Origin of the sequence: Arthrobacter sp. ok362 (assembly GCF_900102785.1) — a bacterium.
Classification (GTDB): Bacteria; Actinomycetota; Actinomycetes; order Actinomycetales; family Micrococcaceae; genus Arthrobacter.
Genome location: NZ_FNGC01000005.1, coordinates 227,163 through 279,381 on the forward strand (window position 1 = coordinate 227,163; position 52,219 = coordinate 279,381).

The 52,219-nt window shown below is 65.4% G+C and carries 48 protein-coding genes and 2 pseudogenes (1 of these 50 running past the window's edge); 25 read left to right on the forward strand and 25 right to left on the reverse strand.

The annotated features are described in order from the left end of the window. On the reverse strand, positions 1-266 hold the 5' portion of the coding sequence (gene arsB / locus BLQ10_RS08995) for an ACR3 family arsenite efflux transporter (RefSeq protein WP_302847301.1). It extends 835 nt beyond the left edge of the window; the window shows 266 of its 1,101 coding nt (coding positions 1-266); it begins with the start codon at positions 264-266; its stop codon lies off the left edge, out of view. 96 nt (positions 267-362) lie between these two features. Between arsB and BLQ10_RS09000 the strand changes: the two genes are divergently transcribed. Both BLQ10_RS09000 and BLQ10_RS09005 read left to right on the forward strand, forming a co-directional pair. Continuing rightward, positions 363-713 (forward strand): ArsR/SmtB family transcription factor, encoded by a 351-nt coding sequence (locus BLQ10_RS09000; protein WP_091560883.1) that lies wholly within the window; start codon positions 363-365, stop codon positions 711-713. A gap of 35 nt (positions 714-748) precedes the next feature. Then, positions 749-1,234, forward strand: a complete 486-nt coding sequence (locus BLQ10_RS09005) for a GNAT family N-acetyltransferase (RefSeq protein ID WP_091560886.1) — start codon at positions 749-751, stop codon at positions 1,232-1,234. A 96-nt stretch (positions 1,235-1,330) separates the two neighbouring features. Here BLQ10_RS09005 and BLQ10_RS09010 read toward each other — a convergent pair whose 3' ends face one another. Continuing rightward, on the reverse strand, positions 1,331-1,969 hold the full coding sequence (locus BLQ10_RS09010; protein WP_091560888.1) for a MerR family transcriptional regulator: 639 nt from the start codon (positions 1,967-1,969) through the stop codon (positions 1,331-1,333). Positions 1,970-2,040: 71 nt separating this feature from the next. Here BLQ10_RS09010 and BLQ10_RS09015 point away from each other — a divergent pair, with 71 nt between their 5' ends. After that, positions 2,041-2,517 carry a DUF4188 domain-containing protein gene (locus BLQ10_RS09015; protein WP_091560891.1) on the forward strand — a complete coding sequence of 159 codons (477 nt, stop codon included), beginning with the start codon at positions 2,041-2,043 and terminating at the stop codon, positions 2,515-2,517. A gap of 16 nt (positions 2,518-2,533) precedes the next feature. On the opposite strand, the gene BLQ10_RS09020 is transcribed toward BLQ10_RS09015, so the two are convergent. Both BLQ10_RS09020 and BLQ10_RS09025 read right to left on the reverse strand, forming a co-directional pair. Continuing rightward, positions 2,534-2,764: a zinc-ribbon domain-containing protein gene (locus tag BLQ10_RS09020; protein ID WP_091560893.1), complete on the reverse strand. Its 231-nt coding sequence runs from the start codon at positions 2,762-2,764 to the stop codon at positions 2,534-2,536. A gap of 28 nt (positions 2,765-2,792) precedes the next feature. After that, positions 2,793-3,503 (reverse strand): TetR/AcrR family transcriptional regulator C-terminal domain-containing protein, encoded by a 711-nt coding sequence (locus tag BLQ10_RS09025; RefSeq protein ID WP_091560895.1) that lies wholly within the window; start codon positions 3,501-3,503, stop codon positions 2,793-2,795. Positions 3,504-3,774: 271 nt separating this feature from the next. On the opposite strand from BLQ10_RS09025, the gene BLQ10_RS09030 reads away from it, so the two are divergent. Then, positions 3,775-4,032, forward strand: coding sequence for a hypothetical protein (locus BLQ10_RS09030; RefSeq protein WP_091560897.1), 258 nt, complete (start codon positions 3,775-3,777; stop codon positions 4,030-4,032). A 485-nt stretch (positions 4,033-4,517) separates the two neighbouring features. Next, positions 4,518-4,670, forward strand: coding sequence for a hypothetical protein (locus tag BLQ10_RS22330; RefSeq protein WP_175558534.1), 153 nt, complete (start codon positions 4,518-4,520; stop codon positions 4,668-4,670). Here the strand turns inward: BLQ10_RS22330 and BLQ10_RS09040 are convergent. Then, a complete protein-coding gene (locus BLQ10_RS09040; RefSeq protein ID WP_091560901.1) occupies positions 4,667-5,551 on the reverse strand; it encodes a PhzF family phenazine biosynthesis protein in 885 nt (294 codons plus the stop codon). The two genes, BLQ10_RS22330 and BLQ10_RS09040, sit on opposite strands and share 4 nt — an antisense overlap. 590 nt (positions 5,552-6,141) lie before the next feature. Here BLQ10_RS09040 and BLQ10_RS09045 point away from each other — a divergent pair. Next, positions 6,142-7,740 carry a glycoside hydrolase family 68 protein gene (locus BLQ10_RS09045; RefSeq protein WP_091560904.1) on the forward strand — a complete coding sequence of 533 codons (1,599 nt, stop codon included), beginning with the start codon at positions 6,142-6,144 and terminating at the stop codon, positions 7,738-7,740. 272 nt (positions 7,741-8,012) lie between these two features. Beyond that, entirely contained in the window at positions 8,013-9,596 is a 1,584-nt protein-coding gene (locus BLQ10_RS09050; protein WP_254785481.1) for a glycoside hydrolase family 32 protein, read from the forward strand. Positions 9,597-9,650: 54 nt separating this feature from the next. Here BLQ10_RS09050 and BLQ10_RS09055 read toward each other — a convergent pair whose 3' ends face one another. Continuing rightward, complete coding sequence (locus tag BLQ10_RS09055; protein WP_091560911.1) at positions 9,651-10,304, reverse strand: M15 family metallopeptidase; 654 nt, start codon at positions 10,302-10,304, stop codon at positions 9,651-9,653. A gap of 151 nt (positions 10,305-10,455) precedes the next feature. Next, the gene (locus BLQ10_RS09060) at positions 10,456-10,950 is read right to left on the reverse strand and encodes a GNAT family N-acetyltransferase (RefSeq protein ID WP_091560913.1); all 495 of its coding nucleotides are present in this window, start codon (positions 10,948-10,950) and stop codon (positions 10,456-10,458) included. Between the two features lie 127 nt (positions 10,951-11,077). Here BLQ10_RS09060 and BLQ10_RS22950 point away from each other — a divergent pair, with 127 nt between their 5' ends. Further along, positions 11,078-11,209, forward strand: coding sequence for a hypothetical protein (locus BLQ10_RS22950; RefSeq protein WP_302847302.1), 132 nt, complete (start codon positions 11,078-11,080; stop codon positions 11,207-11,209). A 51-nt stretch (positions 11,210-11,260) separates the two neighbouring features. Here the strand turns inward: BLQ10_RS22950 and BLQ10_RS09065 are convergent, their stop codons facing one another. The 3 genes from BLQ10_RS09065 to BLQ10_RS09075 all read right to left on the reverse strand — a co-directional run bounded on the left by BLQ10_RS09065 (position 11,261) and on the right by BLQ10_RS09075 (position 12,828). Then, positions 11,261-11,455, reverse strand: a complete 195-nt coding sequence (locus BLQ10_RS09065; RefSeq protein WP_139164203.1) for a hypothetical protein — start codon at positions 11,453-11,455, stop codon at positions 11,261-11,263. A 6-nt stretch (positions 11,456-11,461) separates the two neighbouring features. Beyond that, positions 11,462-12,154 (reverse strand): hypothetical protein, encoded by a 693-nt coding sequence (locus BLQ10_RS09070; protein WP_091560919.1) that lies wholly within the window; start codon positions 12,152-12,154, stop codon positions 11,462-11,464. A 212-nt stretch (positions 12,155-12,366) separates the two neighbouring features. Next, positions 12,367-12,828, reverse strand: coding sequence for a hypothetical protein (locus tag BLQ10_RS09075; protein WP_091560921.1), 462 nt, complete (start codon positions 12,826-12,828; stop codon positions 12,367-12,369). A gap of 437 nt (positions 12,829-13,265) precedes the next feature. On the opposite strand from BLQ10_RS09075, the gene BLQ10_RS09080 reads away from it, so the two are divergent. Beyond that, a complete protein-coding gene (locus tag BLQ10_RS09080; protein WP_091560923.1) occupies positions 13,266-14,084 on the forward strand; it encodes a GAF domain-containing protein in 819 nt (272 codons plus the stop codon). A gap of 57 nt (positions 14,085-14,141) precedes the next feature. Here BLQ10_RS09080 and BLQ10_RS09085 read toward each other — a convergent pair whose 3' ends face one another. The 9 genes from BLQ10_RS09085 to glyA all read right to left on the reverse strand — a co-directional run bounded on the left by BLQ10_RS09085 (position 14,142) and on the right by glyA (position 24,965). Further along, the gene (locus BLQ10_RS09085) at positions 14,142-14,735 is read right to left on the reverse strand and encodes an NADPH-dependent FMN reductase (protein WP_091560926.1); all 594 of its coding nucleotides are present in this window, start codon (positions 14,733-14,735) and stop codon (positions 14,142-14,144) included. A gap of 100 nt (positions 14,736-14,835) precedes the next feature. Continuing rightward, the gene (locus tag BLQ10_RS09090; RefSeq protein ID WP_091560928.1) at positions 14,836-16,104 is read right to left on the reverse strand and encodes an N-acetylglucosamine-6-phosphate deacetylase; all 1,269 of its coding nucleotides are present in this window, start codon (positions 16,102-16,104) and stop codon (positions 14,836-14,838) included. Between the two features lie 75 nt (positions 16,105-16,179). Next, positions 16,180-17,055 (reverse strand): formyltetrahydrofolate deformylase, encoded by an 876-nt coding sequence (gene purU, locus BLQ10_RS09095; RefSeq protein WP_091560930.1) that lies wholly within the window; start codon positions 17,053-17,055, stop codon positions 16,180-16,182. A 2-nt stretch (positions 17,056-17,057) separates the two neighbouring features. Beyond that, positions 17,058-18,473, reverse strand: coding sequence for an L-serine ammonia-lyase (locus tag BLQ10_RS09100; RefSeq protein WP_091560932.1), 1,416 nt, complete (start codon positions 18,471-18,473; stop codon positions 17,058-17,060). After that, complete coding sequence (locus tag BLQ10_RS09105) at positions 18,473-19,108, reverse strand: sarcosine oxidase subunit gamma (protein WP_091560934.1); 636 nt, start codon at positions 19,106-19,108, stop codon at positions 18,473-18,475. The genes BLQ10_RS09100 and BLQ10_RS09105 overlap by 1 nt, the downstream gene beginning before the upstream one ends. Beyond that, on the reverse strand, positions 19,101-22,067 hold the full coding sequence (locus tag BLQ10_RS09110; RefSeq protein ID WP_091560937.1) for a 2Fe-2S iron-sulfur cluster-binding protein: 2,967 nt from the start codon (positions 22,065-22,067) through the stop codon (positions 19,101-19,103). The genes BLQ10_RS09105 and BLQ10_RS09110 overlap by 8 nt, the downstream gene beginning before the upstream one ends. Next, on the reverse strand, positions 22,064-22,393 hold the full coding sequence (locus tag BLQ10_RS09115) for a sarcosine oxidase subunit delta (protein ID WP_091560940.1): 330 nt from the start codon (positions 22,391-22,393) through the stop codon (positions 22,064-22,066). Before BLQ10_RS09115 ends, BLQ10_RS09110 begins: the two co-directional genes overlap by 4 nt. Before the next feature lie 14 nt (positions 22,394-22,407). Continuing rightward, positions 22,408-23,628, reverse strand: a complete 1,221-nt coding sequence (locus BLQ10_RS09120; RefSeq protein WP_091560943.1) for a sarcosine oxidase subunit beta family protein — start codon at positions 23,626-23,628, stop codon at positions 22,408-22,410. Beyond that, the gene (gene glyA / locus BLQ10_RS09125) at positions 23,625-24,965 is read right to left on the reverse strand and encodes a serine hydroxymethyltransferase (RefSeq protein WP_091560945.1); all 1,341 of its coding nucleotides are present in this window, start codon (positions 24,963-24,965) and stop codon (positions 23,625-23,627) included. Before glyA ends, BLQ10_RS09120 begins: the two co-directional genes overlap by 4 nt. A gap of 159 nt (positions 24,966-25,124) precedes the next feature. Between glyA and BLQ10_RS09130 the strand changes: the two genes are divergently transcribed. The 3 genes and pseudogenes from BLQ10_RS09130 to BLQ10_RS09140 all read left to right on the forward strand — a co-directional run bounded on the left by BLQ10_RS09130 (position 25,125) and on the right by BLQ10_RS09140 (position 27,395). Beyond that, entirely contained in the window at positions 25,125-25,796 is a 672-nt protein-coding gene (locus tag BLQ10_RS09130; protein ID WP_091560947.1) for a GntR family transcriptional regulator, read from the forward strand. 386 nt (positions 25,797-26,182) lie between these two features. Then, a pseudogene (locus tag BLQ10_RS09135) lies at positions 26,183-26,409 on the forward strand (LuxR family transcriptional regulator); the annotation flags it as partial. Between the two features lie 176 nt (positions 26,410-26,585). Then, positions 26,586-27,395, forward strand: coding sequence for an IclR family transcriptional regulator (locus BLQ10_RS09140; protein ID WP_091560949.1), 810 nt, complete (start codon positions 26,586-26,588; stop codon positions 27,393-27,395). 57 nt (positions 27,396-27,452) lie between these two features. On the opposite strand, the gene BLQ10_RS09145 is transcribed toward BLQ10_RS09140, so the two are convergent. Further along, positions 27,453-28,589 (reverse strand): aromatic ring-hydroxylating oxygenase subunit alpha, encoded by a 1,137-nt coding sequence (locus tag BLQ10_RS09145; RefSeq protein ID WP_091560951.1) that lies wholly within the window; start codon positions 28,587-28,589, stop codon positions 27,453-27,455. Positions 28,590-28,642: 53 nt separating this feature from the next. Further along, positions 28,643-29,875 (reverse strand): NAD(P)/FAD-dependent oxidoreductase, encoded by a 1,233-nt coding sequence (locus BLQ10_RS09150; protein ID WP_254785485.1) that lies wholly within the window; start codon positions 29,873-29,875, stop codon positions 28,643-28,645. A gap of 240 nt (positions 29,876-30,115) precedes the next feature. On the opposite strand from BLQ10_RS09150, the gene BLQ10_RS09155 reads away from it, so the two are divergent. The 8 genes from BLQ10_RS09155 (at position 30,116) to BLQ10_RS09190 (ending at position 41,512) form a co-directional block, all read left to right on the forward strand. Then, a complete protein-coding gene (locus BLQ10_RS09155) occupies positions 30,116-30,466 on the forward strand; it encodes a bifunctional 3-phenylpropionate/cinnamic acid dioxygenase ferredoxin subunit (protein WP_091560955.1) in 351 nt (116 codons plus the stop codon). A gap of 68 nt (positions 30,467-30,534) precedes the next feature. Next, positions 30,535-31,494 (forward strand): formyltetrahydrofolate deformylase, encoded by a 960-nt coding sequence (gene purU, locus BLQ10_RS09160; RefSeq protein ID WP_175558543.1) that lies wholly within the window; start codon positions 30,535-30,537, stop codon positions 31,492-31,494. A gap of 71 nt (positions 31,495-31,565) precedes the next feature. Next, on the forward strand, positions 31,566-34,073 hold the full coding sequence (locus BLQ10_RS09165) for a GcvT family protein (protein WP_091560958.1): 2,508 nt from the start codon (positions 31,566-31,568) through the stop codon (positions 34,071-34,073). 60 nt (positions 34,074-34,133) lie between these two features. Further along, the gene (gene betA / locus BLQ10_RS09170) at positions 34,134-35,831 is read left to right on the forward strand and encodes a choline dehydrogenase (protein WP_091560960.1); all 1,698 of its coding nucleotides are present in this window, start codon (positions 34,134-34,136) and stop codon (positions 35,829-35,831) included. Further along, positions 35,828-37,381, forward strand: a complete 1,554-nt coding sequence (locus BLQ10_RS09175) for an aldehyde dehydrogenase family protein (RefSeq protein ID WP_091560961.1) — start codon at positions 35,828-35,830, stop codon at positions 37,379-37,381. Before betA ends, BLQ10_RS09175 begins: the two co-directional genes overlap by 4 nt. Next, positions 37,378-38,412, forward strand: coding sequence for a quaternary amine ABC transporter ATP-binding protein (locus BLQ10_RS09180; protein ID WP_091560963.1), 1,035 nt, complete (start codon positions 37,378-37,380; stop codon positions 38,410-38,412). The genes BLQ10_RS09175 and BLQ10_RS09180 overlap by 4 nt, the downstream gene beginning before the upstream one ends. Beyond that, positions 38,412-40,445 (forward strand): ABC transporter permease, encoded by a 2,034-nt coding sequence (locus tag BLQ10_RS09185; RefSeq protein ID WP_091560966.1) that lies wholly within the window; start codon positions 38,412-38,414, stop codon positions 40,443-40,445. Before BLQ10_RS09180 ends, BLQ10_RS09185 begins: the two co-directional genes overlap by 1 nt. Positions 40,446-40,534: 89 nt before the next feature. Further along, positions 40,535-41,512, forward strand: coding sequence for an ABC transporter substrate-binding protein (locus BLQ10_RS09190; protein ID WP_091560969.1), 978 nt, complete (start codon positions 40,535-40,537; stop codon positions 41,510-41,512). A 280-nt stretch (positions 41,513-41,792) separates the two neighbouring features. On the opposite strand, the pseudogene BLQ10_RS09195 reads toward BLQ10_RS09190, so the two are convergent. Beyond that, a pseudogene (locus BLQ10_RS09195) lies at positions 41,793-42,163 on the reverse strand (MBL fold metallo-hydrolase). Then, a complete protein-coding gene (locus tag BLQ10_RS09200; RefSeq protein WP_091560972.1) occupies positions 42,160-43,266 on the reverse strand; it encodes an S-(hydroxymethyl)mycothiol dehydrogenase in 1,107 nt (368 codons plus the stop codon). The pseudogene BLQ10_RS09195 and the gene BLQ10_RS09200 overlap by 4 nt, the downstream one beginning before the upstream one ends. Positions 43,267-43,770: 504 nt before the next feature. Here BLQ10_RS09200 and BLQ10_RS09205 point away from each other — a divergent pair. From BLQ10_RS09205 to BLQ10_RS09215, 3 genes are all read left to right on the forward strand, one after another. Then, positions 43,771-45,180 carry an MFS transporter gene (locus tag BLQ10_RS09205; RefSeq protein ID WP_091560974.1) on the forward strand — a complete coding sequence of 470 codons (1,410 nt, stop codon included), beginning with the start codon at positions 43,771-43,773 and terminating at the stop codon, positions 45,178-45,180. Positions 45,181-45,241: 61 nt separating this feature from the next. Continuing rightward, a complete protein-coding gene (locus tag BLQ10_RS09210) occupies positions 45,242-46,498 on the forward strand; it encodes an aminopeptidase P family protein (RefSeq protein ID WP_091560977.1) in 1,257 nt (418 codons plus the stop codon). A gap of 96 nt (positions 46,499-46,594) precedes the next feature. Further along, positions 46,595-47,407 (forward strand): IclR family transcriptional regulator, encoded by an 813-nt coding sequence (locus BLQ10_RS09215; protein ID WP_254785482.1) that lies wholly within the window; start codon positions 46,595-46,597, stop codon positions 47,405-47,407. A 30-nt stretch (positions 47,408-47,437) separates the two neighbouring features. Here the strand turns inward: BLQ10_RS09215 and BLQ10_RS09220 are convergent, their stop codons facing one another. Beyond that, the gene (locus BLQ10_RS09220; RefSeq protein ID WP_091560982.1) at positions 47,438-48,982 is read right to left on the reverse strand and encodes a PucR family transcriptional regulator; all 1,545 of its coding nucleotides are present in this window, start codon (positions 48,980-48,982) and stop codon (positions 47,438-47,440) included. 107 nt (positions 48,983-49,089) lie between these two features. Between BLQ10_RS09220 and BLQ10_RS09225 the strand changes: the two genes are divergently transcribed. Continuing rightward, the gene (locus BLQ10_RS09225; RefSeq protein WP_091560985.1) at positions 49,090-50,622 is read left to right on the forward strand and encodes a purine-cytosine permease family protein; all 1,533 of its coding nucleotides are present in this window, start codon (positions 49,090-49,092) and stop codon (positions 50,620-50,622) included. Between the two features lie 16 nt (positions 50,623-50,638). Further along, positions 50,639-51,610: a polysaccharide deacetylase family protein gene (locus BLQ10_RS09230; RefSeq protein ID WP_091560988.1), complete on the forward strand. Its 972-nt coding sequence runs from the start codon at positions 50,639-50,641 to the stop codon at positions 51,608-51,610. A gap of 110 nt (positions 51,611-51,720) precedes the next feature. Here BLQ10_RS09230 and BLQ10_RS09235 read toward each other — a convergent pair. Then, positions 51,721-52,219 (reverse strand): M28 family peptidase (locus BLQ10_RS09235; protein ID WP_139164204.1); only part of this gene is annotated, 499 nt, incomplete at its 5' end.

Genomic DNA, 52,219 nt, shown 5'->3' on the forward strand with positions numbered 1-52,219 from the left:
ATGACGCGGTGCGTGTGGTCGTAGCGGACCTTGGCCAGCACCGGGTACATCATCACCAGCAGACCGATGGCGATGGGCAGGGACACTTCGCCGATCTTGACCGCTTCCAGGGCAGTGTTCAGGCCGGGGATCACGTTGCCCAGAGCCAGGCCCAGCAACATGGCAGCCACGATCCAGGCCGGCAGGAACCGGTCCAGGGTGGAGAGTTTGCCGATGACGGCAGCCTTCCCGGGGTGGTGCGGCAGTGATTGGGTCTGGACGCTCACGGTGCTCCTGTGCTGCTCAGCAAGATTGATGAATGTCGATATGTGCAGTATCACCATCTATATCGATCAATGTCAATCTATGTGCATAATGGGTTCATGAATTCTCTGCAAACTCTCGAACCCGTGGTCGAAGCCTCGTGCTGCGTGCCGTCGGCGAAGCCGGCGATGAGCGCCGAGGTTGCCCAGCAGAGGGCTCTGATCTTCAAAGCGCTGGCCGACCCCAACCGGCTCCGGCTGCTTTCCATCGTCAAGGCCGGCGAGTCCGGAGAGGCATGCGTCTGCGACCTCACCGAGCCCCTGGACCTCGGCCAGCCCACCGTCTCCCACCACCTCAAGATCCTGGTCGAGGCCGGGCTGCTGCGCCGTGAAAAGCGCGGCACTTGGGCCTACTACTCCCTGGTGCCCGGGGCGCTCGAGCAGGCTGCCGGGCTCCTGGCAACCCTGTGACGGCAAAGGAAACATCCGCGCCCGTGGTTCGTCCCATGCGCGAGGACGACTGGCCGGCCGTCCAGGGGATTTACCGCGAAGGAATCGCCACCGGACACGCCACCTTTGAAGCGGAGGTGCCGGACTGGGAGCGCTTCACCAGCTCCAGGCTGCCCGGCCATCGTCTGGTTGCCGAGGCGCCCGATGGCGCGATCCTTGGCTGGGCGGCTGTCTCCGCCGTGTCCGCGCGGCCCGTGTATGCCGGCGTGGTCGAACACTCCGTCTACGTCGCCGCGGAAGCCCGCGGCAGGGGAGTGGGGGCCGCCCTGCTGCGGGCCCTGGCGGCATCGACCGAGCAATGCGGGATCTGGACCATCCAGGCCAGTGTCTTCCCTGAAAACGAAGCAAGCCTGAAGCTCCACCTCGCGAACGGATTCGCAGTCGTCGGCCGGCGGAACCGCATCGCCCGCATGGGCTACGGCCCCACCGCGGGGCAATGGCGGGATACGGTGCTGATCGAGCGGCGCTCCCCGGTTCTCTAGAACGCCAGGCAGCGAAGGCCCGAACCCGGCGGTGGTGAATCCGCAGAGCAGCTAGGCGTCTCCTGCCATCCTGTCAGCGCGGTTCGTCCGGGCAAACTATTCCGGGCCGGGCCGCCGGGGTGACCCGGCCCCGCCAAACCGCTGGACGGATGCGCTTTGCTGGGCCAGCCGGCGCATGGCCAGGAGCACCGGTTCCATCAGGAGTGTCCCGAGGACCACGTGCTGCATGGCGGCCTCGGCCGAATCCGTGGGAACACTTTCGACGTCGGCCTCCGCGATGTCCTGCATTGCCGCGGCGTAGCGGTCCAAGAGCGCCGCCGGCGCCTCGAATCCAGCCTCCGAGAGCCCGTGCAGGGCCTCCACCAGGGCAGCCTGGGTATCGCGGTCGCACGCCGCTGCGCCCCAGCCCCAGCGGTCCAGGAGCTTTTGTGCCGCGGAGAGGTCGACGTCGTCCGCTGCGGTCCGGGTGACCGCGTGGTGCGCGATTCCGAGGAGATCGTGGCCGGACTCTGGCGGGTTTTCCAGGCCAAGCAGTACCTCGCGGGTGGCGCTGACGCTGAGCCCGGCGGTGCCAATGAGTGCCCGGATGAGCTTCAGCCGCCTCACATGCGAGTCGTCGTAGCGAGCCTGGGTCGCGGAAGTCAGCACGCCGTCGTGAAGCAAATTCTCGCGAAGGTAGTACTTGATGGTGGCCACCGGAATCTCCGTGGCCGCGGCCAGCTGTGAGATGCGCAAATTTTCTCCTTGACTTAGATAGTGACACTCGCCAATATTGGGGAGTAACGGTATCTAGTTAGGAGAAAAGTATGGCACGCATCAATGCTGGCCGCTTCACGCACCGCCATTCCGGTGATTTGGTGGTCTTCCTCATTGGCATGCGCATCAACAGTCCCTGGCGCCCGGATCTGTGGCTCCCGGTCTTCTTTGCGATGCCCAGGATGCTGACCGAACTCTTCCGGGAGCCGGGTTCCGGCCTTCGTGGTTTTCGGTTTGCCCTCGGGGCCGGCGGGCCGGTCATCGTGCAGTACTGGGATTCGCTGGACAAGCTGTATGCCTACGCGAGTGCGCCCGATTCCGAGCACAGGCCGGCCTGGGCTGCCTTCAACCGCCGGGCAAGAAAGGCCCCCAAAGCCGTCGGCATCTGGCATGAGACATTCGAGGTGAGCCGGGCCGAGAGCATGTATGTCTCGATGCCTACCGAAGGTCTCGCGCAAGCCACCGAGCTTGTGCCCGTCGGGCCCGGAAGCCATCACGCGAAGGACCGGCTGTCCAAGCCCCGCTGATGCCGTCGCCGGCTTCCTAGCGCAGGAGCATGTTTTTCTGTCGCGGCTTGACGATCGAGTTCTGTCCGCAGTTGGAGCAGGTGATGTTGTAGGCCCTGGAGGTCGTGAAGACGGGGAGGAAAAACAGGGTGAATTTGGTGGCGCGTTCTTGCAGTCGATGCTGGACGAATTGGTGGCAGTACTGGCACGTTGCCATCCGTCCGGGAAGGCCACGCAGCACGGTCTTGAGGCCGAGGAGGAGAAACATGGCGGATCCTTTCAAAAGAATTTCCGGATCAGGGTTTGGTCGAGGCTCCCGGTAGCGGGAGGCGGGCTGCGAGGCCCGAAACCAGGATGGTGATTCCTTCATCCAGTTCGGCCATCCCGTCGTAGTCGGCGAGGACGGGGGCGAGGGCGCGGAGGCGGGGGAACTCTTTCGGCGGCAAGCGGTGCAGGCCCAGGCGGAGAAGGGCCTCGTTTTCGTCGGGGTCGACGACGAATTCCTGCAGCTCGTTGAGGATGTGCCCGTAGAGGTATCCGTAGTACGCGCGGTAGACGTGCAGGGCGTCCTCAGGTGCGAACCCGGCGTCGATCAGCAGGGACAGGATCTGCTCCAGCGGCCGCAGCGTCCCCAGCGGCCGCAGGCCAAGGGGTGTTGACAGGGGGCGGGTCACGAGGAGGGGTACCACGTTGGGGTGCCGGAGTGCCAGGAGCCGCAGGTCGTGGGCAATACGCCGGAGCTGCGCCTGCCAGTCGGGGTCATCGGGAATGATGTCCAGTTCATCCAGGACGAGTTCTGAGACTCCATCCAGCAGTGCCGCCCGGTTGGCGGCGTAGCGGTACAGGCTCATGGGATCCCGCCCGAGTTCCTGCCCGAGCCTGCGCATGGTGAGGGCGTCGAGTCCTTCGGCGTCCACCAGCGCCAGCGCCGCGGACAGAACAAGCTCCCGGCTGAGCCGAGTCTTGCCGGGAGTCGCTGGGGGCGCCGAATGATCTTCGGGCGACATGGTGTTCCGTTCGGGTCGGTGCGGAAAAGCCGCATTTCCAAGGCAATAAAAAGGTTGCTTATTATGTAGTCTACGCCTAGAGTCTACGTTGTAGAGAAGTTGTTTTGAGTGGTTCCGCGGCACATGGATTTCCAGCCCAACAACGCTTTATCCCCGGATCCGCGGTGACGGAGCAGTCCGGAATCATGCTTCAGCGCCCCGTGCGGCCTTGACGCTTAGCTGCTGTAGCCACATGGCGGCACAAAATGCACCGCAAGGAAACGAGCCACTCATGGCAATTTCTCAATACGACCAATTCCTGCAGGAATCCACCACCAAAGACCCCGGATCCGACCACGCCCTTGGCGGGGACTGCCTCTACGGCCTGTACACCAGCTGGTGCTTCCTGAAGCAGATCACGCCCCGCCCCGAAGATGCCTTCTGGGCGGCCATGAAAGAGAAGCAGATCCATCCCAAACGCACCGGCCTCCGCATGAAAGGACCGGCCGCAGCGGACTACATCCTGGCCAGCTACCCGGGCCTGGTCTGACCCGGATGACAGTCACGTCGAGCACGTACCTGCCCCGGGATGCCGACCAGCCCCGAGGGCGCCGGCCATGGTGCGCCACATGCGACACCGACCGGCACCTCCTCCTGGACTCGGTCACCACGATGAATCCGCAGCAGGAGACCCTCGCGGCCGCCATCAGCTGCACCACTTGCGGGGGCTCGCACGTGGTGGCTACGACCGCGGCCTTCCTCGCAGCCATCCCGGGGCGGAGCGGGAACAGCGGCGGCGCCGCGCCTAGGGAGGACGTCTACCGCCACTGCCAGGAGCCGATGTCCGCGGTGGACCCAGAGCGCCGCAGCGCGCAACGGCCGGTTTCCACTCACGCCGGGACCCCGGATTTTCTGGGCGACTATCTCCGGACACGTGTTCTGCGGTGCCGGTGCGGGTTTCAGATGGAAATCCCCCGTCCCATGACAGGCAGTATCCTCCCGGGTCTGTATCCAACAAAGTATTAGGGACGCATCGTGACCAATCACAGCACACCCACCACCGGGCACCCCGCGGCCCACAATCAACAACCCGGACTTATGGACATGGATCTGTCCCCGCAGGGGCTTGCGGATGCCCCGGCGAACGAAGTCGACCCCGACAGCCTCGTCTACACCGGCAACAGCTAAACGGCTGAGCTGTTGCCCGTAGCGGCGGGGATGCGGACGGCCCTGCCGCTGACCACTATTCCGCCGGCAGCGGGAATGTCCACTGTGAGGAGGCTCGGGCGGCCGACGTGCCGTCCCTGGTGGATCAAGACCCTCGACGGGGGCTCGACCAGGCCCAGGATGCGCAGGTAAGCGCCGACCGCCGCCGCGGCGGCCCCTGTTGCGGGGTCCTCCGTGATGGCTCCCACAGGGAACAGATTCCGGGCTTCGAATTCGCCATCTGCCATGCGGTACAGGACGGCTACCGTTGCGGCCCAGCCCTGTGCGTCCATGAGCTGGCGCACCGCCTCCGGATCGAAGCCAAAGGAGTCGAAAAGGTTGCGGACGGCGAAGACCAGCACCGGATGCCAGTTCCCCGAATACGCGATTCGCGGCGGATAGGCCGGATCGAGATCGGCCAGCCCGACGCCGAGCAAGCCCAGGAGGTCGGCCAGGACGTTGTCGTCGAATGCGGCCAGCTTTGGTTCAACGGCGGTGAACGATGCGGTGATGTCGGCGCCGTCGCCCGCTGTTTCGATGAGGACGGGGCCGACCGGGGTGTCGAAGGTGAAGGATCCTGCCCCGTCGCGTGCGCTCAGGGCAACGGCCAGCGCAATGGTCGCATGGCCGCAGAATGGCACCTCGGCGATCGGCGAGAAGTATCGGACCCGGCTCCGGCGCGGGTCCCCGTCGACGCCCGGCTCCGTCACGAAGGCCGTTTCGGCGTACCCGACGGCGGCCGCCACCGCCAGCATCCCGGCATCGTCCAGATGGCTGGCATCCAGCACCAGTCCGGCGGGATTACCGCCGTTTGGCGTCCTGGAAAAGGCTGCATAACGGAGGACCTCGGGGGTGTTTTCCATACCCCGATCCTCCCACGGCCAGCCGCCGCGGCCGCGGTGATCCACTAGTGCTCACGGTTGGTTTCGGCCGGCTGCAGCCGAGCGCGCGTTCCCCCCTTTTCCGGGGTGAGTTTCTGTGCCCCTGACGTTTCGTTTGAGACCTGCCAGGTGGTGCCTCGGCCGAGGGCTCTGGTCCCCGTCGACGCTCGGCCCCTTTTGGGCGCAATGGCGGACGACGACAGAGCGGCAAACGGGTAAACAGCCAGCGAATTGGAAAATAAAGCATATTTTTTTTGAAACATTTGACTCAAGATTTGAGTCATGGCACGCGCCCGGAGATGTTGTGCAAGCGCTTACATGCCGCGGGTTCGGGGCCTCTTTCGTGCCGGAAATGTGGTTTTGAATCCTCGCCAGCACTGTCTACGGTGATGTACGTCCAGGAAGTCAGCACCCTCCTGGGCCACCAGGCGGGACCCTACCGAGGTCCCGTCCCCTCGACACAATGGCGTCCTCGATGACGCCTGCGGTGTCATCGGGGTTGCCGGAGTTTCGGGGAATGAGGGCACACGCCCGTCTTCCACGAATGGTCTCACTCCGCGAGAAGAGCAATAATGCACGAGCACCCCAATACACCCCGGAAGCTGCGGTGGCGTTCTGTCGCCGCGGCACTGGCAGCGGCCGTTGCGGCCTCCGTCTTCCTTTCCGTCCCGTCGGCGCAGGCAAACGCGCCCTCGGATCCGCCGAGCGGCGGGCAGATGCCGGCTCCGACGCCCGGCTTCCCCCTACCCACTAAGCACACCCAGCAGCCGTTCGATCCAGCCGCGGCCTTCACCTCCAAGTGGACGCGTGCGGATGCCAAGCAGATCATGGCCCAAAGCAGCACAACCGTGTCCCCGGGCCAGAATTCCATGAACCCGAACGTCACCATGCCGGAAATCCCCGAGGACTTCCCGGCCATGAACGACGACGTGTGGGTTTGGGACACCTGGTCCCTGACCGACGAGAACGCGAACCAGATCAGCTACAAGGGCTGGGACGTCATCTTCTCACTCGTTGCCGACCGCCACGCCGGCTACGGCTTCGACCAGCGGCACTGGAACGCCCGGATCGGCTATTTCTTCCGCAAGACCAACGCCGACCCGGCCAAGGACAAGTGGAACTATGGTGGACACCTGTTCCTGGACAACACGTCCATCGGCAACACCGAATGGTCCGGTTCCACCCGTCTGATGCAGGGGAACCACGTCAACGTCTTCTACACGGCAACCACGTTCTACGACGTTGCCGAGCGCAACGCCGGCGGCGGCGGAATCGCCCCGGATGCCGTAATTGCCAAGGCGCTGGGCAACATCCACGCTGACAAGAACGGCGTGAGCTTCGACGGCTTCGAACACACCAAGCTCCTTGCGCCGGACGGCGTCATGTACCAGAACAAGGCCCAGAACCCCGGATTCGCCTTCCGTGACCCGTACACGTTCGAAGACCCGGCGCACCCGGGCAAGACCTTCATGGTCTTCGAAGGCAATACCGGCGGCAAACGGGGCGACTACAAGTGCACGGACGAGGACCTTGGCTACCAGCCCGGCGATCCCCACGCCGAATCCACGAACACCGTGAACGCCACGACCGGTTCGTGGTTCCAGACCGCCAACGTAGGCCTGGCCGTGGCGGACAACAAGGACCTGACAAAGTGGCACTTCCTGCCGCCGATCCTCTCCGCCAACTGCGTCAACGACCAGACCGAGCGTCCGCAGATTTTCATCCAGAACGAGGGCGGCAAGAACAAGTACTACCTGTTCACCATCAGTCACCAGTTCACGTACGCGGATGGAATGCGCGGCCCTGATGGCGTCTACGGCTTTGTCGGCGACGGTGTCCGTTCCGACTACCAGCCCATGAACAACAGTGGCCTGACTCTGGCATCCCCCACGGACCTGAACATGCCAGCCAATGCACCCGAAGGGCCGGATCCCCGCCAGAACGGCCGCCAGTTCCAGGCTTACTCGCACTACGTGCAGCCGGGCGGACTGGTGCAGTCCTTCATCGACAACGTAAACGGTGTCCGCGGCGGTTCACTCTCGCCCACCGTGAAGATCAACTTCCGCAACGGAGTTTCGGCAGTTGACCGCACCTTCGGCCAGAACGGTCTGGGCCCGTTCGGGTACCTGCCCACGAACGTCAACGTCGGCGGTACCGGGCTCTACAAGTAGTGCAGTAGGCACTCATGAGGCGGAAGCGTCCGGAATTCCGGGCGCTTCCGCCTCCGCACATACAGGCCATAGCTGGGGCGGGATGGCTTCCACCAGAACCAGGAATGAATTATGAAAAACCTCGAACGCCCGCTGAGGCTGAAAAATTGAACCCATTTCGACGCCGGGAACTGCCACCGTGGCGGCCTGCAGTTTCGCTTGCCAGACGGATCGGCCGACAGGTCGTAGAGGGGGTCTCTTCCAGAACGCCGGGCCACCGGACGATCTGGATTGTGTTGGCAGCAGCTGCTGCGGCTGTTCTGATCGCGGTGGCGCTGATTCCTGCGGCGGGATCCCGGCCGGGCGCCCAGAGCCAGGCCGAGCAGGCGCATTCGGCTTTCGACCGGCCCGAGGGGGCATCCGAGTTCCGGCCGAGCTATCACATCACGCCCCGGACGAACTGGATGAATGATCCGCAGCGCCCGATTCTGCTGGACGGTGTGTGGCACTACTACTACCTCTACAACGCCGGGTACCCGAAGGAGAACGGCACCGAGTGGTACCACCTGACAAGCACAGACCTGGTGCACTGGAAGGACGAGGGGGTGGCGATCGCCAAGTACAAGAACGGGCTGGGCGACATCGAGACCGGAAGCGCCGTGGTGGACAAAGACAACTCGGCCGGCTTTGGCCAAGGAGCCGTGATCGCGGTCATGACGCAGCAGGATCAGGGAATCCAGCGGCAATCCCTGTTCTATTCCACCGACAACGGGTACTCCTTCACCGCGTATGCGCAGAACCCGGTCATGGAAAACCCCGGCGAACCGAACTGGCGGGATCCCAAGATCATCCGCGATGAAGCCCACGGCCAATGGGTGATGGCCCTGGCCGAAGGCGACAAAATCGGCATGTATACGTCGCCGGACCTGAAGAAGTGGCGCTACGCTTCGGGCGTCGAACGCCCCGGTCTGGGCGCCCTCGAATGCCCGGACCTCTTCCAGTTGGATCTCGACGGTGAGCCATCCAAACGGACCTGGGTCCTTGCCGCAAGCGCCAATGGGAGCGACGAGGGATTCACTACGGGCGTTGCCTACTGGACTGGCGAGTGGGACGGAACCCGGTTCACCCCGTCCGGCGCGCCGCATCAGTGGCTCGACGCCGGCTCCGACTTCTACGCCGCCGTGACGTGGGATGATCCGAGACTCACCGAAAGCCAGCGGATGTCCTCCCGGCACGCTATCGGGTGGATGAACAACTGGGCGTACGCCCGGCAGCTGCCCACCGAGGACTGGCACGGCGGCACCGACTCCATTGTGCGCGACATACGACTAGAAACTATCGCGGGAAAGCCGACGCTTGTGTCGAACCCCTCCGCCGCCATGAAGTCCATTGAAGGCCCGGTGGCAACAACTGGGGAACGTCGATTGACACGGGATGGCGCAGGACAGTTGCCGCCTCCGGAGGGCGGGGCGTACCGGCTCGATGTGACTCTTGAGCGAACGGCGGACGACGACGGATCCGAAGCGAGGATCGAGCTCGGAAGCGACGGGGGAACGTTCGCGACGGTCGGATATGACTTTGCCGACGAATCGGCATTCATTGCCCGCGAGGCTGATGCTGCCGCCACCGGCAAGGCCGAAATCAGTCCGGACTATCGGGCATCGCGACGCGCAGTCAGCCCAGCGCGTGACGGGAAAGTGGAGCTATCGATTTTCGTCGACTATTGCTCGGTGGAGGTTTTCATCAACGGCGGGGAAAAGACCATGACGTCACTCGTTTTCCCCACCGCGGGGACGCCGAGCATCAGAGCCGTCACGGCCGGGGGCACGCTGACGCTAAAGTCCTTCAGCTCCAGGCGGTTGGCCTCCACGCACTGACCAGTGACTTGCGGCCCTGTCCACGGTGCACCGCACGACGGGGAAAAGAATCTCTTAGCGGAGATAGTCCGGGGCCGCTTCCAGACCGAAGTACTTCTCAAGGGTCATCCCGGTGCTTTGGATATCCCCGGCGATGGGCCGTCCCACATAGCGCAGATGCCATGGCTCGTAGGTGTAGCCGGTAGTGGCCTCGGCCCCGGCCGGATATCGGATGATGAATCCGTACTCCCAGCCGTGCTCAGCCGCCCACCGCCCCGCCGGGGTATTTGCGAAGCAGGCTTGCAGGGCGCAGATTCCGCTGGCATTGCCAATGTCCATCGCCAGGCCGGTCTGGTGTTCGCTGTAGCCGGGCCTGGCGGCAAGGGTATCCGCCGTCGCCTGTCCGTACTGGCGCACGTAGCTGTCATAGAGGCTGGCCTGCTCGCTGAACGAACGGTAGCCGCTGATCGGCATGATGTTCACGCCGCCTGCCTTGGCGGCTTTGGCAAACTGCTTGTAGGCGTCCGCGGCCTGCGTCCGCAACCGTTCCCCCTGGACTCTGACCAGTTGCCCCGGCACATACCCGACCGGGTTCAGTTGCCGATGCTTGTTGACCACCACCTGCAGACTGGAGGCAGAATTGAAGTCGTAACCCACTGCGGCCACTGCCGTCACCGACGGTGCGATCATGCCGAGCGAAAGCACAAGCCCCGCCACAGCACCTGTCATCCTGCTGATTCCTTTAAGCACGATGGCCCCCAAGAATTGTCCGGAACAGATTCGGGAACTCTACCGGTCGGCTGGGGCCATAGTCGAGGGGGCGCGTTGGCGGCCGCGACGGCCAGTGGGCAATCCATCAAGTTCCGCGGAGTGCGGAGTCTTAGTTTTGGTGTTCGCGGCTTTGCCTCATGGAGATCACTTCCCACATCTGGTCACCCATCGGGGTACACCTGACAACCTCGGATCCCTGGAAGCCAAGCGACTCGTAGAGGCTTCGGGCTGCGGTGTTGTGCGCGATCACGCCCAGAGTCAATTCGGTTACGGTCGTCGTCCCGTAGGCTGTGGCCTTCAACAGCTCCATCAGCTTCCGCCCCAATCCTTCGCCCCGGCGGCCGGGATCAACGATGACGGAGCCGAGCCGACATGCCCGTGCCTCATCGTCGAGCAGCAGGGTGCCGTGCCCGACAATCGCTCCGGTGGTTTCATCGATTCCAGTCCAGTACTGGCGGTTCGCATTGGTCAGGTACCTCTCCAGCTGGAACCGGTTTAGTGGCCACGAGAACGTAGGCCCTGTCCACAGCACCATGGCCTCCTCGTCGGGAATCCAGCTCAGGAAAACGTCCAGATCGGCGACTGACGTGGGCCTTAGCAACATTCCTGCATTCTATGAGCTTTGACTTCGTGCAGAAGAACCCGCAGACCGTGCAGAAGGTCATGTCAACGCCTTCGTCGGTGCGCTCCGCTTCATCAACAGCCACACAGCCGCCGAGATCGCGGCCAAGATGCCCAAGGAATACGCCAACGCCGGTCAGGCCCTGTATGAGAAATCCATCAACGACACCAAAACCATGTTCAACAAAGACGGCATGATGAACGCCGACGGCGCCAAGAACGTCCTGAGCATCCCTGGATAAATACTTCACTAACGTCAAGGGCAAGGCCTCGACCATCGACCTGGCAAAGACCTACACCACCGAGTTCGCAAGCAAGGTCCCCGCATCGTAGGCTGAGGCAGCTATATAGGTGACCACGTGCGCCGCTGTCGCCAACGACGGGGGCGCACGTGTGAGCGGCACGACCGAGACGGCCGGTGCGTTCAAGCCGAGCTGCAGACCGGTGATGGCGGCAGCGCCGATGACCTGCAGCGGCATAAGTGGCATAGATCCTTAGCCCAGCAGGGAGACGGCGTGGGCGATCACGAGCGCCAGGAGAACGAATCCACTGGCGGCTTCGAGTCCCATCATCATTTTGGCTCGGGGTGACAGAGGCATGGTGTCGGTGGGACTGAAGGCCATGGAGTTGGAAAGGGAGAAATAGGTGTAGTCGACGAAGGAGGCCACCCAGCCGCTCTTGACTGAGGACCGCGTCGCAACTTCCGTGACGGCGTCGTGGTCTTCGTCCTGGGGAAACCGGAAGTCAGCGGCCGGGAGGTTGTCCCGGTGGGTATTCCGCCGTGCGACCGGTCCACCGCGGTCCAGCTCCCAGAAGACCAGGGCGAAAGCGATGACGTTTGTTACCCAGATCTGCAGTGCTGCCAGAAGGAGTGTGCGCCCGTCGCCGCTGCTGGAGTCGGTCAGCAGAATGATGAGTTGCACCAGGGCGACGCCATTGGCTGCGACGAGGAGGAGTGCCTGGCCCGTGGCTAATCGTTTGGACCAGCGTGTCTCCTTGTGCAGGCGGCGGGGGTTAAGGATCAGTAGGGGAATCAGCATCACGAGTCCGATTCCCACCACTGTGTAGCGGATGGCCGGCAGGAAGGCGCTGGGAAGGGCGGCATAGAGGCCCAGCGCGATGAGCAGCCCGATTACGGCCGGCCAGCGGTGTTCAGCGCTGTCCTTCGGGTTCGCAATATCAGACATCCATCGAGTCTAGGTAAAGCTGCGGTGCATCCGGGCCTGGGCGCGCAGTGAGGCCGTGAGCATGCAGATGGCCGTCCGTCTTCGGGGAACCTCAAGGACGAAAACCACCACATCACCCGGTCCTTCGTCTGCTGTCGGAACTTCGAAGTGATCGAAATATTCGGCAGCCAGCTCCTCACTTAGTGTGACGCCATGGAGCTAGCACTTGACCGCTAGCACTTGACCTCAGCCCTGAGGTCGCGGACCGCGGCCTCGACATTGGAGGCCTCGTCCCGGAGGGAATCAGCTGCCTGAGTCAACGTGGCGTTGTTAGGCACCGCGGCGACTGCGGCATTGAACTTGGCTTCGGCGGCCTTAACGGCCTCCGCCCGTTGTTGGGCGAGGTTCTCGCTTGCCTTGGCCAGCTCTTCATAGGTCTTGGATACTTCGTCTTGGGCCGCGCGGACCTGCTCGATCGTGGCGTCCGGCTTCAGCGTGGCCTTGAAATTTGCCAGGGCCGCGGCATGGGCATCGGCAGCAGCGCAGACCTGCGACACGCTCGCGGGCGGGCTCGAGATGGCCGCGGTGGGGCTCGAAGTGGCCGCCGGCGGGTTGGCGGGGCTGCATCCGGTGAGCAGAGCGACGGCGGCCCCGAGCGCGATGGATCCCACGAGGATTGCGTGCGGTCTCGACATTGGAAGCTCCTCTCCCAGCTGGGCTGTTGCCTCCGAGCACCGGGGGCCATATTCATCCTCCGCCTGGCCGCGGGCGAGGTCCTCATCCGCCGGGGGTGAAATGGATGGGGATGCCCGGCCAGCCGGCACGGGTCAAATGGCTCTAGTGGGGCCGGGCGAACGCGCGTAGAAATGGTTGTGCCACGGCGGACGGGTCCTCCGCGACTGGTGTTGAAGCCGGGGCGGGCGGTCCAGGGAAGGACGTTGGAACTTCCCTGGGCCGCCGCGGGGCTGACGGGGTTCTGCAATCACCGGAACAGCTCACCGGAATGGGCGGGGACCAACGGTAATTCGGCGGGACCTTCGGCTCTGACAGATGGATGGCGCGGCGGTGTCCGCCCGGACGTATGCTGTTTTCATCGGTTCAGCAGTGCGTGCTTTGATCTCGAGCGTGGAACATGACCCAAGGAACTGCAAGGGACGGCCGGCAGGATCGTCACGCCTCCTTCTGGGAGCTGCACTTCAACGACCCGGATGTCGGTGCCTTCCTCAGCGAGGCCATGAGCGAGTTTGTCGACGACATCAGTGGTCCCGGCCGTGGGATCAGCTGGGCGATCACCCTGCTCGGATCCGCGGAGGCCCTCACCCTGACCGCGGGCAGCGCACCGGCGCGGGCCGCCGATGAGGCGCAGCGCTCCTTCGACGACGGGCCGGCCCGCACGGCGGTTCGCAGCGGTGAATTTGTGTTCGTGGGCGACACTTCCCTGGAGCGCCGCTGGCCCGGGTATGCCAGCGCAGCCGCAGCCTACGGAGTCCGGTCCCTCGTGTCTGTTCCGCTGATCCCACAATCGGTATTCCATGCCGCGGTGAACCTGTATGCGCCGTGGCCGCACGTCTTCACCAGCGCAGACATCACTGCAGCGGCACGGCTGGCCCGCCACCTGTCCCGTGCACTGCGTTTGGTCCAGGAGCTGGCGCTGAGGTCCGGAAGCAGCGCCGATCTCTCCTCGGCGCAACTCTCCCGGGCGCTGGCTGGCCTGGCGTTGCGGACGCTGGTGCGGGAGTATGGGCTTAGTGAAGAGGGAGCCCTTGACTATCTTCGGAGCGTCGCGGGCGGAGCCACGCGGGAATCCGGCGGCGGCACGGTCCATGTCCTCGTGCCCGATTCCGTTCAGGTCCAGAAAGAACCCCAGCCCAGTCCCTATGCCGCGGCACCGCACGGCGGGGACACGCCTCCCGTCCGTCGACGGCGGCGCAGGACGGGGACCCCGGCCTAGGCGGACACCGGCACTCGGCCTGCCGCCCCGCCCAGCCGCGCTCCGCCCGGGCAGCGGTTAGGCAGCGCTGGCGTCTTCTTTCCCGTGGGCGTGGTCCGGGCGGAGGATCTTCAGCGCGCGGGCCCAGGCGATTACTTGGTCAAGCAGCGTCTGCAGAGTCGTCTCCGCGGCCGCCGTCGGGATGAAGGTGCGGTAATTGACGAACTCCGTGGCCAATGGCAGCGCAACCTGGGCCCGGACGTCTGCCATCTGCAGTTCTGCCGCCACACCCCTCAGGTGTTCGACGGCGCGGATGCCGCCGCTGCTTCCGTAGCTGACGAACCCGGCCGCCTTGTTGTTCCACTCCTTGTACAGGTAGTCCAGCGCGTTTTTAAGCGCCCCGGGGATCGAGTGGTTGTACTCGCCGGTGACGAAGATGTAGCCGTCGAATCCGTCAACAGCCTCGGACCAGGCCTTGGTGTAGGGCTGGCTGTACCGGCCGAGGGAGGGCGGCAGCGGCTCGTCGAGAAGGGGGAGCCGGAAGTCGGCGACGTCGAGGACGTCAAAGGTGGCATCGCCGCGTTCTGATGCCCGGGAACTTACCCAGTCGGCGACGGCCTTTCCGAGGCGTCCGGGCCGAGTGCTCCCGAGCACGATAGCGATGCGGATCATGGCGGGCTCCTTTCCGGAAATTTTTTTGCCCACTATTAGAACAACAAACCGGACTGCTCGAAACTTCCGCAACCGCCACCGGTGCCACCGGATCCGGGGGCTAAAGCGCGACGCGCCGGCGTTCGGGCAGGATCCGTCCGCCGCGCAGGACGGTCACGAGTTCGAAGCCCGGGTCAACGGCGATGACGTCGGCGCGCATTCCGGCCCGGAGGCCGCCGATCTCGGTTTCCAGGCCCAGGACACGGGCCGGGACCAGGGTCGCCGCCATGACGGCATGGGCAGGGCTCACGCCCGCCGCGATGGTGGTGCGGACAACCTCCAGCAGGGTCGCCGTGCCCCCGGCAAGGGCGCCGTTACTGCTCAGGGTGGCCACGCCGTCGTGCACCACAACATCCGAACTGCCGAGTTCGTAGTCGCCGTCGGGCAGCCCGGTTGCCGCCATGGAGTCCGTCACCAGCGCGATGCCCTCGGCTCCGACCAGGTCAAACACCATCCGGACCGTCTCCGGGTCGAGGTGGACGCCGTCGCCGACGAGTTCGACAACAACCGTGCCGGCCGCCGCCAGACGCAGGCACGCGGCGACTGGTCCGGGACTGCGGTGGTGCAGGGGAGGCATGCCGTTGAACAGATGGGTTACCGTGGGCCGGGCCTGCGGCCCGAAGGCCCCGCCGGGCGCGGCCCTGCCGATGAGGTCCGCGGCGTCCGCCAGCGAGGCGGCCGCCAGGTGGGCATCGGCATCGGTGTGGCCCAGCGAGGGGGTGACGCCGTGGTCCGTGAGCATCCGGAGCAGTTCACTGGCGCCGGGCAGTTCGGGGGCGTAGGTCATGGTCCGCAGGGCCCCGCCGGCGGCCGCCAGCAGGTGCCGGAGCAGTTCAGGATCGGGGTCCCGGAGCCAGCGGGGATTCTGCGCGCCGCAGCGGGCGGAGGAGAGGAAGGGCCCTTCGGAATGGACGCCTGCGATCAGTCCCTCGGCCGCCAGGATCTTGAGTACGCCGAGCGACCGCACCAACTCGTCGCCCGGGGCCGTGACCAGGCTGGCCAGCAGGGTGGTGGTCCCGTTGCAGTGCAGGAAGTCCACCGCCTCCCGGCAGGCCCGGTCATCCCCGGTTGGGAATCCGCCGCCCGCGGCGCCATGGCAGTGGAGGTCAACAAGCCCGGGAAGCAGTGAACTGCCGTGCGGAAGCGGGATCTCCTCCGCCCCCGGGAACTGCCCGGCGTCAAAGCCGCCGCTGGGTCCCGCGTAGGCGATCCGGCCGTCTTTCACCGCCACCACGGAGTTCGGGGTGACGGCACCGTCGCTTAGGAGGGCGCCCCGCAGGAGGTAGGCGGGGCCGGCAGCGGCCTCGCGGTCCTCGAGGGTAAGGATCATGGTGCCTGGTTTCTGTGTGGCCGGGCGTTAGGGACAGGTACAGCTAGTTGAAGACTAGCTTGGCGGGTGCCGTACCTAGCGCAGAACGACTGTCCTGTTGCCCTGGAGGATGACGCGTCCCTCGCAGTGCCAGCGGACGGCGTTGGAGAGCGCCTTGCACTCCGTGTCGCGTCCAGCGGCCACGAGGTCGTCCGGCCCGAAGGTGTGATCCACTTCCACCACCTGCTGGGCGATGATCGGCCCCTCGTCCAGCTCCGCGTTGACATAGTGGGCTGTGGCGCCGACCGTCTTCACGCCCCGGGCGTGCGCTTGGTGATAGGGCTTCGCGCCCTTGAAGCTGGGCAGGAAGGAGTGATGAATGTTGATGGCGCGGCCATCCAGCTGGCGGGTGAGGTTGTCACTGAGGACCTGCATGTAACGGGCCAGGACCACCAGTTCCACCTCCAGCCGGTCAATCAGTTCCAGGAGCCGCTGTTCGGCCGCAGGCTTGGTGTCCGGGGTGACCGGCACGTGGAAGAAGGGGATGCCGTGCCATTCGACGGTCCGCCGGTGATCGGGATGGTTCGAGACGACGCCGACGATCTCGATGGGCAGTTCACCGGTGCGTGCCCGGTACAGCAGATCGTTGAGGCAGTGCTCGAATTTCGAGACCATGATCAGGACCCGCCGTTTGCTGCCGTGCCGCCGCAGCTCCCAGCGCATGCCGAATTTTTCGGCGACCGGAACGAAGGCTTCCCGGAGCGTGTCCAGGGTTGTTTGGTCCCCGGCCGAGGCGAAGTGGAGCCGCATGAAGAAGTGGCCGTCCAGCTGTGAGTCGAACTGTTTGCTTTCCAGGATGTCGCAGCCCTGGTCCAGCAGGAAGCCGGACACGGCGTGGACGATCCCGCGCGTTTCCGGGCAGTCCAGGGTCAGGACGTGCTCCACGGTTTCGGTGGTCTGGTTCTCGGTCATGGTCAGCACTCCACAACGTTCACGGCGAGGCCCCCGCGGGAGGTTTCCTTGTACTTGGTTTTCATGTCAGCTCCTGTTTCACGCATGGTCTTGATGGCCTTGTCCAGCGAGACTTTGTGGCTGCCGTCCCCGTGCAGGCACAGGCGGGCGGCGTTGATGGCTTTGACGCTGGCAATGGCGTTGCGTTCGATGCAGGGGATCTGCACCAGCCCGCCGACGGGGTCGCAGGTCAGGCCGAGGTTGTGTTCGATTCCGACTTCGGCGGCGTTTTCCACCTGTTCCGGGGTGCCGCCCAATACTTCGCTGAGTCCCGCCGCCGCCATGGAGCAGGCCGATCCGACTTCGCCCTGGCAGCCCACTTCTGCCCCGGAGATGGAGGCATTGATCTTGAAGAGGATCCCGACGGCGGCCGCTGCCAGCAGGAAGCGGACGACGCCGTCGTCGTTGGCTCCGGGGACGAACTTGACGTAATAGTGCAGCACGGCTGGCACGATGCCTGCAGCGCCGTTGGTGGGAGCGGTGACAATCCGTCCCCCTGCGGCGTTTTCCTCGTTGACGGCCAGCGCGAAGAGGTTCACCCATTCCATGGCAAGCAGCGGGTCAGCTGGCACTTGGTCGAGCGACGGGTTCCGGGCATCCGCCTCGGCGCTGACGGCGGATGCTGCCAGCGTCCGAAACAACGACGGGGCACGCCGTTTGACGTTCAGCCCGCCGGGCAGGATGCCTTCGGCAGCACAGCCGTTGTCCACGCACTGGCGCATGACCGCCCACAGTGCCAAGAGCTTCTCCCGGAGTTCGGCTTCGCTGCGCCAGACGAGTTCGTTGGCCAGCATGACGTCGGAGATCGACATATTCTCGCGGTCGCATATTTCCAGGAGCTCGTTGGCCGTGGTGAAGGGGTAGGGCAGCACCGTGTCGTCTGCCACCACGTGGTCAGCGCCTTGGGCATTGCCGTCGACGACGAAGCCGCCGCCGATCGAGTAGTAGCTGCGCTCCCGGAGCACTGTTCCGGTGTGGTCCAGTGCCCGGAAGGTCATGCCGTTGGGATGGGCCGGCAGAGACTTACGGCGGTGCAGGACCACGTCCTCGTCCCAGTTGAAGTCGACCCGGTGGTGGCCGGCGAGCCGCAGTTCGGCATCCAGGGCAGCGGCTGCCACCTGGTCATCGGCGGTGCCCGTGTCCACATTCTCGGGGTCCTGGCCCTGAAGGCCCAGGACCACGGCCTTGTCCGAACCGTGGCCCCGGCCGGTGGCGCCGAGGGAACCGAACAGCTCCGCCTGCACCCTGGCGGTTGAGCTCAGCTGCCCGTCGCTTTTTAGCCCGTCCGCGAACCGTTTGGCCGCCCGCATCGGGCCGACCGTGTGGGACGAGGACGGCCCGATGCCAACCGAAAACAGGTCCAGGACGCTGAGCGCCATCAGGGGACCTCGGTGGACGCATATTCGCGCATGGCATCGAGGAGCCAGCGGCCCAGGAACTCCGCAAAGGATGCCCGCGGGAAGATCCGGTAGGTCTCTTCCGCGGTCTTCCACAGAATGGCCGGGATGCCGCCGATTTCCGTGGACAGCGCCGTCCCGGGTTTGAAGACGCGGGGGTGCAGGTCCAGGGCGCAGCCCTTCTCCAAAACGGCACTGGCCCGGGGGCCGGTGAGTTCGAGCGTGGTGCGGTTGGCGGAGAGATCCACCACCTGGCCTTGGCCGTCCGCCAGTGCCGCAATGAGCGCCCGCGGGAGCTCCCCGCCCAGGCTTTCGTGGGATTCCGCGGGGGCCACGAGCAGGAATTCTGCCGGGCCCAGCCACAGCACCGCGGTGTCGCCGCTGCTGAGGACTTCCCCCGAAGCCGAGGGCAGGCCTCCGGTCACGGCGCCCAGCCGCTCCCCGGCCTCGCCGGCAGGATCGACCCGGAGCCCCGCCATGGTCAGAAACGGCACCTCGCGCAGCTCCACGGTGCCCGCGACGGAGCCCGCTTCAAAAGCTGTCCTCAGGAGCGACGCCGGACTCTTCCTGAGGGTCTGGATCTTCTTGGAATTTTCGAGTGCTGCAGTGTCAGCCATCTTTGCGGGTCCCTTCAGAGTCAAAAAGCACGGTTTCTGCGACGACTACGTCCACCAGTTGGTCGCCGGCGGCGGCCACCAGGGTTTCGCCAATGCGGTTGCGGCCGTTCTTGATCAGGGCCAGGGCAAACGACCTGCCCAGCGCCGCACTGTGGTAGCTCGAGGTCACGAACCCCTGCATGGGCACGGGGCCGTAGGCGGGGTTGACGGTGATGCCCTGCTCCACCAGCTGGGTGCCTTCGGGGAGCCGAATGCTGCCGTCCACGGGGAGGACGCTGACCAGGTGTTTCCGGTCGGTGCGGCCGGCGTCCTTGCGGGCGTAGGAGCGTTTGCCGATGAAGTCCTTGACCTTGGACACGACCCATTCCATGCCGGCGTCCTGCGGGGTCACGGTCCCGTCGGTGTCCTGGCCGACGATCGGGTAGCCCTTCTCCGCACGCAGCACGTGCATGGTTTCGGTGCCGTACGGCGTGATGTTGAACTCCGCGCCGGCCGCCTCCACTGCTTCCCAGGTGCTCAGCCCGTACCAGGACGGGACGTTGATTTCGTAGGCCAGTTCACCGGAGAACGAGATCCGGCAGATCCGGGCCCGGACACCGGAAGCCAGGGTGGTCTCGCGGAACGTCATGAACGGGAAGGCTTCGGGGTCCAAGCCCCCGTCGGCTGCCAGTTCCGGAGCCAGTTTGGCCACGACAGCGCGGGATTTCGGTCCGACGACGGCGATGGTGGTCCACTGCTCGGTGACGGAGGTGCAGTGCACGTCCAATTCGGGCCATTCGGTCTGCAGCCATTCCTCCAGCCAGTCCAGCACCTTGGCGGCGCCGCCGGTGGTGGTGGTCATGAAGAACCGGTCCTCGTCCAGGCGGAGCGTGACGCCGTCGTCGAAGATCATCCCGTCCGGGGTGCACATGACGCCGTAGCGGGCCGAGCCTGGTGCCAGTTTCTTGAACGCGTTGGTGTAGATGCGGTTCAGGAACTCGCCGGCGTCCTTGCCCCGGATCTCGATCTTGCCCAGCGTGGTGGCGTCCATGAAGCCCACGGATTCCCGGACGGCGGCACATTCGCGAAGGACTGCGGTGTCCATGTCCTCCCCGTCCTGCGGGTAGTACCAGGGCCGCTTCCACTGGCCGACGTCTTCGAAGAGGGCTCCGCGGGCAACGTGCCACGGGTGGATCGAGGTGAGACGGGCAGGGTCGAAAAGTTCTCCGCGCTGACGTCCGGCCAGCGCAGCGAACGCCACGGGGGTGAAAGGGGCACGGTACGCGGTGGTCCCGATTTCCCCAATGCTGGGTGTGCCATCGGCAGACTCCCCGCCGCCGTGCTTGAGGGCCGCGGCGATCACGCCGATCGCGTTGACCCCGGAGGTCTTGCCCTGATCGTTCGCGGTGCTGATCGAGGTATAGCGCTTGACGTGTTCCACCGAGCGCATGCCGGCCCCGGTGGAACGCAGGACGTCGGCCACGGACTGGTCGCGCTGGAAGTCGACGAAGTGGTGGTGCCAGTCCTCCGGGCCGCCCTGTTCCCCGGGGACCAGCCAGAGCTGGCGGGTCGGGGCGGAGGCGTGCGGCGGCGTCGGCGTTACCGGCTTTGCACCGGAATCCGGACCGGAGTCGAAGCCCGCGGCGAGGACCGCCGCGGCCCCGGCGGAGACGCCTTCGGCCACGCAGTCGCCGAGGGCGAAACTGCCGCGGCCGGAGCCGGCCACCTGCTGGTTGGGAACCACGCTGTTGGGGACGAAGGCGGCGAGGTCTTCGTCCCAGCGGAGCCTGCCCTGGCGCTGGGAGTGCAGGTGTACCACCGGTGACCAGCCGCCTGAGACGGCCAGCAGGTCGCAGGCGAGTTGTTCGATTCCCGACGTGAGTTCGCCGGCGTCGTTGATGCTCCGGACGGTGACGCCGAGGACGCGTTCCTGGCCCGTGGTGTTGGCGACGGCGCTGCCGATCAGCACCCGCGTGCCGGCCGCGGCGGCTGCCGTGGCCGTTTCGCTCAATTGCGCGCGGGCGTCCACGACGGCTTCGACGGCGATGCCGGCGGCGCGGAGGTCGGCGGCCAGGGCGTAGGCGCTGTCGTTGGTGGTGCTGATGACCACCCGGGAACCGGCGGCCACGGCGTAGCGGTTCAGGTAGGTGCGCACCGCGGAGGCGAGCATGATGCCGGGGCGGTCGTTGTTTTCGAAGACCAGCGGGCGCTCGTGGGCGCCCGGGGCCAGGATGACCTGGGCGGCGCGGATGTGCCAGATCCGCTGGCGGGACACGCCGGGCGCGGCCGGGGTCAGGAGGTGGTCCGTCCGGTTCTGGGCCGCGATGACGTAGTTGGAGTCGTAGGAGCCGAAGGCGGTGGTGCGGTTCAGCACCGTGCACTCGGCCGCGGAGATCAGTTCGGCCTCAACATTGGCCACCCAGTCCAGGGCGGGCTGTCCTTCGATGCTCTCCGCGAGGGCAGGATCGGTGGAGCCGGACAACAGCGTGCCGCCGAGCTCGGGCTGGTCGTCAATGAGGATCACCCTGGCACCGGCGCGGACGGCTTCCCGCGCTGCGGCCAGGCCTGCGGGTCCGCCGCCGACCACGAGGACGTCGGTGTGGACGTATTTCTTGTCGTATTCGGCGCGGTCCTCGGCCGGGTCCAGCTTGCCCAGTCCGCTGAGGAATTCGGCGCTGAGGCCGTCCACGAGGGACACCGTGGTGGCGGGGAGCATGGATTCGGCCACGTGGCCCGGGAACCGGGGGGCGACCTTGACGAGGGCGTTGGATTCCTCCACCCCGGCGGACATGATGCCGCGGGGCCGGTCCTCGTAGAGGGAGTTCCCGGCCCTCAGCCGGCCGTTCGCCAGCAGCGCGGAGGCGAGGGTGTCGCCGGGGTGGCCCGTGTACTCACAGCCATCCAGGGTGAAGCGCCAGGTGACGCTGCGGTCGATGCGGCCGCCGGTGCTAAGGCGCGCGGGCTGCGGCTGAGCGCTCATTTGATTGCTCCTTCCGGGGAAACGGGGCTGGTGACGGTGGGGGCTGTGGGTCCGGTGGCGGGCCGGAGCTGGCCCATCTGGTAGATGGCCTGGATGTCGTAGGTGACGGTGTCGCGGAGCATGTTGAACCATTGCCGGCAGCCCGTGCTGTGCAGCCAGCGTTCGGCGAAGGCGCCCTTGGTGTTGTCGCGGTAGAACAGGTACTCGGCCCATTCGCGGTCCGTAAGCTCTGCCGGGTTTTCGGGGTAGGCCACGTGGGCCTGGCCGCCGTAGTGGAATTCGGTCTCGTCGCGGGGACCGCAGTTGGGGCAGGAAATCAGGAGCATGTCCGTACCTCTTTCTAGTGGGCCACGGCGGCGGCGCCGTGTTCATCGATCAGGGCGCCGGTTTCGAAGCGCTCGAGTGCAAAGGGCTTGTTGAGTTTGTGCGGTGTGCCGGTGGCGATCGTGTGCGCGAACGTCAGCCCGGCAGCCGGTGTGCCCTTGAATCCGCCGGTTCCCCACCCGCAGTTGACGAACATGTTCTCTACCGGGGTGGTGCCCACGATCGGGGAGGCGTCCAAGGTGGTGTCCACGATTCCGCCCCACGTCCGGAGCACGTGGGCCCTGGCGAAGATCGGGAAGAGTTCGACGGCGGCGGCCATCTGGTGCTCGATCACGTGGAATGATCCGCGCTGGCCGTAGCCGTTGTATGAATCCACGCCGGCGCCCATGACCAGTTCGCCCTTGTGCGCCTGGGAGACATAGACGTGGACGTGGTTGGACATGACCACGGTGGGGTGGACGGGCTCGTGGAGCTCGGACACCAGTGCCTGGAGGGGGTGGGACTGGATGGGAAGGCGGAAGCCGGCCATTTCCGCCAGCACCGAACTGTGTCCTGCCGCGCAGAGGCCGACCTTTTCGGTGTGGATGGTGCCGCGGGTGGTCTTGACCCCCACCACCTTGTTCCCGTCCTTCAGGAAGCCGGTGACTTCGCAGTTCTGGATGATGTCCACGCCCAGCTCATCGCATTTGCGGGCGAACGCCCACGCGACGTGGTCGTGCTTGGCGATGCCGGCGCGCGGCTGGTAGGTGGCACCCATGACCGGGTAGCGGATGTTGTCGTTGATATTCAGGATGGGGCAGAGTTCCTTGACCTGCTGCGGGTCCAGCCACTCGGCGTCGACGCCGTTGAGTTTGTTGGCTCCGACGCGGCGGACGCTTTCGCGGACGTCGCCCAGGGTGTGGGCCAGGTTCATGACCCCGCGCTGGCTGAACAGGAAGTCGTATTCGAGTTCTTCCGGCAGGATCTCCCACAGCTTCAAGGCGTGCTCGTAGATCGCCGCGCTCTCGTCCCAGAGGTAGTTGGAGCGGATGATGGTGGTGTTCCGGGCCATGTTGCCGCCGGCGAGCCAGCCTTTTTCCAGGATGGCGATGTTGGTCATCCCGTGGTTCTTGGCCAGGTAATACGCCGTCGCCAGTCCATGTCCGCCGCCGCCCACAATCACGGCGTCGTAGGAGGACTTGGGGTCCGGATTGCGCCAGAGGAAGTCCGGGTGTTCCGGCAGGTGTTCGGTGGTCATTGTGCTGCTCCAATCAGTTCTGCCTCAAGCCCGGTTGCCGCTGTGCTGGTGCCGAGATGCGGGTAAAGGGGGAATTGGTCTGCGAGGGCGCTGACGCGTCCGCGCAGTTCAGCGGCGGTTTGGTCGCTGAGTTCGTTCCCTGGTGCCTGTGAGATGAGGGCGGAGGCGATGATGTCCGCCACTTCGGTGAACTCCGCGGCACCGAAGCCGCGCATGGCCAGGGCGGGCGTGCCGATCCGCAGTCCGGAGGAGACCATGGGCGGGCGGGGATCGAACGGGACTGCGTTGCGGTTGACGGTGATGCCGATCCGGTGGAGCCTGTCTTCGGCCTGCTGCCCGTCCAGTTCCGAGTCCCGCAGGTCCACCAGGACCAGGTGCACGTCGGTGCCGCCGTTGACCACGGAGATCCCGGCCGCCGCGACGTCGTCCTTCAGGAGCCGGGACGCGAGAATCCTGGCGCCTTCGAGTGTGCGGTCCTGGCGTTCCTTGAACTCGGGGGACGCCGCGATCTTGAAGGCCACGGCCTTGGCCGCGATCACGTGTTCCAGCGGGCCGCCTTGCTGGCCGGGAAACACGGCGCTATTGATCTTGCGCGCGTACTCCGCCTTGCCCAGGATCACGCCGCCGCGCGGGCCGCCGAGGGTCTTGTGTGTGGTGGTGGTGACGACGTCGGCGTAGGGGACCGGGTTCGGATGAAGCCCTGCGGCGACCAGGCCGGCAAAGTGCGCCATGTCGACCATGAGGTAGGCGCCCACGAGGTCGGCGATGCGCCGGAACTCGGCGAAGTCCAGCTGCCGGGAGTAGGCGGACCATCCGGCCACGATCATCTTGGGCCGGTGCTCAAGGGCCAACGCCTCGACCTCGGCCATGTCCACCAGGTGGTTGTGCTCGCTCACGTGGTACGGGACCACGTTGTAGAGCTTGCCGGAGAAATTGATCCGCATCCCGTGGGTGAGGTGGCCGCCGTGGGCCAGGGCCAGTCCCATGATGGTGTCGCCCGGTTCCAGGAGGGCGAACATGGCGGCGGCGTTGGCCTGAGCGCCGGAGTGGGGCTGCACGTTGGCGTACTCGGCGCCGAACAGGGCCTTGACCCGGTCGATGGCGAGCTGTTCGATCACATCGACGTGCTCGCAGCCGCCGTAGTAGCGCTTGCCCGGGTAGCCCTCGGCGTACTTGTTGGTCAGCACCGAACCCTGTGCCTCCATGACCCCGACGGGGGCGAAGTTCTCGGACGCAATCATTTCAAGGGTGGACTGCTGGCGCTTCAGTTCCCTCGCCACGGCCTGTTCGACCTCGGGATCGACTACGGAAAGTCGCTCGTTCAACTGCTCAACCACGGTTGCTCCTTTGAAATACCACTATTGCTATGACTGATATATCAGTGTGAGGTCAATGGTATGATTGAGATCACACCAGAGTCAATAGCTTGAAGCCAAGTGAAACCGGGCTTCCGGTTGAATTCCAGAAACGTTGAAATCCAGAAACGGAGCCGAGCTGTGAATGCACTCACCGTCCTGCCGCCCGCAGAGGACGAAGCACTCTCCCAGGCGGAGGCCGCGTACAGGCAGTTGCGCGACAAGCTGATCATGCTCGAGATCCGGCCGGGCGAGCCCATCAATGACGGACAGCTGGCCGCCGAGCTCGGTTTCGGACGCACTCCCGTGCGCGAGGCGATCAAGCGGCTGGAAGTCGACCATCTGGTGGTCTCCTATCCGCGGCGGGGTACCTTTGCCACCACTGTGGACTTCACGGAGCTGGCCGACGTCTCGGAAATCCGGGAACTGCTGGAACCGCTGGCGGCGCGCCGGGCGGCAACGCGGGCCAACGCTGCCATGCGCCGGGAACTGCTGGATGTCGCCAAGACCATTGCGGAACTGGCCCCTAGCCCCGCAGAGTCCCGGGAGCTGATGCGCTACGACCTGACGGTGCACCGTCTGATCTACCGGGCCGCGGCCAACCCGCACTTGGAGGACACGCTGATCCGCTACGACAACTTGGCCACGCGCATCTGGTGCCTGGTCCTGGACAAGGTCCCCTCGGTCAGCGGCCACATCACCGAGCACGTGGAGCTGCTCAAGGCGGTGGCCGAGGGCGACGCGGACAGGGCCGGCGAGCTCGCCCTGCACCACGTCACCAGCTTCGAGGAGACCATCCGCAAGGTGCTCTAGCCGCCGTCGCTCCTGTTGCCGGCCGCCGGTGAGCTGCCGCACGGCCCCGTCCGCGACGTCGCCTTCCGCCGATATCGCCGGAAACGTGCGAGCCCGCTGTAAGCTTCCGGCGAACTGGCACGCTTCCGGCGATTTTGGCGGCCGGAGTCACCTCCCGCCGTCGTCCCTGTTACCGGCCGCGGTTCTGCATGACGTGCTTGGTCCTGGAGTAGTGCGACGCGCCTCGTGCCCGACGATGCGGAAAATACTCATCGACACCCGAATTCCCTCTCTGTCAGCCTGTCGTGAGACAGGTTGTCTTAGCGACAGGCAGACGGGGCGGGCATGACGATTTCGCGCGTCGCTGAACGGAATGCGCGCCGCGTTGTCCACACCGGGTGGCGGCGAACCTCTTGGTCAACGTCCGCGACGACGGTCCCGGCGAACTGTCCGCGGCGGCACCGACCACGGTCCGCCTCGCCCGGCGCGTCGAAGCCCTTGACGGCATCATGTCGGTGGATGTGATGCCTGGCTGGGGTGCCGACGTCGCCGTCTCACTCCCCTCGATCCGCCGGCCCGCCGCCTGGCCGACGTCTCCGACTGGAAGCTCGGCGGGCGCGAACTCGAGGTGCTCCGTGATCAATGGCTTCCCCCGGGTGCTCCATGCGCCTTGATTAAACCACTTAACGCAATATCGGCTGCGTCACACATCCCGGCATAGGATCGAAAGTGTGGAACTAACCGAGAGGACGCTATAGGCGCCCTTGTGGCGGGTAAGCAAGCCGCAGAAACTACTTGAGAGTATGGATCATGGCTTCGAACAATAACCCCGAATCCGACGTCGATACGGAGGGCGGCCAGCACGGAGGCGTCCAGTCAGTGGACCGGGCCCTGGCGGTCCTGGAAATCCTGGCCCGTGACGGCCATGCCGGCGTGAGCGATATCGCCGAGGAGATGGGTATCCACAAGTCCACCGTCTCCCGGCTGCTGGGTTCGCTGGTAAGCAGGGAGATGGTCCACCAGAACAGCGAACGCGGAAAGTACCAGCTGGGCTTCGGCATCCTCCGGCTGGCAAGCTCCATCCCCGGGCGGCTGAGCCTGGTCCGCGAGGCCCGCCCTGTGCTGGAAAGCCTTGCGGAGGAATTCAAGGAGACAGTGAACCTGGCCGTCCTGCGCTCCAACTATGCCGTCAATGTGGATCAGGCCATGGGACCGTCAACGCTGGCCACGTACGACTGGGTGGGCAACCTGACGCCGCTCCACGCGACGTCCAGCGGAAAGGTCCTGCTCGCGGCGCTGTCCGCGGACGATCGGGACCGCATCCTGAAAGAGACCGGGCTTCCGGCCCGGACGCCGCGCACCATCACAAACCGGAGCAAGCTGGAGAACCAGCTCCTCGACGTCGCCCGCGACGGCTACGGGGTGGTCCGGGAAGAGTTCGAAATCGGGCTCAACTCGATGTCCGTGCCGGTGTACAACCATATGGGATCAGTGATCGGTGCCGTCAGTATTTCCGGACCGGCATTCCGGTTTGATCCGGAAAAGACGCCCGGGCTCCTGGAGGCACTGAAGCAGGCAGGCCTCCAGATCAGCGCGAACATGGGCTACTCCCGGCGTTAAAAATTTAGGACCCGCCGAAACCAGTGGTTCCGGCGGGTCCTCCGTTGGAAGCAGGGCTCAGTGGCCGGGGGTAACGTCGCCCACCTTCTGCTGGACCCAGTCGTGGAACGCGCCGATGTGGTGCTCGCTCGGGACCAGCACGCCGCCCTTGGCATAGACCTTTGAGCCCATGGCCGGCTGGCAGCGCTCGCAGGCGTCGAAGTCCTGCTCGTTGACGCGGTGGAAGAGCTCCACCGAGGCGCTGACGTCCTTGCCACTTTCCACAACGCTGGGAAGGTACAGCCAGTCGCATTCAACGATGGTGTGGTCAGCGGCCATGGGGAACATGCGGTGGATGATCACGTGGTCCGGAACCAGGTTGACGAAGACCGTCGGCTTGATCGTCACTGCGTAATAGCGCCGGTCCTGGCCCTCTCCCACGCCCGGAATCCGGTCCAGCCCTTCTGAGCCGTCGATGGTGAAGCCCTTGATATCCTCGCCGAATTCGGCACCGTGGCCCACGAAGTACTGGGCGGCCAGGCCGTCGGCAAATTCAGGCAACACCTCCGTGAGCTCAGGGTGGATGGTGGCGCAGTGGTAGCACTCCATGAAGTTCTCGATGATGAGCTTCCAGTTGGCCTTCACGTCGTACTTAATCCGGCGCCCCAGGCTCAGGTTGGCGATGTCATAGTCCTCCACCGCCTGCAGATCCCCGAGCCGTTCCTCGATGGCGCCCATGACATCCTCTTCGAACGACGGCGGCTCGTCGGCAAGGCAGACCCACACATACCCGAGGTACTCGCGGATGTGGACCTTCACGAGCCCGTACTCGTCCCGGTCGATGTCCGGCATCTTAGTCAGGTTGGGAGCCGCAATGAGCTTGCCGTCAAAGTCGTAGGTCCAGGCGTGATAGGGGCACTGGAATGAGCGTGCAGCTTCGCCTTGCTCCTCCATGCACAGCTTGACACCACGGTGCCGGCACACGTTGTAGAAGGCGCGGATGCCGCCCTTGCGGGTGCGGCTGATCAGCACGCTCTCCCGTCCCACCTGCACCGTCCGCCACGCCCCGGGCTTGTCCAGATCGGCGGACCGGACTGCGCAGAACCACATCTGCTCGAAAATGCGCTCCTGCTCGGCGCGGAAGATCTCTTCGCTGATGTAGGCCTGGCCTGGAAGGGTGGGGATCAGGCTGGGCGTGAAGACTTCGGTAGTCATTCTTTAACTCCTCTGCGGTGACTGACGGCGGGGTCTGGAAGGTCTGTAGGGGATCAGATGAAACTGGGGGATGCTGCCAGCACAGGCTGGGCGGCGGCCGCAGTGGCTTGGGTTGCAACTGCTCGTTCGGCGTTGAGCTGCCGCCGCCACTTGGTGAAGAGGCGGGGCTGGTTGGCGCCGAGGACGGCTACAGGCTGGCCGCCTCGATAGTAGACGGCCACGAAGCTGTGGGCCGCGGGATCCCCAGCCTCTATGTCCACCCGGTCAGCGTCCCGGGCGTGACCGGCGAATTGGATCCTGACGTTGTACTGGTCGGACCAGAAGTACGGCAGGTTCAGCGGCTGACGGACGGCGCCCGGCTCAAGGAGCGCCGTGACGGCGAGTGCCGGGCGCTCCGTTGCACCGCTCCAGTGCTCCACGCGCCGGTGTTCCCCGGAGTCTTCGTCCAGCCACGCAGCACAATCCCCGACGGCCACCACCCCCGGCGCGTTGGTCCGGCCCATCGGATCGCAGAGGACGCCGTCGCCGAGTTCGAGACCGGAGCCGGCAAGCCAGGCTGTGTTGGGTTCGGCACCGATGGCCACCAGGACGACGTCGGCAGGCACGTAGCGGCCGTCCGCGAGGCGGAGCCCGCTGACAACTCCCTCGCCGCTGTAATAGGACTCGATGGAAGCGTCACAAATCAGCTCCACCCCGTTAATTTCATGTAACGCGGCCAGGGTCCCCGCCATCTCCGCACCCAGCGGGCGGCTGAGCGGAACGGCGCCCGAGCAGATGACCGTGACTTCAACCCCGAGCGCGCGGGCGGTGGAGGCAACCTCAGCGCCGATGAAGCCCCCGCCTACGATGACGAGCCTCGCCCCCGGCACCAGTTCGGGAGCGAGGTCCTGCGCGTCGTGCAGGGTCCGCAGCGTAAAGACGTTCGCCAGCCCGGCGAGCTCCGGCAGTGTCCGGGCGTACGCCCCGGTGGCAATGACCACGCTGTCGGCCTTTATTTCCGTGCCGTCGTCGAGTGTTACCGTCCGGGTCGCGGCATCCAGGCTGCGTGCTGCTGCGCCGAGCAGCCACTCGGCCTGAAGCGGATCTGCGCCTTCACCGTCTTCTGGACTCTCCAGCCTGAGGTGTTCCGGGGTCATCTTTCCCGCCAGGAAATCCTTGGACAGGGGCGGCCGATCATAGGGCCGATGCGGCTCATCGCCGATGAGGACGAGCCTTCCTGCGAAGCCTTGGGCGCGGGCTGCACGGGCGGCCGAGATTCCCGCCAAAGATGCCCCCACTATTGCCATTGTCTGCATGGCCGCCTTCCGATAACGAAATGGAACTAATTGCGTATGACGCAACAACATTCTCTATGCGAGACAGCGTGACGCAGACCACCAGGGGGTGTCAAGGGTCGGTTTCATCAAAGGGAACCCTTGACAAGGCAGTGTGGCATAGATCACTCTGTTGCGTATTGTGATCGGCGTTGATGATGGCACAACCCGCCGACCGGGCTGAGCCTGTCAACTGGGAAAGAGGTTTATCAGATGCACATCGCCTGCCCACTCACCGCATTGGCTCCCGGAGAAGCCCTTCGTCTCCACACGTCCCCACCGATCGCCGTCTTCCACACGGAGGATGGCGAATTGTTCGCACTGGACGACACCTGCACCCACCAGGACGCGTCGCTCGCGGACGGTTGGGTGGAAGGCTGCGAGGTGGAGTGCCCCCTTCACGCTTCGAAGTTCAATCTCCGCACGGGTGAAGTGGACGCGCCGCCGGCCAAGTTGCCGGTGCGGGTCCACAAGGTCTCCGTGGTGGACGGCCAGATCATGGTCGAGGAATCGAGCGAGGCCCCCAACCTTCCACCAGGCCTGACCGTTAACGGCCACGTCTAGAGACCACCAGGCAGTGCTCCATTTCAAGCTAAGAGGTGAAGTTCTTGACCCTACAACTGAGCAACGAGCTGCAGGAACGGACACGTTCCGCGTCCGACGCCGGGCAGCCACGGGCAGCATCCGGGCGGCAGGCGACGCCGTTCGTCCTAACCGTTGCCTGCCCCGAACGCAGTGGAATCGTCCACGCGGTGTCCAGCTTCCTGGCAATGCGCGGCTTTGACATTGCCGAACATCAGCAGTTCGATGACCACGTCAGCAATACACTCTTCCTGCGCACCGCCTTCACCGGCACGTTGGCTGGCGCCAATGGCGCCAATGGCGCCAATGGTTCTGGTGCGGACGGTGCGGACAGCACGGCCGATTCCCTGTCCGCCGACTTCGCGGAGATCGCCGCCGAGTTCGCAATGTCCTACAACTTCCACGACGACAGGCCGCAGCGCATCCTGGTGATGGTCTCCAAGTTCGGCCACTGCCTCAATGACCTTATTTTCCGCTGGCGCGCCGGGAGCCTGGGGGCAGACATCGCCGCCGTCGTCTCCAACCACGAGGACCTGCGCCCGATGGCGGAAGCCGCAGGGCTACCCTTCATCCACGTACCCGTAACGGCGTCCACCAAACCGCTGGCGGAGTCCCGGCTTCTGGAACTCGTGGACGAGCATGCCGCGGACCTTGTGGTGCTGGCCCGCTACATGCAGGTACTGTCCGACGGCCTCTGCGGGGAACTCCGCGGCCGGGCCATCAACATCCACCATTCTTTCCTGCCCGGGTTCAAAGGGGCCAAGCCTTACCACCAGGCCTACGAACGCGGCGTGAAGGTGGTGGGGGCCACTGCCCACTACGTCACCGGCGACCTCGACGAAGGTCCCATCATTGAGCAGGAAGTGTTCCGGGTGGACCACGGCGTGGACCCGGATTCCCTGGTAACGGCAGGCCGCGACGCCGAAGCGATCGCTCTCTCCCGCGCGGTGAAGTGGCATTGCCAGCACCGCGTCCTCCTCAACGGCACCCGGACCGTCGTCTTCCGGTAGAGCCGCCCCGCGAGCCCTCAAACGGGGCGCCCCCACGCAACACGCAGTAAGTCAAGAACAGGAGCTTCCGTATGAGCGCTACACCCCGCGTCGTTATCATCGGCGCCGGCATTGTCGGTGCGAATCTGGCAGATGAATTGGCCACCCGAGGCTGGACCAGCGTCACCGTACTGGAACAGGGACCACTCAACCTCGCTGGCGGCTCCACGTCGCACGCACCCGGCCTGGTGTTCCAGACCAATCCCTCCAAGACGATGACGCAGTTCGCCGGTTACACCGTGGACAAGCTCCTCTCCCTGAGCGACGAGGGTGTCGCATGCTTCAACCAAGTGGGTGGCCTGGAGATCGCCACCACGCCGGAACGGTTGGAGGACCTCAAACGGAAGCTCGGCTACGCAACCTCGTGGGGCATCGAGGGCAGGATCATCGACCCCGATGAGTGCAGCAAGCACTATCCGCTGCTGAACCAGGACATGGTTCTCGGCGGCCTCTACGTCCCGTCCGATGGCCTCGCCTCCGCCGCCCGCGCCGTTCAGCTGCTGATCCGCAAAGCCACGGCAGCCGGCGTCAGGTTCATCGGATCAACTCCGGTGACCGGGATCGAGCAGTCCGGCGGAAAAGTAACGGGGGTCCAGACTTCCGACGGCGTGGTCCCGGCGGACATCGTCGTCTCCTGCGCCGGCTTCTGGGGCCCACAGATAGGTGCGATGGCAGGCATGGCCGTGCCGCTGCTGCCGCTGGCCCACCAGTACGTCAAGACCACCACGGTGCCCGAACTCGTGGGCGTCAACCTGGGCACGAACCCCCTGGACCCCTCCAATGGCGCCCGCATGCCCATTCTCCGGCACCAGGACAAAGACCTTTATTTCCGTGAGCACGGAGACAGGATCGGAATCGGCTCCTATGCCCACCGCCCCATGCCCGTGGACCTGGAGCGGCTGCCGCAGGTGGCGCCGGGGCAGATGTCCGAGCACCGCATGCCTTCCCGGCTCGAATTCACCGAGGAGGATTTCCTCCCCTGTTGGGAGGACAGCCGGCAGCTGCTGCCCGCCCTCCGCGGGGCGGAGATCGCCGACGGCTTCAACGGCATCTTCTCCTTCACACCGGACGGCGGCCCGTTGATCGGCCAGGCCCCGGAGCTTGAGGGCTTCTACGTCGCGGAAGCGGTCTGGGTCACGCACTCCGCCGGCGTGGCCCGCGCGGTAGCCGAATTGCTGATCGAGGGCCAGTCCCGCACCCCGCTCCACGAATGCGAGGTATCGCGCTTCGAAGCCGTCCAGACCGCCGAGAGCTACGTCAGCGAAACCTCCCAGCAGAACTTTGTCGAAATCTACGACATTCTGCACCCCCTGCAGCCGCGCGAATCACCCCGGGACGTGCGCGTCAGCCCGTTCAATTGCCGACAGAAGGAACTGGGAGCTTTCTTCCTAGAGTCCAGCGGTTGGGAGCGCCCGCACTGGTTTGAGGCAAACCGCCCGCTCCTGGACGAGCTGCCGCCTGAATGGCAGGCGCCGGACCGCGGCCCGTGGGCGGCCATGTTCAGTTCCCCCGTTTCCGCGGCCGAGGCATGGAAGACGCGAACCGCCGTCGCACTTTACGACATGACGGCACTCAAGCGGCTGGAGGTTTCGGGCCCGGGCGCCCTTGCGCTGCTGCAGCGCCTCAGCGCCGGGCAGATCGACAAGAAGCCGGGCGCCGTCACCTATTGCCTGCTGCTGAACGACGACGGCGGGGTGCGCAGCGACATCACGATCGCACGGCTGGATGAGGCCACGTTCCAGGTCGGCGCCAACGGCAACATCGACTTCGACTACTTCACCAGGGAGGCCCGAAAGCAGACAGCTGATGACGTCAGCCAGTGGGTCCAGATCCGCGACATTACGGGATCCACCTGCTGCATCGGGCTCTGGGGGCCGCTGGCACGCGAAGTTATCGCCAAGGTCAGCACCGATGATTTCACCAACGACGGTCTTCGTTACTTCCGTACCAAGCAGGTGCGGATCGGCGGCATCCCCGTGACGGCCATGCGCTTGTCCTATGTGGGCGAGCTGGGCTGGGAACTGTACACCACCGCTGAACACGGTCTGAAGTTGTGGGACCTCCTCTTCGAGGCCGGCCAGGAACAGGGCATCATTGCCGCCGGCCGCGGCGCCTTCAACAGCCTCCGCCTGGAAAAGGGATACCGGCTCTGGGGGACGGACATGACGCCCGAACACGAGCCGTACCAGGCAGGCCTGGGCTTCTCGATCGCCAAGAACAAGGACTCTTTTGTAGGTGCCGAAACCCTCGCCGAGCGCCGCGCGCAACCGGCTGCCATGCAGCTGCGCTGCCTGACGGTCGACGACGGCTCTTCGGTGGTGCTGGGCAAGGAACCCGTGTATTTCAAGGGCGAAGCCGCCGGCTACGTGACCAGCGCGGCTTACGGCTACACGGTGAGGCGGCCGATCGCCTACGCCTGGCTCCCGGCCAGCACCTCCGAAGGCGATGCCGTGGAAATCGAATACTTCGGCACCCGCATCGCCGCAACCGTCACGGCGGAGCCGCTGGTGGACCCGGGCATGGAACGCCTGCGCGGCTGAACCGGATCCATCCAGGCGCTTCAACACGACTCCAGACCACGCCCCTAGGAGATTTACCTCATGACGAACGAGAGCTACGACTACGTGATTGTAGGCGGCGGCAGCGCCGGATCCGTCCTGGCGGACAGGCTGAGTGCGGACGGAACGCACACGGTGCTGGTCCTTGAAGCGGGCCGCAGCGACTACCCGTGGGACCTTTTCATCCAGATGCCGGCGGCCCTGACCTTCCCGAGTGGCAACAGGTTCTACGACTGGCAATACGAGTCCGACCCCGAACCCCGCATGCACGGCCGCAGGATCGCCCACGCCCGCGGCAAGGTGCTGGGCGGCTCCAGCTCCATCAACGGGATGATCTTCCAGCGCGGCAACCCGCTGGACTACGAACGGTGGGGAGCTGACGCCGGCATGGAAACCTGGGACTTCGCGCACTGCCTGCCCTACTTCAAGCGCATGGAAACCGCGCTCGCCGCAGCTCCGGACGATGAACTGCGCGGCCATGACGGACCCTTGGTCCTGGAGCGCGGACCCGCCCGCAACCCCCTGTTCCAGGCCTTCTTCCGCGCCTCCGAGGAAGCGGGCCACAAGCGCACCGATGACGTCAACGGGTACCGTCAGGAGGGCTTCGGCCCGTTCGACCGAAACGTCCACAAGGGCCAGCGGCTCTCGGCGTCACGTGCCTACCTGCGCCCCAATAAGGGCCGGAAAAACCTGAAGGTCCGCACCCGGGCGCTTGCGGCCAAGGTCAATTTCGACGGCACGACGGCCACCGGAGTCACCTACCGCCGGCACGGCCGGCTGCACACGGTCAACGCCAAGGAAGTGGTGCTTTGCGGCGGCGCGATCAATACGCCCCAGTTGCTGCAGCTCTCCGGCGTGGGGGATTCCGCGCTCCTGTTGTCGCTGGGGATCAAGCCGGTGGTGGACCTGCCGGGAGTCGGCGAAAACCTCCAGGACCACCTGGAAGTGTACGTCCAGCACTCCTGCGCACAGCCCGTGTCCATGCAGCCGAACCTCAGCCTCTGGCGCTACCCGCTGATCGGACTCCAGTGGCTGCTCGGACGCAAGGGCCCCGCAGCCACCAACCACTTCGAAGGAGGCGGGTTCGTCCGCTCCAACGAAGACGTCGCCTACCCCAACCTGATGTTCCACTTCCTGCCGGTTGCCGTGCGCTACGACGGCCAGAAAGCGGACGCCAAGCACGGGTACCAGGTCCATGTGGGGCCCATGTACTCCGACGCCAGAGGTAGCCTGAAGATCACCTCCACGGACCCCGCCGCGCACCCGTCCATGCAGTTCAACTACCTGTCCACGGACCAGGATCGGCGCGAATGGGTGGAGGCCATCCGGGTCACCCGCGACATCCTCTCCCAGGCGGCCCTCGCGCCCTACAGTGGCGGCGAACTCTCGCCCGGCCCGTCCGTCCAGACGGACGAGGAGATCCTCGACTGGGTGGCCCGGGATGCCGAAACGGCGCTTCACCCCTCCTGCACCGCCAAGATAGGCCCGGCCGCCGACCCCCTGGCTGTGGTGGATCCGCTTACCATGAAGGTCCATGGCACCTCGGGGCTCCGCGTGGCGGATGCCTCCGCGATGCCCTACGTGACCAACGGCAACATCTACGCCCCGGTAATGATGCTCGCCGAAAAGGCCGCGGACCTCATCCTGGGACGTACGCCGCTGGCACCCGAGCACGCGGATTTCTACCGGCACGATCCCGCTGGGGCTCCCGAAGCCGCACCTAGCCTGGGCCGCGCATGAGCGGCGTTCATGTTGCCGGGATCGACAGCCGGACCCTGCTGGACCAGGAAACGGCGCCGGTACGGGGCCTGTTCGTGGACGGCCGGTGGAGCGAATCGGGCGCCGGGAAAACCCGGGTCATCACGTGCCCGGCGGACGGCGAAAAAGTCGCCGAGGTTGCCGAATCCACGGCCGCCGATGCCGAGTCCGCGGTTGCCAGCGCCCGCAGGGCGTTCGACGGCGGCGCGTGGCCCGGCACCAGCGAGAAGGAACGCGGACAGGTCCTGCTCCGAACCGCCGAACTGCTGGAACGCGACAAGGCGCTTTACGCCCGGGCCGAAGCCCTCGACACAGGCAAACGTTACGTCGAAGCGGAATACGACATCGACGATATCGCCGCCTGCTTCAGGTACTACGGCGGCATCGCCGGAACGGACGCCGGCCGCGTGATCGATACCGGGACACCAGAAACCATCAGCCGCGTGGTCCACGCCCCTGTGGGTGTGTGCGGGCTCATCACGCCGTGGAACTACCCCCTCCTGCAGGCGTCCTGGAAGGTGGCACCGGCCCTGTTGGCCGGCAATACCTTCGTCCTGAAACCCAGTGAACTGACTCCCTCCACCTCCATCCTGCTGATGGATACGCTCCTTGAGGCCGGGTTGCCGGCCGGGGTCGCCAACCTCGTCACCGGCACCGGTCCCGAGGTCGGCGCAGTCCTGAGCGAAAGCCCGGACGTTGACCTGGTCTCGTTCACCGGTGGCCTGGCCACCGGGATCAACATCATGAAGACCGCGGCCAACACGGTGAAGCGGGTTGCCTTGGAACTGGGCGGGAAGAATCCGAACATCGTCTTCGCCGATGCCGACCGCGAGTCCGCCTTGGACAACGCCCTCACCGCGGTGTTCCTGCATTCGGGCCAAGTGTGCTCGGCCGGAACCAGGCTCATCATCGAAGAATCGATCCACGACGAATTCGTGGCGGAACTGGTGCGACGTGCGCAGGCCATCCGGCTTGGCGGCCCCTTCGACGAGCTCGCGGAGGCCGGCCCGCTGATCTCGGCCGCCCACCGTGACAAGGTCCATGCCTACGTCCAAGCCGGCATCGACGAGGGAGCCACCCTTCTGTGCGGCGGCTATATCCCCGACACCGGAGCGCTGGCACTCGGCAGCTACTACCCTCCCACCATCCTGGACGCTTGCCACACCTCCATGAACGCGGTCCAGGATGAGTCGTTCGGACCAGTCCTGACCGTGGAGACCTTTAGCACGGAGGAGGAAGCCATCATTTTGGCCAACGACACCGCCTATGGACTGGCTGGCGCCGTCTGGACGCAGGACGGGTCGCGCGCGCAGCGCGTGGCCGGGGCCCTTCGGCACGGCACGGTGTGGATCAACGACTACCACCCGTACGTTCCCCAGGCAGAGTGGGGCGGATTCGGCAAGTCCGGAAACGGCCGCGAGCTGGGGCTCCAAGGTCTCGCGGAGTACCGCGAAACCAAGCACATCTGGCAAAACATCAACCCCAAGCCCAGCCACTGGTTCAAGCCTCCACAGGCAGGAGTACAGCAATGAACAGTCCCGACATCTCAGTGCGCAACCTTTGGAAGGTCTTCGGACCAGGGGGCGACAAGGTCCCCCACAATCCAGAACTCTCGGCCCTCAACTCCGCGGAACTGCTTGAACGCACCGGCTGCGTGACCGCAGTCCGCAACCTGAGTTTCGACGTCGCCAAGGGCGAGGTCTTCGTGGTCATGGGACTTTCCGGATCAGGCAAATCCACCCTGATCCGCTGCCTTACCCGGCTGATCGAGCCCACCTCTGGGCAGGTCCTGGTGAACGGCAAGGACGTACTGCAGGCAGGTGTTGCCGAGCTCCGCGAACTGCGCCGGCGGAAGATGTCCATGGTGTTCCAGCATTTCGGCCTCCTCCCGCACCGCACCGTGCTGGACAACGTCTCCTACGGGCTGCAGATCCGCGGGGCTGCCAAGACCGAACGCTATGCCAGGGCCCGTGAAATCATCGAGCTGGTTGGCCTGAAGGGCTACGAACAGCACTACCCGGACCAGCTGTCCGGAGGAATGCAGCAGCGCGTCGGCCTGGGACGGGCCCTGGCCGGCGATCCTGACACCATCCTCTTCGATGAGCCCTTCTCCGCGCTGGATCCGCTTATCCGCCGAGACATGCAGGCGGAAGTCATCCGGCTGCACAAGGAAATGGGCAAGACCATGGTGTTCGTGACCCACGATCTCTCCGAGGCGCTAAAGCTCGGAGATCGCATCCTGATCATGCGCAACGGCGAGACGGTCCAGTGCGGCACGGGAGACGATCTGGTGGGCTCACCGGCGGACAAGTATATTGAGGACTTTGTGTCCGAAGTCCCCCGCGCGGACGTCCTGACCCTGAAATGGATCACCAGGCCCGTGGCGGCCGGAACACCGGGCGACGCGCCGGTTCTCAGTTCCCGGATGATCATCCGGGATGCCATAGCGGCGGTCATGCACTCCTCCTGCCCCGTCTTGGTAGAAGATGGCGGCAGGATCACGGGGCAGATCGACCGCGACAGCATCCTTTCCGTGCTGCAGCCCACGGAAGCAGCGGCCTAATGTCTACCCTCGTCCGAGACCGGGCCACGGCGCAACCCACACCCATCCCCGCCCGTGAACCCCGCCGCAGGCCCAGTCGGCGCACAATCCTGCTGGGAGGCGCCGCCGTCGTCTGGATCCTGGGGTTCCTCGTCCTGCATGGAACCTCCACCCTGGCCTTGCCCGCCTCAGAGCTGACGGACCTGCACCGGTCTCTGAACCAGTTCAACGCCTGGGTGGCAGCCAACCGCGCGGACAACCCAGTCTTCCTCTACGTCTTCACGCCCCTGCGTGCCGCCGTCGACGCCGTGGCCAGCCTGTTCATCGCCACCTTTGCCGCGAGTTCCACGGGCCTGCGCCTGCCGGAGATCGGCTGGCTCGGAACCGTGGGCCTGCTGGGGTGGATCGCCTTCGCGATCGGCAACGCCCGGGTCGCGCTGTTGACCGTCGCCGTCTTTGTGTTCTTCGGACTCCAGGGTCTGTTCCTCGAGGCCACCTACACGTTCGCCCTCGTCCTCACAGCCGTGCTGCTGACCCTTGTGGTCGGGATCCCGCTCGGCGTCGCGGCCGGCGTCTACGGCCGGGTTGCCAAGGCGATCACGCCGGTGCTGGACTTTATGCAGACGCTGCCCACGTTCGTGTATCTGGCCCCGCTTGCCCTGGTCTTCCTCATCGGTCCGGCATCGGCCGTTATCGCCACTGTGATCTACGCAGCGCCGCCCGTTATCCGCCTGACGGCGCACGGCATCCGCTGCATCCCGGAGAACACCCGCGAAGCCTCCGATTCGCTGGGCACGACGGGCCTGCAGCGGTTGGTGACCCTGCAGCTGCCCATGGCCCGCCGCACCATCGTCATGGGAATCAACCAGGGCACCATGGCGGCTCTGTCCATGGTCACCATCGCGGCGCTGATCGCAGCTCCCGGGCTTGGCCAGGTGGTGGTCCGGGCGCTGCAATCGCTCGACGTCGGCACGGCCGTAAACGCCGGGCTCTCGATCGTCCTGCTCGCGATCGTGCTGGACCGGGTCACCACCGCCGCCAGCCGCCGTGCGGAACCGGGGGCGGCCCGGAACCGCAGGGTTTCCCGCAGGACCAGATACATCCTCCTTGGCGTCACCCTAGTGCTGGCACTGGCCATGGTGCAGTTCTCCCGGACCCTGCTGTGGGCTGCGGCATTCCCGAAAGACCTCAACATCGGCCCGGCGATTGTCCAGGCGGTCGGTTCGGCCAGCCAGTGGATGCAGGCCAACCTGTCCCTGTTCACCGTGTCCTTCCGGGAAGCCGTCACTACAGGGATCCTTAACCCGTTTCAGTCACTGCTGACGGACACGCCCTTCTATGTCCTCGTAGTAGTCATTGCCACTGCGGCCTACGCGCTCGGCGGCTGGAAGGTCGCGGCCCTGACCGCGGCATGTCTGGGCGTGATCATCTACCTCGGCCTTTGGAGCGACTCCATGGTCACCCTGGCCGGAACGCTGGTGGCCACCACGGTGGTCATGGTTCTGGGTGTTGTCTTCGGCGTCGCAATGGGCAGGTCCGAGCGGGTGGACCAGATCATGCGGCCCATGCTGGACGCAGGCCAGACCATGCCGGCCTTTGTGTACCTGGTCCCGTTCCTGGGACTCTTCGGCGCCACCCGCTTCACCGCGATCATCGCCGGCATCATCTACGCAGCCCCCGTCGCCATCAAGATTACGGCTGACGGCATCGCAGCGATTTCCCCGACTGTTGTCGAAGCTGCCGTTGCCAGCGGCTCCACTCCCTGGCAAGTCATCACCAAGGTCCAGCTTCCGATGGCCAGGCAGACGCTGGCCCTCGCTGCCAACCAGGGCCTGATCTATGTCCTGGCCATGGTGGTGGTTGGTGCGCTTGTGGGCGCAGGCGGCCTCGGGTACGACGTCGTCGCCGGCTTCGTCCAAAGCGCGCTCTTCGGCAAGGGCCTGGCCGCAGGCCTCGCCATCGTCTTCCTCGGCATCCTGCTGGACAGGATGACCCAGGCTGCCGCAGCCACCCCGGTGCGGAAAATCCACTCGCCCAAAACCCCAGCGGCCTAACCGCTCTGCGCCATGGCGCAGGCCCCTGACGGACCCGACACACTTCCCGTTCCACACTCCCCGTTCCACCCCAACAAGGAGATCTAACGATGAAAAAAGCTGGACTGCTGTTGAAACGAACTGTCCCGGCGGTGGCAGGGGCTGCTGCCGCCGCCCTCCTGCTGGCAGGCTGCGGCGGTGCATCCGTCAACCAGGTGGCTGCTGCCACCGGTGCCGCCGGTGCGCCGTGCGGAACTGTCAATGTTGCGCTCAACGCCTGGGTGGGTTACACGGCGAATGCAGCCGTGTACAGCTACGTGGCGAAGAACAAGCTTGGTTGCACTGTGGTGCAGAAGGACCTGAACGAGCAGATCTCCTGGCAGGGATTTGCCTCAGGCGAAGTGGACGTCGTGATGGAAAACTGGGGGCATGAGGATCTGGCCAAGCAGTACATCACGGAGCAGAAAGTCGCTGTCGACGCCGGCCCAACGGGCAATGAAGGACATATCGGCTGGTACGTACCGCCGTGGATGGCAGAAAAGTACCCGGACATCACCGACAGCAAGAACCTGAACAAGTACGCTTCCATGTTCGCAACGTCCGAATCCGGCGGAAAGGGCCAGCTCCTCGACGGCGACCCGGCCTTCGTAACCAATGACGAGGCGCTCGTGAAAAACGTTAACCTCGACTACAAGGTGGTTTTCGCCGGTTCGGAAGCGGCGCTGATCCAGTCGTTCCGGACGGCGGAGCAGAACAAGACGCCGCTGCTGGGCTACTTCTACGAGCCGCAGTGGTTCCTCTCCGAGGTCCCACTCAAGAAGGTCAATCTGCCGAAGTGGACCGAAGGCTGCGACAGCGAACCGGAGAAGGTGGCCTGCGACTACCCGACGTACACGCTGAACAAGGTCATTTCCAAGAAGTTCGATGACAGCGGCTCACCTGCAGCCAAACTGGCCAAGGCCTTCAAATGGACCAACAAGGACCAGAATGCCGTCGCCACGGACATCCAGGGCGGCATGACGCCCGAGGCCGCGGCCAAGAAGTGGGTGGACGCGAATCAGCAGGTTGTAGATTCCTGGCTCAATTAAGCGCGACCATACCGGGTCAGAAAAAGTCACCCACCCTGGGAGATCCGTGGGTGGGTGACTTGTTTCCCTCGAGTGTCGCGAAGGTGGGGTGACTGGATCCCGAACTCCTTGTCCAGTGCCGCCAGGGTCGGGTTTCCGCCCAGTCAAGCTCCCGGCCGGCCCCGCGGCACGCGTCGAAGCCATCCGTCTGCGCTTCGATGAACGCGGCGTCCACGAACCTTGCGCTTCTTGTCGGATTCTGGCCAGGCGCAACCCGGGCAGTCGAAGCCGCCGCGGTAGTTCAGGCGCAGCAGCGACTGCGCGGTCCGGGATCGGCCTGGGCCACGGTCCCTGCAGGCAGCGTCAGCAGCCGCTCCCGGATCGAGGCGACGATGCTTGTGTAGTTGCTGAAGGGCCTGCCTGGCGCCCGGGCCGCCGTTGAACAGCGTGTCTCCGCTGAACACCGTCCCTTTGCCCTCAAGGAGGAAGCAGGTGGAGCCGGGGGAGTGGCCCGGGTTATGGATGGCCCGCGGGGTAGGCATCGTGCGGGGAATCGATGATCACGCATTCGTCCTCGGTCCCCACGATCCAGACGTTGTTGTCCGCCTCCCAGGTGCCGCCGTCGAGCGAAAAAGTGCCCGAGGTGACGAGGTTCTCGACGGCGACGCTCATCCGACCTTCGCCACCGAGCTGATTTCAACCACGGAACGCAGAACCTTGCCCTCGTGCATCTTGGCAAACGCCTCTTCCACCTGGTCGATCGTTATGCGCTCGGTTACGAAGGCGTCCAGGTCCAGGTTGCCCAGCTTGTAGTGCTGGACCAGCATCGGGAAGTCGCGGGACGGCAGGCAGTCGCCGTACCAGGAGGATTTCAGGGACCCGCCGCGGCCAAAGACATCCAGCAACGGCAGCTCAAGCAACATGCTCGGCGTCGGAACGCCCACCAGGACCACGCGGCCGGCGAGGTCCCTGGCGTAGAACGCCTGCTTGTACGTTTCGGGGCGCCCCACCGCTTCGATCACGACGTCGGCACCGTTGCCGCCGGTCAGCGCCCGGATGGCCTCGACCGGGTCTTCCTTGCAGGAGTCCACGCCGTGGGTGGCGCCGAGGGACTTGGCCATTTCCACCTTGTTCGCATCGATGTCCACCGCGATGATCGTCGTCGCGCCGGCCAGCTTCGCGCCGGCGATCGCAGCGATACCCACACCGCCGCAGCCGATCACCGCCACCGATTCGCCCCGCTTGACCTCGGCCGTGTTGATGGCGGCGCCGATGCCTGCCATCACACCGCAGCCGAGCAGCCCAACGGCGGCGGGATCGGCGTCCTCGTCGACCTTGGTGCACTGCCCGGCGGCGACGAGCGTCTTCTCGGCGAAAGCGCCGATGCCCAGTGCGGGCGAGAGCTCCGTGCCGTCCTCGAGCGTCATCTTCTGGGTGGCGTTGTGTGTGTTGAAGCAGTACTGCGGCTGGCCCTTGGCGCAGGCGCGGCATTCGCCGCACACGGCCCGCCAGTTCAGGATCACGCGGTCCCCGGGGGCCACTTCGGTGACGTCCGGTCCTACGGCGCTGACCACACCGGTGGCCTCGTGGCCGAGCAGGATGGGGAAATCGTCACTAATTCCGCCCTGCTTGTAGTGCAGATCCGTGTGGCAGACGCCGCAGGTGAGGATGTCCACCAGGGCCTCGCCCGGTCCGGGATCCGGCACCAGGATGGTCTCAACGGAGACCGGGGCATTCTTTTCCTTGGCTATGACGGCCTTTACTTTGTGAACCATGATTCGTGTGTTCCTTTCCTGAGCCCGGGGCTCTTTGGCAACGGCCCCCGTTGCCAATCAAGCTGACTCGTTGCGGTTCCAAATCTTCTTCCGGCCCAGCGACGCTCCTGCCCGACGCCTTGGGCCTCGAACCGGACCGGCTGGCCCGCTCAGCGCACGCTGCGGAGGGAACCCTCCACATGATTGCGTATTACACAACACGATGCACATAGCGCGTACCCGAAAATATGGCAGGCGTCACATGACGGTGTCAATAGATCGCCCGGGAGCGATGTTGGCGCTTCACTGAGGGCATCTCGCCGAGACGTCGATTCTGCAACCAAATTTCGCTGAACGCAACGACTATCCCTGGGTGCAGCTTTGGAGGACAGTGCGTGGCCGCGATCCAGTCGTGCAAAATTCGCTAACCGAAAACGAAAAAGCATTGACTGTGTCATGCGTCACGCATAATCTGGTGCAACAGCGTTGCACTGACTGCAACCCCAAAAACACTTTGGTGGACACATGAGTAACGAAACTTCCTCCTCGGCCCCACTTGCGGGTCCGAACAGCCCGGAGTCGAATAGCGGGCATGGCAGTACTTCCTCCGGACAGGCCACGTTGAGCGGCCGTGTGGCCCCGGGAGGGCAAGATCCCGTGGTCAGCAGGGAGACCCGACGGCGGGTGGTCGCCGCAAGTTTCATCGGGAACTTCGTCGAATGGTTCGACTACGCCGTCTACGGCTACCTGGCCGCAACAATCGCCGCGGTCTTCTTCCCCGAGTCCAATCCCCAGACCGCGCTTCTGCTGACTTTCGCCCTGTTCGCCATCTCGTTCCTGGTGCGGCCGCTTGGCGGCTTCGTCTGGGGCCACATTGGCGATCGGGTGGGGCGCCGGACCGCGCTTTCCCTGTCAATCCTGATCATGTCCGGAGCGACCTTCTGCATCGCCCTTATCCCGGGGTATAACGCCATCGGCATCTGGGCCCCGATCCTTCTCCTGGTGGTGCGCGTCGTCCAGGGCTTCTCCGCCTCGGGCGAATACGCCGGCGCGTCCGCCTTCCTGGTGGAGTACGCCCCGGCCAACAAACGCGGCCTGTACGCGGCGGTAGTTCCTGCCAGCACGGCCGCGGGCCTGCTGCTCGGTTCCCTGCTCGCGGGCCTGCTGACCATCGTGCTCAGCGCCGAGGCGATGCAGAGCTGGGGGTGGCGCCTGCCGTTCCTGCTCGCCGCCCCGATGGGCCTGATCGGACGCTACATCCGCACCAAGCTGGAAGACACACCGGTTTTCCGCGAACTGGCAGAGGAGGACCAGGCCATCAAGGCCCCTGTATCCAGCCTCTTCCGGAACCACTGGCGGTTGCTGCTGAAGGCCGTCGGAGCCGTGCTGCTCAACGCCGTCGGGTTCTACGTGATCCTGAGCTACATGCCCACGTACCTGTCCGCGGAACTCGGTCTCGGCGCGGCCGAATCCTTCTTGGCCACCACCATCGCCCTCGTGACGTACATCGGGTTCATCTTCCTGACCGGAATGCTCTCGGACCGCTACGGCCGCAAAAAGGTCCTCATCGCCGCATCCCTGAGCTTCATCCTGCTGACCGTGCCGGCCTTCGCCCTGCTGGGCACCGGGAACTTCCTGGTGATCGTCCTGGTCCAGATCCTGCTGGGCGGCATGCTCACGCTCAATGACGGCACCCTCCCGAGCTTCCTGGCGGAAATGTTCCCCACCCGTGTCCGCTACAGCGGCTTCGCCGTCAGCTTCAATCTCTCCAACGCGCTGTTCGGCGGCACTGCGCCGTTCATGGCGACGCTCCTGATCGCCGCGACGGCCAATGACCTGGCGCCGGCCTGGTACCTGACCGGCGCCGCGGCCATCTCCCTGATCGCCGTAGTGCTGTCCCGTGAAACCAGCAAAGAACCGCTGCGCCACGAGTAGACCCGGCCGACGCCCCAATTTTCCCCTCCAAAAAACAGCACTGCAGAAAGGCACCACCACCATGACCATCGCAACCTCCAACAACGCTTCGTCCATCGCCGAACTGGAGCGACTGAAAGTCCTGCACAACGGGCAGAAGGAAAAGCTGACTTTTTCCAACGCCGAATTTGAGCGCCGGCTGGGCGGACTGCGCCGCATCATGGCAGAGAAGGACCTGGACGCCGTCGTCCTGACCAGCTACCACTCCATCAAGTACTACTCCGACTTCCTCTTCACCTACTTCGGCCGGTCCTACGCCATGGTGGTCACCAAGGACGACACAGTGACCGTCACGGCGAACATCGACGCCGGCATGCCGTGGCGGCGCAGCTACGGCGACAACGTGGTGTACACGGACTGGCGCCGGGACAACTACATCTTCGCCATCCAGGAGGTGCTGCGCACCCGCGGCATTAACCCCCGCCGGCTCGGCGTCGAAGACGATTCGCTCCCGCTGGACAACCGGAACAAGATCCAGGCGGCGTTTGCTGGGGCCGCCCTGGTGGACGTGGCCCAGGCCGCGATGCGCCAGCGGATGATCAAATCGGCAGAGGAGATCGAGGTGATCAAGCACGGAGCCCGCATCGGGGACCTGGGCGGCGAAGCCATCCGCAACGCGATCACCGCCGGCATCACCGAATATGAGGTCGCCCTGATCGGCACCGAAGCCATGGTCCACGAAATCGCCCGGACCTTCCCGGACTCGGAAATCCGTGACACCTGGGTGTGGTTCCAGTCCGGCATCAACACCGACGGCGCGCACAACTGGGCCACCACGCGGAAGATCCAGGAGCACGACATCCTGTCCCTGAACTGCTTCCCCATGACCTCCGGCTACTACACCGCACTGGAGCGCACCCTGTTCTACGGCGAACCCGACGCCCGCTCCCTTGAGCTGTGGAACATCAACGTGGAAGTCCACAAGCGCGGCCTCGAGCTCATCAAGCCCGGAGCTGTCTGCAAGGACATCGCCGCCGAGCTGAACGAGATCTACGTGGGCCACGGACTGCTTGCCAACCGGACGTTCGGCTACGGACACTCGTTCGGCGTCTTGAGCCACTACTACGGCCGCGAAGCCGGACTGGAGCTCCGCGAGGACATCGACACCGTGCTGGAACCGGGCATGGTGGTCTCCATGGAACCCATGATCACTGTCATGGACGGCCAGCCCGGCGCCGGCGGCTACCGTGAGCACGACATCCTGGTGGTCGGTGAGGACGGAGCCGAGAACATCACGAAGTTCCCCTTCGGCCCGGAATACAACATCGTGGGCGCCTGACCGGACCACGCCCCTGAAAGGGACGGACAGCAGAAGCGGCGCCACGTCCACCGTGGCGCCGCTTTTCGGTCCTCATACGGAATGATGGTAGACACCATGACCCCAGCAGAATCTCCCGAAACCACCGGAAACGGCGACACCAAGGGCACCTCCGTCATCGTCAACGCCATCGCCGTGCTGCGAACATTCACGGCCGACGAACCGTTGCTCGGGGTCACCGAGATCGCCAACCGGGTGGGCCTGCACAAGAGTACGGTTTCCCGGATCCTGGCCACGTTCGAACAGGAGCACCTGGTGGAACGGGACCCGGAAACCCGCCGCTTCCGGCTGGGGCTGGGACTGATCGCCGTCGCCGGACCGTTGCTGGCCGAATTGGAAGAACGGCGCGTGGCGTACCCGGTCCTGCGTGAACTCACCGAACGGACCGGCGAAACCAGCGCCCTCATGGTGTGGAACAGCGCCGAGTCGATGTGCGTGGAACAGATCGCCAGCCACCACCAGATCAAGCACACCACCCCGCTGGGAGCCCGGTACACGGACGCCATGAGCGCCTCCGTGCAGGTCTTCCTGTCCGCCGCGCCGGTCGAACGCGTCCGCGCACTCCTGCGCAGCGGAGCCATCAGCTACCCGGGACTCGATGATGCGGGCCTGGATGGCTACCAGATCAAGCTCAAGGATGTGACGGCTCGCGGTTGGGCCATCAACTACGGCGAATCCTCCATCGACGAAGTGGGCGTGGCCGCCCCCGTCTACGACCACCGCGGCGACATCGCAGCGGCCGTCCTGATCTCGGCGCCCCGGTTCCGCGTCTCACGCGAAGCTCTCCAGAGCCTGGGCGAAGCGTGCGCGGCTGCGGCCGACAAAATCACCAGACGGCTGGGCGGCCGCGCGTCCCGCAGCAACGACTAACGCCGGGCCGGCAAGCGCAGCCCACCCGCCTCAGCTCAGCCGGGCCAGCCGCGAGGCCAAATGCAACGCCGCGAGCCGGCCTGTTCGCCGGGGGTCGCCGCCGCACAGCTCGAAGATCCGCTGCAGCCGCTGATGCATCGACTGCCGTTCCACGTGCAGCTCCCTGGCCGCCTGGGCGGTGTTGCATCCGGAATCCAGCCAGGTGGCCAGGGTATCGAGCAGCCGCGAATTGCGTTGGGCATCATGGTCCAGGAGTGCGCCAAGCTGCTGGCGCACGAAGTTCTGCCGTTGCTCGGTATCCAGGCTCCCAACCGCGAGGCGTTCGACGGCGAATGCCTCGGAATCGATCACAGGACAGTGCGGGCCCTCTGTTGCCGCGGGGGTCTTTCCCAGCGCGTCCGCCAATTCCAGCGTGAGCCTGGCTTCCGACAGGGACCAGGGAGCTTCCGATATCCCTGCGGCCAGCGGGCCGACGGCCACGAGCGTATCGGCCAGCGCTGGCAGCCCCCGCAGGCCGGCCAGGAGCGCGTGCCGGCTTTCGCGCGGATTATCGCCCGGGAGGAGGGCCACCGCCAGGAGCTCGGCGTTGTCGACATAGGTGGCGCTCGGCTGCGCCCCCCGGGTCAGAAGGCGCTCCACGGGCGCCCGGAGCTGTTGGAGCATGTCGGAGCGGATCACGATGGCCATGAGCGCGGCAGCCGGCGGGATCCCGGCCGCGGACGCCAGCTGCTGGAGCCGCCAGGCCTGGCTGCCCGAATCTATCGCGCGAAGCAGGGCCGCCCCCGCGACTTCCTTGAGCCCCGGAGACATTCGCTGCAGCAGCGCCAGGGCCAGAATGTCCACTGAGCGGTTCCCGGCTGTGCGGGCCAGGTTCTCGTCCTCGCCCGCCGGAACCCGGAGCAACAGCTGCGCCGCAAGAATGCCGCGGATCGGAACGTCAATGTGGATCAGGCGTGCCTGCTCCTGCGGCCCAGCGGTGGAGGCGTCGGCGTCGGAAGCCTCCGGCTGCCCCGGGGTTGCGCTGGCCAGGGTCGCGCCCGATATGGAAGTCAGGGTCACCTCGGCATGGATGATACCGGCCAGCACGGCGAGGATCCGGTCCAGGCCGCCGCCGTGCGCCAGCTCGACTGCCATTGCGTGACTGGCCTCGTCCGCCCGCCGCAATTGGGACACCGAGTCACTGACCAGCATCGAGTTGATGGCCTGCATGACGCCGACGAACGGCACCACCCCGCGAAGTTCGATCAGCGGAAGGTCGGCTTCTTCGGCGGCCGCCACCATTGAGGACGGGAGAGACGGAAGGGCCACCCCGGTTTCGATGGCTACGGCCGCCACACCCCGCTCGGCCAGTTGGCGAACGTAATTGACCTGCCGCTCCTCAGAGGCATGGGCGAGAGCTTCGCCGCCTGTCAGCAGAAGCTCGCCGCCGGCAAGCAAGGGTGCGATGTCGATGATTTCGCTGGAGTGGATCCACCGCAGCTGGGTCCGCGCGGCAGCCCGGGCCCCAGCCCGGATGACGGGATCGGCGGCCGCCAGGGTCGGATGGTTCAGGGCGTCTTCAAGACGAATGGACATTACACTCCGTCGCGTCGCTCTACGTTTATTTAGACACATTGTATATGGCCTGATGTGGCCTGCGACACATAATCTTGAGGAATCCCACACACCCTCGGAGGCTCCCAATGCGTCAAAAATCCCCAGCGGCCCCGGCCGGCACCGCGCCGGAGTCCGGCGAAGACCACGAAGCGTGGCTCCACCCCATCCCCGAGTCGGAGCGGACCCGCAAAGTGTCCGGCCAGTTCTGGATCTGGGCTGGCGCCAACCTCGCCCCAATCAACTGGGTGCTCGGAGCGCTCGGCATCCAGCTCGGCCTGGGATTCGCGGACACGGTCACCGTTCTTGTCCTTGGAAACCTGATCGGGATGCTGCTCTTCGGGTGCTTTGTCCTGCTGGGCCAAAAGACGGGAGCGACCGGCATGGTGCTGGCCCGCGCCGCCTTTGGACGGCGCGGAAACTACCTGCCGGCGGCCATTCAGGCCCTTCTGGTGATCGGTTGGTGTGCAGTCAACACCTGGATCATCCTGGATCTGGTCATGGCGCTCTTCGGGACCCTGGGGTGGGTTGACCCGGAGGCCCACAACTATGCGTGGAAGATCGGCATCGCCACGTTCATCATGGCAACCCAGGTAACCATTGCCTGGTTCGGCTACAAGGCGATCGCCGCGTTCGAGAGATGGACCGTCCCGCCGACCATCATCATCCTGACCGTGATGTCGGCCGTGGCTTGGTTCGGCATGAAGATCAACTGGACCTACGCTGGCCCCGCAGGCCACATCCTGGAAGGCTCGGAACGCATCGCCGCGATGAGCGCAGTCATGACGGCGATCGGCATCGGCTGGGGCATCACCTGGTTCACCTACGCCGCAGACTACTCCCGCTTCGTCAGCACCACGGTGCCCAAACGCAAGGTCTACCTCGCATCGGTGCTTGGCCAGTTCATCCCCGTCGTCTGGCTGGGCATCCTGGGGGCCAGCCTGGCCACCAATACAGGAGAGATAGATCCCGGCAAACTCATTGTCCTGAACTTCGGCGCACTGGCCCTGCCCGTGCTGCTCATGGTGCTGCACGGCCCGATCGCGACCAACATCTTGAACATCTACACCTTCTCCGTAGCCACACAGGCACTGGACATCTCCATCAGCAGGCGCAAGTTGAACCTGTTCGTCGGCGTCTTCTCCCTTGCAGTCGTGGTCTTCTTCATCTTCCAGGAGGATTTCGCCTCCGTTCTGGACGCATGGCTGATTGGGCTGGTCGCCTGGGTGGCTGCCTGGGGCGGGGTCATGCTGGTCCACTACTTCTGGATCGAGAAACGCTGGCCCGGTAATCCAGCCAGGCTCTTCGACGCCGTCGGCACCAAGCGGCTGCCAGGCGTGAACCCGGCAGGCATCGCCTCCCTGATCATCGGCATCTTCGCCACCTGGCTGTTCATGTACGGGCTGGTGCCGGCAATGCAGGGCCCCATCGCCGTCGCCCTGGGCGGATGGGACCTGTCCTGGCTCGCCGGAGGACTGTCCAGCGCCGCCGCCTACGCCGTCCTCGGGCCGCGGTTCCACCGAAAGTTCCTTGATGTCCCCGGCGGCACCGAACAGACCTCAGCTTCCTCCACCCCTGGCGCGACCGACCTTCCGGTCCCGTCCACCGCACCTTCCGCTTAGCCAGGAGATCAACCCCGTGAACTTCCCCGCTTTCGCCGACGCCGCCCACCCCATCACCTGGCCTGACGGCCACCGAGCCGCGGCGTCCTTTACCTTCGACGTCGACGCCGAATCCTGCACCATTGCGCACGACCCGCAGAGCACCCGGCGCATGTCACTGATGACGCACCAGTCCTACGGGCCGAAGGTCGCCGTCCCGCGGCTCCTGCAAATCCTCGAGCGCCAGGACATCCAGGCGACGTTCTTCGTCCCGGGTTTCACCGCCGAATGTTACCCGGACGTGGTCCGCCGGATCGCGGAGGGCGGCCACGAGATTGCCCACCACGGATACCTGCACGAACCCATGCAGGGCATCGACGCCGCCACGGAGGCGCGGTACCTGGACCGGGGCCTGGACGCGCTGGCCAAGGCCGCCGGCGTCCGGCCGACTGGATACCGTGCACCGTGGTGGGAGCTCAACTGGCATTCCGCAACGCTCCTTGCGGACCGGGGGTTCCTTTATGACTCAAGCCTGCTCGACGGCGACGCCCCTTACCGCTTCAGCGTTGCCGAGGGGGACCCCCGCGACCTCGTCGAAATCCCCGTCGACTGGGCCCTGGACGATTGGGAGCAGTACGCCTTCTACCCGGGCGTCACCGGAAGCGGTGTCATCGAAAGCCCGGCCAAGGTCCTGGAAATGTGGACGCTGGAGGCCGAAGCGCACCACGCCGCCGGGAGCTGCTTCGTCCTGACCAACCACCCCTTCATTTCCGGCCGGCCGTCCAAGGCCGTGGCCCTGGAACAGCTGATGGAGCGGGTCAAGTCCATGAACGGCATGTGGGTCACCACCATGGAGAAGATCGCGCAACACACGCGCGACTCCGTCGAGGAGATCCACACCCACGCGCGCATCGCCGTGCCCGGATTCCCGGACACCGGCGCACGGTTCACGCCGGCCACCGTGCGGCAGCCCCAAGGAGCCCCGGCGCGACGCGGGGCCGGTACCTAGGACCCACTTCGGCCCTGGCAAACACAGGTCCCCGGCACGGCCCCTCATCAGGAGGTGGCCGTGCCGGGGACCTTCCTGTGGACGCCCGGTCTCATCGGCAAACGAGGCGATTAGCCGGTCTTGGCCATTGCGTAGGCCACGGTGGCGTAGGCCAGGGCGCCCGACATTTCCTGGAGCAGTTCCGGGTTGGTGTTGGCGATGGTGTCGCAGGCCTCGTGGTAGCAGGGATCAAGGACCTTGCCGGCCGCCCCGCCAAAGGATTGCGCCTGGGCCTGGGTCTTCCTCTTCTCATCGCCGGTGAACAGCCCGCCGCCGGGAATGCCGGCCGAGAGGAAGGCGTCGTAGTCGGAGCCGCCGTCAAAGGGCGTGCTCTCGGCGGGCAGCGCGTTCTCCTGGAAGTAGCGGAACAGGATGTCCTCGATCGCCTTGGACCCGGCCGGGCCGGCGTGGCCGAAATCCGCGCCGTCCCCGTCATGCACGGACCGCACACCGTTGGGCGAGGCCGCCATGTCCACGTTCAGGTTCGCCGCGGTCTGGCCGATCTCGGCCTGGCTGAGTTCGTCGACGTAGTGCTGGGACCCGTAGAGGCCGTCCTCCTCGCCGCCCCAG

Bases quoted from the DNA above. Each gene is read 5' to 3' on its own strand.
- BLQ10_RS09200 (WP_091560972.1), bottom strand. From the start codon at position 43,266: ATGGTTCACAAAGTAAAGGCCGTCATAGCCAAGGAAAAGAATGCCCCG.
- BLQ10_RS09145 (WP_091560951.1), bottom strand. From the start codon at position 28,589: ATGACTACCGAAGTCTTCACGCCCAGCCTGATCCCCACCCTTCCAGGC.
- BLQ10_RS09060 (WP_091560913.1), bottom strand. From the start codon at position 10,950: ATGTTGCTAAGGCCCACGTCAGTCGCCGATCTGGACGTTTTCCTGAGC.
- BLQ10_RS09070 (WP_091560919.1), bottom strand. From the start codon at position 12,154: ATGTCTGATATTGCGAACCCGAAGGACAGCGCTGAACACCGCTGGCCG.
- BLQ10_RS09020 (WP_091560893.1), bottom strand. From the start codon at position 2,764: ATGTTTCTCCTCCTCGGCCTCAAGACCGTGCTGCGTGGCCTTCCCGGA.
- BLQ10_RS09165 (WP_091560958.1), top strand. From the start codon at position 31,566: ATGAGCGCTACACCCCGCGTCGTTATCATCGGCGCCGGCATTGTCGGT.
- BLQ10_RS09090 (WP_091560928.1), bottom strand. From the start codon at position 16,104: ATGATCCTTACCCTCGAGGACCGCGAGGCCGCTGCCGGCCCCGCCTAC.
- BLQ10_RS09085 (WP_091560926.1), bottom strand. From the start codon at position 14,735: ATGATCCGCATCGCTATCGTGCTCGGGAGCACTCGGCCCGGACGCCTC.
- BLQ10_RS09065 (WP_139164203.1), bottom strand. From the start codon at position 11,455: ATGCCACTTATGCCGCTGCAGGTCATCGGCGCTGCCGCCATCACCGGT.
- BLQ10_RS09100 (WP_091560932.1), bottom strand. From the start codon at position 18,473: ATGGCGCTCAGCGTCCTGGACCTGTTTTCGGTTGGCATCGGGCCGTCC.
- BLQ10_RS09015 (WP_091560891.1), top strand. From the start codon at position 2,041: ATGGCACGCATCAATGCTGGCCGCTTCACGCACCGCCATTCCGGTGAT.
- BLQ10_RS09180 (WP_091560963.1), top strand. From the start codon at position 37,378: ATGAACAGTCCCGACATCTCAGTGCGCAACCTTTGGAAGGTCTTCGGA.
- BLQ10_RS09150 (WP_254785485.1), bottom strand. From the start codon at position 29,875: ATGGCAATAGTGGGGGCATCTTTGGCGGGAATCTCGGCCGCCCGTGCA.
- BLQ10_RS09155 (WP_091560955.1), top strand. From the start codon at position 30,116: ATGCACATCGCCTGCCCACTCACCGCATTGGCTCCCGGAGAAGCCCTT.
- BLQ10_RS09215 (WP_254785482.1), top strand. From the start codon at position 46,595: ATGACCCCAGCAGAATCTCCCGAAACCACCGGAAACGGCGACACCAAG.
- BLQ10_RS09175 (WP_091560961.1), top strand. From the start codon at position 35,828: ATGAGCGGCGTTCATGTTGCCGGGATCGACAGCCGGACCCTGCTGGAC.
- BLQ10_RS09210 (WP_091560977.1), top strand. From the start codon at position 45,242: ATGACCATCGCAACCTCCAACAACGCTTCGTCCATCGCCGAACTGGAG.
- BLQ10_RS09110 (WP_091560937.1), bottom strand. From the start codon at position 22,067: ATGAGCGCTCAGCCGCAGCCCGCGCGCCTTAGCACCGGCGGCCGCATC.
- BLQ10_RS09030 (WP_091560897.1), top strand. From the start codon at position 3,775: ATGGCAATTTCTCAATACGACCAATTCCTGCAGGAATCCACCACCAAA.
- BLQ10_RS09115 (WP_091560940.1), bottom strand. From the start codon at position 22,393: ATGCTCCTGATTTCCTGCCCCAACTGCGGTCCCCGCGACGAGACCGAA.
- BLQ10_RS09000 (WP_091560883.1), top strand. From the start codon at position 363: ATGAATTCTCTGCAAACTCTCGAACCCGTGGTCGAAGCCTCGTGCTGC.
- BLQ10_RS09040 (WP_091560901.1), bottom strand. From the start codon at position 5,551: ATGGAAAACACCCCCGAGGTCCTCCGTTATGCAGCCTTTTCCAGGACG.
- purU (WP_091560930.1), bottom strand. From the start codon at position 17,055: ATGACCGAGAACCAGACCACCGAAACCGTGGAGCACGTCCTGACCCTG.
- BLQ10_RS09045 (WP_091560904.1), top strand. From the start codon at position 6,142: ATGCACGAGCACCCCAATACACCCCGGAAGCTGCGGTGGCGTTCTGTC.
- BLQ10_RS09075 (WP_091560921.1), bottom strand. From the start codon at position 12,828: ATGTCGAGACCGCACGCAATCCTCGTGGGATCCATCGCGCTCGGGGCC.
- BLQ10_RS09025 (WP_091560895.1), bottom strand. From the start codon at position 3,503: ATGTCGCCCGAAGATCATTCGGCGCCCCCAGCGACTCCCGGCAAGACT.
- BLQ10_RS09120 (WP_091560943.1), bottom strand. From the start codon at position 23,628: ATGACCACCGAACACCTGCCGGAACACCCGGACTTCCTCTGGCGCAAT.
- betA (WP_091560960.1), top strand. From the start codon at position 34,134: ATGACGAACGAGAGCTACGACTACGTGATTGTAGGCGGCGGCAGCGCC.
- BLQ10_RS09190 (WP_091560969.1), top strand. From the start codon at position 40,535: ATGAAAAAAGCTGGACTGCTGTTGAAACGAACTGTCCCGGCGGTGGCA.
- BLQ10_RS09220 (WP_091560982.1), bottom strand. From the start codon at position 48,982: ATGTCCATTCGTCTTGAAGACGCCCTGAACCATCCGACCCTGGCGGCC.
- BLQ10_RS09055 (WP_091560911.1), bottom strand. From the start codon at position 10,304: ATGACAGGTGCTGTGGCGGGGCTTGTGCTTTCGCTCGGCATGATCGCA.
- BLQ10_RS09185 (WP_091560966.1), top strand. From the start codon at position 38,412: ATGTCTACCCTCGTCCGAGACCGGGCCACGGCGCAACCCACACCCATC.
- BLQ10_RS09005 (WP_091560886.1), top strand. From the start codon at position 749: ATGCGCGAGGACGACTGGCCGGCCGTCCAGGGGATTTACCGCGAAGGA.
- BLQ10_RS09225 (WP_091560985.1), top strand. From the start codon at position 49,090: ATGCGTCAAAAATCCCCAGCGGCCCCGGCCGGCACCGCGCCGGAGTCC.
- BLQ10_RS09205 (WP_091560974.1), top strand. From the start codon at position 43,771: ATGAGTAACGAAACTTCCTCCTCGGCCCCACTTGCGGGTCCGAACAGC.
- BLQ10_RS22950 (WP_302847302.1), top strand. From the start codon at position 11,078: ATGCCCAAGGAATACGCCAACGCCGGTCAGGCCCTGTATGAGAAATCC.
- BLQ10_RS09140 (WP_091560949.1), top strand. From the start codon at position 26,586: ATGGCTTCGAACAATAACCCCGAATCCGACGTCGATACGGAGGGCGGC.
- BLQ10_RS09105 (WP_091560934.1), bottom strand. From the start codon at position 19,108: ATGGCTGACACTGCAGCACTCGAAAATTCCAAGAAGATCCAGACCCTC.
- BLQ10_RS09080 (WP_091560923.1), top strand. From the start codon at position 13,266: ATGACCCAAGGAACTGCAAGGGACGGCCGGCAGGATCGTCACGCCTCC.